Raw genomic sequence first — 56716 nt, forward strand, 5'->3', positions numbered from 1 at the left:
AGCTCGTTGACGAGGTCCGGGGTGGGCGGCCGGGACATCGGCCGGCGGTGGGCCCCGTAGGGCAGGGTCGGCGCGATCACCCGGTGGTCGGTGCGCAGGTCGGCGACGACCTTGCGCCAGACGGTCGCGTCGTGCACCAGGCCGTGGAGGAGGACGACGACCGGGCCGTCGCCGCCGGTGTCCTCGTACTCGATGGTTCCCGCGCTCAGTTCGATGTCCGGCATACCGGAATGCTAAGGGCCGCGGCGCCGCTACGGCAGTACGGCGAACCCGTCCAGTTCCACCAACGCCCGCTCGTCCCACAGGCGTACGACCTCCACGACCGCCATCGCCGGGTAGTCGCGGCCGGCCAGTTCGCGCCAGGTGCGGCCGAGGTCGGCGGCGTGGGTGCGGTAGGCGGCGACGTCCGTGGCGTAGACGGTGACGCGGGCGAGGTCGGCGGGGGTGCCGCCGGCGGCGCGCAGGGCGGTCAGGAGGTTGGTGAGCGCCAGCTCGAACTGGGCGGGGAGGGTGTCGCCGGTGACCTTGCCGTCGGTGTCGAGGGCGGTCTGGCCGGCCAGGAACACGACGCGGGTGCCGGTGGCGACGACGGCGTGGGAGAAGCCGGTGGGTGGGGAGAGTCCGGGCGGGTTCACCCGCTCGGCGGTCATGACCCGGCCTCCTCGGTCGTCGCGTCCAGCGCTCGGTACAGCTCCTTGGCGATGATGCCGCGCTGGACCTCGCTCGCGCCCTCGTAGACGCGGGGGGCGCGCACGTCGCGGTAGAGGTGTTCGAGGAGGTGGCCGCGGCGCAGGGCGCGGGCGCCGTGCAGCTGGACGGCCTTGTCGACGACGTACTGGGCGGTCTCGGTGGCGAGGAGTTTCGCCATCGCGGCGCGCCGCGGGACGTCCGGTGCGCCCTCGTCGTACGCCGTGGCCGCCGCGTACACCATCAGGCGGGCCGCCTCGGTGCGCAGGGACATCTCGGCGACCTGGTGGGCGACGGTCTGGAGGTCTCGCAGCTTGCCGCCGAAGGCGTCGCGGGCGGCGGTGTGCGCGAGGGTGGCGTCCAGGGCGGCCTGCGCCATGCCGACGGCGAAGGCGCCGACGCTGGGGCGGAACAGGTTGAGGGTGTCCATGGCGACCCGGAACCCTCGGTCCGGCTCGCCGAGCACGTCGTCCCCGGTGACGGGCACGGCGTCGAAGGCGAGGGTGCCGACGGGATGCGGGGAGAGCATGTCGAGGGGCGTGCCGGTGAGGCCGGGACGGTCGGCGGGGACGAGGAAGGCGGTGACGCCTCGGGCGCCGGCGCCGGGGGTGGTGCGGGCGAAGACGGTGTAGAAGTCGGCCTCGGGGGCGTTGGAGATCCAGCACTTCTCGCCGGTGAGCCGCCAGCCGGAGCGGCCGCCGGAGGGCGTGCCCGGCCGCGCGTCCGGGCGGGCGGCCAGCGTGAGCGCCGCCGCGTCCGAGCCGGCGTCGGGCTCGCTGAGGGCGAAGGCGGCCACCGCGCTGCCGTCGCTCACGCGGGGCAGCCAGCGGGCGCGCTGGGCCTCGGTGCCGTGGGCGTGCACCGGGTGGGCGCCGAGGCCCTGGAGGGCGAGGGCGGTCTCCGCCTCCGTGCAGGCGTGGGCGAGGGACTCGCGCATCAGGCACAGGTCGAACGCACCGGAGGTGAACAGGCGGGACAGCAGACCGAGGGCGCCGAGTTCGGCGACGAGGGCGCGGTTGACGCGGCCCGGGTCGCCCTTCTCGGCCAGGGGCCGCAGCCGTTCGGCGGCCAGGGCGCGCAGCTCGGCGCACCAGGCGAGTCGTGCCGGTTCGAGCGAGAATGCGGTCATCGCCGGTCCCTTCCCCTGCTCCCCTGCCCCGTGGGCGGCCACATCCGAGGTTATCGCGGACCGTTGACTGTCGTCACCAACGCGTTACGCTCGTGGCGCGAGCCCACCACGACGCAGGGGGCGAACCGCCATGGCAGTCACGCACCGCGCAGGTCCGCACCGCTCGGCGCACGTCGACACCTTCGCGCGCGAGCAGCTGCCTCCCGCGGACCAGTGGCCCGAGCTCCGCTTCGACCTGCCGGAACTGCGCTACCCCGCCCGGCTGAACTGTGCCGCGGAGCTGCTCACCGGCCCGCCCGACGACCGCCCGGTCTTCCGCACCGCGTCCGGGGACCGCTGGACCTACGGACAGCTGCGGGCCCGCGTCGACCGGCTCGCCCACCTCCTCACCGGCGACCTCGGTGTCGTCCCGGGCAACCGGGTGCTGCTGCGCGGCCCCACCACCCCGTGGCTGGCCGCCTGCTGGCTGGCGGTGCTGAAGGCGGGCGCGGTGGCGGTGACCGTGCTGGCCCAGCAGCGGCCGCACGAGCTGCGCGCCGTCTGCGAGATCGCCCGGGTGCGGTACGCCCTGTGCGACGTCCGGGCCGTCGACGACCTCGCCGAGGCGGAGATCCCGGGGCTGCGCATCACGACGTACGGCGGGGACGCGCCCGACGACCTGCTGACCCGTACGGGGGCGGGCGCGGAGGCACGCAGGGAGGCGGGCGCGGAGGGTGGCGGGGAGACACGTACAGAGGCCGGCACGAAGGCCGGTACGGAGCCCGGTGGGGCGCCCGCCGTGCCGTACCCGGCCGTGGACACCGCGGCCGACGACGTGGCGCTGATCGCCTTCACCTCGGGCACCACGGGGCGCCCCAAGGGCTGCGTGCACTTCCACCGTGACGTGCTGGCGATCGCCGACACCTTCTCCCGGCACGTCCTCAAACCGCGCGCGGACGACGTCTTCGCGGGCAGCCCCCCGCTCGGTTTCACCTTCGGGCTCGGCGGGCTGGTGATCTTCCCGATGCGGGCCGGGGCGAGCGCGCTGCTCCTCGAACAGGCGGGCCCCAGGCAGCTGCTGCCCGCCGTCGCCGAGCACCGGGTGTCGGTGCTGTTCACCGCGCCGACCGCGTACCGGGCGATGCTCGACGAGCTGGACGCGTACGACGTCACGTGTCTGCGGCGCTGCGTCTCGGCGGGCGAGAACCTGCCGGCGGCCACCTGGCGGGCCTGGCAGGAGCGGACCGGCCTGCGCCTCATCAACGGCATCGGCGCCACCGAGCTGCTGCACATCTTCGTCTCCGCGGCGGACGAGGACTCCAGGCCGGGTACGACGGGTGTGCCGGTGCCGGGATGGCAGGCGCGCGTGCAGGACGAGCACGGTGCGCCCGTGCCGGACGGCGAACCCGGACTGCTCGCGGTGCGGGGGCCGGTGGGCTGCCGGTACCTCGCCGATCCGCGGCAGCGGGAGTACGTGCGCGACGGCTGGAACATCACCGGCGACACGTACGTACGCGAACCCGACGGCTACTTCCGCTATGTGGCGCGCGCCGACGACATGATCATCTCCGCCGGGTACAACATCGCCGGGCCGGAGGTGGAGGACGCGCTGCTGCGGCATCCGGACGTGGTGGAGGCGGCGGTGGTGGGCCGGCCCGACCCGGACCGGGGGCAGGTCGTGGTGGCCCATGCCGTACTGAGGGAGGGCGCCGAGCGGGACCCGGACGCGTTGCGCGCGTTCCTCACGGCCGAGCTGGCGCCGTACAAGTGCCCGCGCGAGTTCGTCTTCCCGGACGCGCTGCCGCGCACCGCGACCGGCAAGCTCCAGCGCTACCGGCTCCTGGCCGCCCCCGGGCACGACGCCCGTGGCGGCCGTGCGGGATGACGACAACCTAAGATGATCAACGTGTCCGACCAGCACGCGCAGCACGCCCCGAGATCCCTGATCGTCACGCTCTACGGCGCGTACGGCCGCTTCGCGCCGGGCCCGCTGCCCGTCGCGGAGCTGATCCGGCTGCTCGCCGCGGTCGGGGTGGACGCCCCTTCCGTCCGCTCGTCGGTGTCTCGGCTGAAGCGGCGCGGCCTGCTGCTGCCCGCCCGCACCGCCCGGGGCGCGGCCGGTTACGAACTCTCCGCCGAGGCCCGTCGGCTGCTGGACGACGGAGACCGGCGCATCTACGCCGCGGCGCCCTACGAGGACGAGGGCTGGGTGCTCGCCGTGTTCTCCGTGCCGGAGTCGGAGCGGCAGAAGCGGCACGTGCTCCGTTCCCGCCTGGCCGGACTCGGCTTCGGCACCGCCGCTCCCGGTGTGTGGATCGCCCCGGCCCGCCTGTACGAGGAGACCCGGCACGCGCTGGGCCGCCTGGGTCTCGACTCCTACGTGGACTTCTTCCGCGGTGAGCACCTGGGCTTCACGCCGACCGCCGAGGCCGCGGGGCGCTGGTGGGACCTGGCCGCGATCGCCGAGGAGCACGAGGCGTTCCTCGACCGCCACGCGCGCGTGCTGCGCGACTGGGAGCGCCGGGCGGACACCCCGCCCGAGGAGGCCTACCGCGACTACCTCCTCGCCCTGGACTCCTGGCGCCACCTGCCCTACGCCGACCCCGGGCTGCCCGCCCGGCTGCTGCCCGAGGACTGGCCCGGTACGCGCTCGGCGGCCGTCTTCCGGGCCCTGCACGAGAGGCTGCGCGACGCGGGCGCGGTCTACGCGACGCCGGGAGCACCCCCACCCCGGGCCGGTGACTCGCGCCACACCTCTCCACGATGAGGGAACCCTCAGCCTTCTCAGACCCTCTTCTCAGGTTTCCCGCCTACCGTGCGGACGCATGAGTCTCGCGCGTCACTTGAACCGGGCCCTCACCGTCACCACCGGCCTCCAGGTACGGAGAGCTCCCCGGGCGGCGAAGGGGAAGACCTCCGCCGTGCCGAAACCCGCGGAGCGGCCCGCGGCCGCCTACCGGTGTCCGTCGGCCGAGGAGCTGGCGACCGACCGGCTGCTGAGGCGGCCCGTCTTCGTCATCTCGTCCATCCGCTCCGGCTCCACCCTGCTGCGCATGATGCTGGGCGCCCACCCGCGGCTGCACACCGCGCACGAGCTGCACCTCGGACGGGTGGACGTCATCTGCGACAACTGGCACTCCGAGCACGCCATGAGCGCCCTCGGCCTGGCCCGCGGCGACCTGGAGCACCTGCTCTGGGACCGCGTCATGCACCGTGAACTGGTCAAGGCCGGCAAGGACTTCATCGTCGAGAAGACCCCGGCCAACGCGTACATGTACCGGCGTCTGAAGGACTGCTGGCCCGACGCGCGCTTCGTCTTCCTGCTGCGTCACCCGGAGTCGGTCGCGCGTTCCTGGCACGAGAGCGACCCCGTCAAGCGGCCGTACGACAAGGCCGTCACCGACGTACTGCGCTACATGACGGCCGTCGAGGAGGCCCGCGCCGCCGACACCGAAGGCTTCACCGTGCGCTACGAGGACATCACCGCCGACCCCGAGCGGGAGATGCGCCGCCTGTGCGCGTTCCTCGGCGTCGACTACGCGCCGGCCATGCTGAACTACGGCAGGAAGAGCGGCCGTGAACTGGTCAGGGGGCTCGGTGACTGGCGCGACAACATCCGCACCGGCACCGTGCAGCCCGGGCGCGCGCTGCCGGCGCAGGACGAGATTCCCGAACGGCTGCGCCCGATGTGCGCGACGTGGGGCTACACCTCGGACGCCGCGTCGGGCGCCACGCCGGCCGCCGCGTCCTGACGCCGGGCGTGCAGCGTGAGCCTGGGCTTGGGGGCGTCGGTGCGTCCGGTCACCGGACGCCGGCTGCCCGCCCGGTACGGCGTCGGCCATACGGCACCCGGTCCCTCGTAGCCCTGCTCGGCCGCCGCGTGCAGCGTCCAGTGCGGGTCGTACAGGTGGGGGCGGGCGAGGGCGCACAGGTCGGCGCGGCCGGCCAGGACGAGCGAGTTGACGTCGTCCCAGGAGGAGATCGCGCCGACGGCGATCACCGGGACGCCCGCCTCGTGCCGGATGCGGTCCGCGTACGGCGTCTGGTACGACCGCCCGTACTGTGGCCGCTCGTCGGCCACGACCTGCCCCGTGGAGACGTCGATGGCGTCGGCGCCGTGCGCCGCGAAGGCCCGGGCGATCGCCACGGCCTCCTCGCCGCTCGTACCGCCCTCGGCCCAGTCGGTCGCGGAGACCCGGACGGTCATGGGCCGCTGTGGGGGCCAGACGGCGCGTACGGCGTCGAAGACCTCCAGCGGGAAGCGGAGCCGGTTGTCCAGTGAGCCGCCGTAGGCATCGGTGCGGTGGTTGGTGAGCGGGGAGAGGAAGCCGGAGAGCAGGTAGCCGTGGGCGCAGTGCAGTTCGAGCAGGTCGAAACCGGCCCGGGCGGCCCGCGCGGCGGCGGCCGCGAACTGCTCCCGGACGTCCGCCATCCCGTCCCGGGTCAGCTCGCGCGGTGTCCGGCTGCCCGGGCCGTAGGGCAGCGGAGAGGGGGCGACCAGGGGCCAGTTGCCCTCGGGGAGCGGTTCGTCGATGCCCTCCCACATCAGCCGGGTCGAGCCCTTGCGTCCGCTGTGCCCGAGCTGCACGCCGATCGCGGTACCGGGCGCCCGCTCGTGCACGAAGTCCGTGATCCGCCGCCACGCCTGGCACTGACGGTCGGTGTACAGGCCGGCGCAGCCGGGGGTGATGCGGCCCTCCTCGCTGACGCAGACCATCTCGGTCATCACGAGTCCGGCGCCGCCGAGCGCCCTGGCTCCCAGGTGGACCAGGTGGAAGTCGCCGGGAACGCCGTCGGTGGCCGAGTACATGTCCATCGGGGAGACGACGACGCGGTTGCGCACGGTCAGGCCGCGCAGCCGGAACGGGGTGAACATCGGGGGCGTGCCGGGCGGGCAGCCGAACTCGCGCTCGACGGATCCGGTGAAGCGGGCGTCGCGCAGCCGCAGGTTGCCGTGGGTGACGCGGCGGCTGCGGGTGAGCAGGTTGAAGGCGAAACGGCGGGGCGGCTGGTCGAGGTACCGGGACAGGTCCTCGAACCACTCCAGGCTGGCCCGGGCCGCCCGCTGGGTGGAGGCGACGACGGGGCGCCGCTCCTCCTCGTAGGCGGTCAGCGCCTGTTCGAGGGTGGGCTGTTCCTCCAGGCAGGCGGCGAGCGCGAGGGCGTCCTCGACGGCGAGCTTGGTGCCGGAGCCGATGGAGAAGTGGGCGGTGTGGGCGGCGTCGCCGAGGAGTACGACGTTGCCGTGCGACCAGCGTTCGTTGACGACCGTGCGGAAGGTGGTCCACGCCGACTTGTTGGACCGCAGCGGCCGGCCGCCGAGGGCGTCGGTGAAGATCTCGGCGCAGCGGGCGGTGGACTCGGCTTCGTCCAGCTCGTCGAAGCCGGCCGCCCGCCAGACCTCCTCGCGCATCTCGACGATGACGGTGGAGGCGGATCGGTTCTGCGGCCCGGAGGGCCTCGTCGAGGGGTGGCGGTCGGGTGACGGGCGGGCGTACGGATAGCCGTGCAGCTGCATCACGCCGTGCTCGGTCTCGACGATCTCGAAGCGGAAGGCGTCGAAGGCGAAGTCGGCGGCCAGCCAGATGTAGCGGCAGCGGTGGGCGGTGAGGTGGGGGCGGAACACGTCGCGGTAGGTGTCGCGGGTGGTGCTGTGCACCCCGTCGGCGGCGACGACGAGGTCGTACGTCTCCGAGAGCCGGGCCGGGTCCGGGGCCTCGGTACCGAAGCGCAGTCGGACGCCGAGGGCGTGGCAGCGGTCGTGCAGGATCTCCAGGAGGCGGCGGCGGCCGAGGGCGGCGAAGCGGTGCCCCGAGGAGGTGTGGCGGGTGCCCCGGTGGACGATGTCGATGTCGTCCCAGCGGACGAAGTCGGCCTGGAGCGCCTCGTGGACGACCGGATCGGCGTGTTCGATGCCGCCGAGGGTCTCGTCGGAGAGGACCACGCCGAAGCCGAAGGTGTCGTCGGGGGCGTTGCGTTCCCAGACGGTGACCTGGCGGTCGGGGGCGAGGCGTTTGAGGAGGGCGGCGGTGTAGAGGCCGCCGGGGCCGCCGCCGATGATCGCCGCGTGCAGGGGGCGGCTCCTCGTCGTCGCGGGCGGCCGCGGCGCCGTCGTGGCCGCCCGCGCCCCGCGGCCCGGCCGCTGATCGACACGGCCCCGCGCCCCCGAGGCCGGCACGCTCCCCCGCGCCGCGGGCATGCCCCTACCTCCCTCGCCACTTCGGGGGGCGCTTCTCCGTGAAGGACGCGTGGAACTCGGCGTAGTCCTCCCCGTTCATCAGGAGCGCCTGGGTCGAGGCGTCCAGCTCCACCGCTGCCGCGAGCGGCATGTCCAGCTCCGCCGTGAGGAGGGCCTTGGTCTGGGCGTACGCGAGTGCCGGGCCGTCGGCGAGGCGGCGGGCGAGTGACCTGGCGGCCTCGTCGGCGCGGCCCTCGTCGGTCAGCTCGCTGATCAGGCCGATCCGCTCGGCCTCGGGCGCCCGGACCGGTTCGCCGAGCATCAGCAGCCGGGTGGCGTGGCCGAGGCCGACGACGCGGGGCAGCAGGTAGGCGGCGCCCATGTCGCCGCCGGAGAGGCCGACGCGGGTGAAGAGGAAGACGAAGCGGGCGGACGGGTCGGCGACGCGGAAGTCGGCGGCCAGGGCGAGGACCGCGCCCGCCCCGGCCGCGACGCCGTGCAGGGCGGCGACCACCGGGAAGGGGCACTCCCGTACGGCCCGCACCACCTGGCCGGTCATCCGGTTGAAGTCCAGCAGTCGGGCGGTGTCCATGGACAGGGTCGCGCCGATGATCTCGTCGACGTCGCCGCCCGAGCAGAAGCCGCGCCCCTCGCCGGTCAGCACGAGGGCCCGCACGGACCGCTCCCGGGACAGCTCCGCGAGCAGGTCGCGCAGGTCGGCGTAGGTCTCGAAGGTCAGCGCGTTGAGCTTGTCGGGCCGGGCGAGGGTGACGGTGGCGACGCCGTCGGTGAGATCGACGCGCAGGTGCCGCCACTCGGGGGTGGGGGCGGCGGAGCCGGTGAAGGGACTCATGACATGCGAAGCTATCACCGCTTCGTGACTGTCGTCACGGGTGCGCGACAACATGCCCGGCATCGGGCCGAAGGTCCCGGGCGGCGCCCGTCGAACGGCTCTGCCGGGCGGCGCCGTACCATTCATAAGGTTGAAAGCCGGACAGGACCGCCTGCTCCACGAAACGGACCCAGCCGTGCACGATCACCCCTCAGCCCCCGCCTCCTGGCGCATCGCACTGCCGCACTCCGCCGCGGCCGTGCCGGTGGCCCGTGCCCTGGTCCGAACGGCACTGGCCGAACTGGAGCACACGGCCGACGGCGACACGGCGGAACTGCTCACGGCGGAGCTGGTCGCCAACGCCGTCGAGCACACCTCCGGCGGATCGCCGATCGAGCTGGTGGTGGAGCTGATGGCGACCGGCTGCCAGGTCGAGGTGCACGACCCGGACCCGGAACCGCCCGGTGACCTCACCCGTCCCGGTGTGGAGCCGCCCGACCCCTGGCAGGAGCACGGGCGCGGTCTGCTGCTGATCCGCGCCCTGAGCTCGTCCTGCGGTCACCGGCCCACCGGGTCCGGCAAGGCGGTCTGGTTCAGGCTCCCTGCGGTACCCGCTCAGCGTCGCCCTTCGCCGTGACCTCCGCCCCGGCCTGGGCGAGGCGGGAGTGCCGGCGCCCGTAGGCCGCGTACACCAGCAGGCCCACCGCGAGGAACACCGCGAACTGCAGCCAGGTCGCCGCGCCCGTCTCGTAGATCAGGTACAGGCAGAAACCCACCCCGAGCAGCGGCGTCACCGGGTACAGCGGCACGCGGAAGGTGCGGGCGAGGCCCGGCTCGCGGCGGCGCAGCGCGATCACGGCGACGTTGACGGCGGCCATGGTCGCGAGGGTTCCGATGGTGCACAGGTTGACCACCGCGTCCAGGGGGGCGAAGGCGGCCGGCAGTGCGAAGACCGCGCCGACGATCAGCGTGCCGGCGACGGGGGTCGCCGTACGCGGCGAGACCTTCTCGAAGACCCGCGGGATCAGTCCGTCGCGGGACATCGACATGAGGATGCGGGTCTGGCCGTACATCACGGCGAGGACCACCGAGGCGATGGCCACGACCGCTCCGAACGCGACGACACCGCCGCCGATCGTGGAGCCGGTGACCTCGTTGACGACGTACGACAGCGCGGCGGGCCGGTCGCCGACCGCGTCGCCGCCGATGGCGCCGATCGCGGCGACGGCGACCGCGCAGTAGAGCAGGGTGACCAGGCCGATGCAGACCAGGATCGCGATGGGGATGTCCCGGCGCGGGTTCTTGGCCTCCTCGCCGGCCGTGGTGATCGCGTCGAAGCCGATGTACGAGAAGAAGGCGGCCGTGGTGCCGGCGCCGATGCCGCCGAGGCCGGCCGGGGAGAACGGGGTGAGGTTGCCGTCCTGGAAGGCGTAGAAGCCGACGGCGCAGAAGGCGACGAGAACGGCCAGCTTGAGGACGGCCATCGCCGCGGTGGCCCGGGCGCTCTCCCGCACGCCGCGCACCAGCAGCACGCAGGCCAGGGCGATGACGATCACGGCCGGCAGGTTGAGGACGCCGCCGTCGCCGGGGCCCGCGGAGAGCGCGTGCGGCAGCTGGAGGCCGAGGACGCTGTCGAGCAGCTCGTTGACGTACTGGCTCCAGCCGACCGCGACCGCGGAGACCGAGACGCCGTACTCCAGGAGCAGGCACCAGCCGACCAGGAAGGCGGTCCGCTCGCCGAGTCCGGCGTAGGCGAAGGAGTACGAGGAGCCGGAGACCGGGATCGCGCCGCCCAGCTCGGCGAAGGCGAACGCGGTGAAGACACAGGTGATCGCCGCCAGCACGAAGGAGACGACAACGGCCGGGCCGGCCTCGGCGACCGAGTCGGACAGGCCGACGAAGATGCCGGTGCCGACGATCGCGCCGACGCCGAAGCAGACCAGCTGGAACAGCCCCATCGTGCGCTTCAGGCCATGGCCTTCACGGTCGGCGCCGGACTCGGCGACGAGGAGGTGGGGGGATTTGACGCGGGAAGCGGGCATTGCGGGTGGTGCTCGTTTCTGGTGGTGCGGGGGGCGCGACGGTGGTCGCGGCCGGCGGCGCCGGAAGGGGTGGCTCCGGGGCCGCCGGTCAGAATAACGGGACTGGTCCCGGCGGTGGTCCTTGCCGGTCAGCCCAGGGTGGCGACCAGGACCGCCTTGATGGTGTGCAGACGGTTCTCCGCCTCGTCGAAGACGACCGAGTGCGGGGACTCGAAGACCTCGTCCGTGACCTCCAGGGAGTCGAGGCCGTGCGCCTCGAAGATCTCCTGGCCGACCTTGGTGCCCAGGTCGTGGAAGGCGGGCAGGCAGTGCAGGAACTTGACGTCCGGGTTGCCGGTGGCGCGCAGCACGTCCATGGTCACGGCGTACGGGGCGAGGGACTTGATCCGCTCGTTCCAGACCTCCTTGGGCTCGCCCATGGAGACCCAGACGTCCGTGACGACGAAGTCGGCCCCGCGCACACCCTCGTCCAGGGTCTCGGTGAGCGTGATGCGCGCCCCGCTCGACCCGGCGAGCTCCTTCGCCCGGTCGACGACCTCCTGGGCGGGCCAGTAGGACTTCGGGGCGACGATGCGTACGTCCATGCCGAGCAGGGCGCCGGTGACCAGGTAGGAGTTGCCCATGTTGAAGCGGGCGTCACCGAGGTAGGCGAAGGCGATCTCACCCAGGGGCCGGTCGCTGTGCTCGGTCATCGTCAGCACGTCGGCGAGCATCTGGGTGGGGTGCCAGTCATCGGTCAGGCCGTTGTAGACGGGCACGCCGGCGAAGGCCGCCAGCTCCTCGACCTTCCGCTGGCTGTCGCCCCGGTACTCGATCCCGTCGAACATGCGGCCGAGCACGCGCGCGGTGTCCTTCACGGACTCCTTGTGGCCGATCTGCGAGCCGGCGGGATCCAGGTACGTCGTCGACGCGCCCTGGTCGGCGGCGGCGACCTCGAACGCGCACCGGGTGCGCGTCGACGTCTTCTCGAAGATCAGGGCGATGTTCTTCCCCCGCAGATACCGTGTCTCGGCCCCGGCCTTCTTGGCGGCCTTCAGCTCCGCGGCCAACTCGACCAGGCCGCGGAACTCCTCCGCGGTGAAGTCGAGCTCCTTGAGGAAGTGGCGGCCGGCGAGGGCGGTCGGGACTGTCGCCATGAGGGCGCTCCAGGGGTACGGGGACGGGTCTCCGTGGAATTGTATACGAGACTTTGAATTCTTATACGGCCCGGCTCATACGGCTCCCCGCTCCACCGGGCAGCTCATGCAGCGCGGTCCGCCCCGGCCCCGGCCCAGCTCGCTGCCCGGGATCTCGATCACCTCGAGGCCCTGCTTGCGCAGGTGGGTGTTGGTGGTGGAGTTGCGTTCGTAGGCGACGACGACGCCCGGCTCGACAGCGAGGACGTTGCAGCCGTCGTCCCACTGTTCGCGTTCGGCGGCGTGAACGTCCTGGGTCGCCGTGAGTACGCGGATCTCGTTCAGCCCGAGCGCCGCCGCCATCGCACGGTGCATGTGCTCCGGCGGATGGTCGGTGACCTTCAGCTCCTTCTCGCCCACGCCCGGCTCGATGGTGTAGGAGCGGAGCATGCCGAGCCCGGCGTACTGGGTGAAGGTGTCACCGTCGACCATCGTCATCACGGTGTCGAGGTGCATGAAGGCCCGCCGCTTGGGCATGTCGAGGGCCACGATGGTGCGCGCGGAGCCCGCCGCGAACAGCTTGTACGCGAGCATCTCGACGGCCTGGGGCGTGGTCCGCTCGCTCATGCCGATGAGCACGGCGCCGTTGCCGATGACGAGGACGTCGCCGCCCTCGATGGTGGAGGGGTAGTCGGCCTGCCCCTCGGACCAGAGGTGGAACGTCTCGTCGCGGAACATCGGGTGGTGCCGGTAGATCGCCTCGAAGTGGACCGTCTCGCGCTGCCGGGCGGGCCAGCGCATGGCGTTGATGGAGACGCCGTCGTAGATCCAGGCCGAGGTGTCCCGGGTGAAAAGGTGGTTGGGCAGCGGTCCGAGCACGAAGTCGTCCAGCTCCATGGCGTGGAACCGCACGGAGGTCGGCTCCGGGTGCGCGTCCAGGAACTCGCGCTTGGTCATGCCGCCGACCAGGACCTCGGCGAGCTCGCGGGCGGGCAGGGTCTCGAAGGCGGCCCGGAGGTGGTCCGTGGCCAGCACTCCGTACTCCTTCTCGTCGAAGACCCGGTCCAGGACGAGCCGGCGGGCCGCCGGAAGGTCCAGGGTCTCGGTGAGCAGGTCACCGAAGAGGTGCACGGCGACCCCGCGGTCGCGGAGCACGTCGGCGAACCCGTCGTGCTCCGCGCGCGCCCGGCGCACCCACAGCACGTCGTCGAAGAGAAGGGCGTCCTTGTTGCTGGGGGTGAGCCTTTTGAGCTCGAGATCCGGCCGGTGCAGGATGACGCGGGCGAGCCGCCCGGCTTCGGAGTCGACTTGGAATCCCATGCCTCCATCCTGACCATTCGGGCGCCTGTTCACCCCCGCTCGCGCGGGCCCGTGCACGGCTTACCCGCCGCCCCCGGCCGCGTCACTCCGCGGGGAAGCGCCCCGCGAGCGCAGAGAAGCCCGGTTCGCGCACCGTCGTGCCCTGCATGAAGACGACCGCCGTCGTGTGCCCCTCGTGCTCTGGCGAAGACCGGTGTACGACCTTCGATGCGACGCCGGACCACTCCCATCCTGGACAGGTTGACCTCGACCGGACCTCGACCGGACACCGACCCGCCATCGATCCGGACTGTCGACCGGACATCGACCGACCCGAGCATGCGGAGACTCAGTTGAGCCCTGACACGATGATCGCCCACTTCGTGGGTGCGTCGGCTCTGATCGTGGTGGCCGCGCACGCGGGCGGCCGGCTCGCCCGGCGGCTGAGACAGCCGTACATCGTGGGCCAGCTGACGACGGGCATCGCGCTCGGCCCGTCCCTGCTGGGCAGCGTGGCCCCGGACCTGTACGAGTCCCTCTTCCCGGCGGCGATCGGCCCGGCGCTGACCGGGTTCGCGCAGTTCTCCCTGGTGGTGTTCCTGTTCGCGGTGGGGTACGAGCTGGACCTGAAGGTCCTCGGCGACCGGGCGCGTACGTCGGTGACCGTGGCGCTGGCCTCGTTCGTGGTGCCGATGGCCGTGGGGAGCGGCTGCGCGCTGGTCTTCCGTGACCCGTTGCGGGACCTGGGCATGCCGCGCGACCTCTCCCCCGCCATGGTGGTGTTCGCGGGCGTCGCCCTGTCGATAACGGCGGTGCCCGTGCTGACGGCCATCGTGCGGGAGAACGGGCTGTCCCGTTCGGTGCCGGGGGTGGTGGCGGTCTCCGCCGCGGGAGTGCTGGACGCGGTGTGCTGGACGGTGCTGGCGGCGGCGCTGCTGGACACCGGTGACGCCCGGGCGGCGCTCGACTGGCCGTGGCGGGTGGCGCTCGCCGTCGGCTTCGTCACCGTGATGGCGCTGGCGGCCCGGCCGGTGCTGCGCCGGCTGCTGTGGCGGACGCGTCTGGAGCCCTCGCTACGGCTGGCGCTGCTCATCGGCTTCGCCCTGGGGTCGGCGTGGGTCACGCACTCCCTCGGACTGCACGTCATCTTCGGGGCGCTGCTCGCCGGCGTGGTGGTGCCGCGCGAGGAGAACGGCACGCTTGACCCGGACCTGCTGAGGCCCCTGCACGAGGTCGGTTCCCTGCTGCTGCCGTTCTTCTTCGTGCTCTCCGGGCAGTCCGTGACCCTGAACAGCATGACCGGCACCGGCTGGGCCGCCCTGCTGGTGGTGACGCTGCTGGCGGTCGCGACGAAGATCGGCAGCGGGACGGTGGCGGCCCGGCTCGGCGGGCTGGACCGGCACGACGCGCGCACCGTCGGTGTGCTGCTCAGCGCCCGGGGCCTCACCGAGCTGATCGCCCTGAACGCCGGTCTGGAAGCCGGCCTGCTGAGCACCCCGCTCTACACGGTCCTGGTCTTCATGGCCCTGGCCACCACGCTGCTCACCCAGCCGCTCCTGCTGCTGACCCGCGGGCCGGCCGCACGGGACCGTCCCGCGGCCCCGGCTCCGGACACCGCTGTGAAGCCGTACGCCGGCGGCTGACGCGGGAGTGGAACGCCGACGGCCGTGGCTCCGGGCCCCGGCCGCACTCGACTCGCCGTCCGCGCCGGGCCGGGCCGGGCCGGGCCAGGGTCACAGCCGCGGGTCCACCGGCTCCGACTCCAGCGCCAGCACGCCGAACACCGCCTCGTGCACCCGCCACAGCGGCTCGCCGTCCGCGAGGCGGTCCAGGGCCTCCAGGCCGAGGGCGTACTCGCGGATCGCCAAGGACCGCTTGTGGTTCAGGAACCGCTGCCGCAGCCGGGCGAGGTTGTCCGGACGCGTGTACTCGGGGCCGTAGATGATCCGCAGGTACTCGCGGCCGCGGCACTTGATGCCGGGCTGCACCAGGCGGCCCTTCGCGTCGCGGACGACGGCGCCGACCGGCTTGACCACCATGCCCTCGCCGCCGCGGCCGGTCATCTCCAGCCACCAGTCGACGCCCGCCGACACCGACTCGGGGACGCCGGTGTCGACGTACAGCCGCCGGGTGGTCACGAGCAGGCCGCTGCCGTCGTGCTCGACGAGCCGGTCGATGAGGCCGAGCTGCTCGTCGTGCGGCAGTGCGGCCAGGCTGCGGCCCTGGGCGGCCAGGATCTGGAACGGGGCGATGCGGACGCCGTCCAGGCCGTCGGTGGTCCAGCAGTAGCGGCGGTAGGCGTCCGTGAACGCGGCGGCGTCGGCGGCCCGGGCGCGCTGGCGGTCGAGGAGGTCCGCGACGCCGACGCCGCGTGCGGCGGCGCCCTCCAGCGCGGCCAGCGCGGCCGGGAACACCGCACCGGAGGCGGCGCCCACGGCGGCGTACTGGGAGCGCAGGAGGCCCGAGGCCTTCAGGGACCAGGGCATCAGCTCGGCGTCCAGCAGCAGCCAGTCGGTGGACAGTTCGTCCCACAGGCCGGCCTCGCCGATGGCGGTGCGCAGCCGGTCGAGAACCGCCTCGGTGAGCGTCGCGTCCTCGAGGAACGGTCGGCCGGTACGGGTGTACAGGGACCCCGTGGGGCCTCCCCCGCTCTCGGCCGCGCTCGAGCGGGAGGTGCCCCCGACACCGAAACGGGCACGTGCCGCCTCCGCGTCGCGGCAGACCAGCACCACGGCCCGCGAGCCCATGTGCTTCTCCTCGCACACGACCCGCTCCACACCGTCCGCCGCGTACTGCGCGAAGGCCTCCCGCGGGTGCTCCAGGTAGCCGTCCACCCGCGAGGTGGCGGTCGGCGCCATGGTCGGCGGGAGGTACGGCAGCAGACGCGGGTCGGTGGCGAAGCGGCTCATGACCTCCAGGGCCGCCGCCCCGTTCTCCTCGCGCACGGTGATCCGGCCGGCGTGCCGGGTCTCCACCACCCGGCGGCCGTGCACGTCGGCCAGGTCCAGCGGGCGGCCGTCTCGCCCGCCGGGCGCCTCGGTGCGCAGCGGCTTGGCCGGCTCGTACCAGACCCGCTCTGCCGGTACGTCGACCAGTTCGCGCTCCGGCCAGCGCAGCGCGGTGAGCCTGCCGCCGAAGACGGCGCCGGTGTCCAGGCAGATGGTGTTGTTGAGCCAGGTGGCCTCGGGGACCGGGGTGTGGCCGTAGACGACGGCGGCGCGGCCCCGGTAGTCCTCCGCCCACGGGTAGCGCACGGGCAGGCCGAACTCGTCGGTCTCCCCGGTGGTGTCGCCGTACAGGGCGTGGGAGCGGACCCGGCCGGAGGTGCGGCCGTGGTACTTCTCCGGCAGCCCGGCGTGGCAGACCACGAGCCTGCCGCCGTCGAGGACGTAGTGGCTGACCAGGCCGTCGATGAACTCCCGCACCTCGGCGCGGAACTCCTCGCTCTCGCCGTCCATCTGCTCGATGGTCTCGGCGAGTCCGTGGGTGTGCTGCACCTTGCGGCCCTTGAGGTGGCGGCCGTACTTGTTCTCGTGGTTGCCCGGCACGCAGAGGGCGTCGCCCGACTTCACCATCGACATCACGCGGCGCAGTACGCCGGGGCTGTCCGGGCCGCGGTCGACCAGGTCGCCGACGAAGACGGCGGTGCGGCCGTCGGGGTGGACGCCGTCGGTGTAGCCCAGTTTCCCGAGCAGCGACTCCAGTTCGGCGGCGCAGCCGTGGATGTCGCCGACGATGTCGAAGGGGCCGGTGAGGTGGGTGAGGTCGTTGAAGCGCTTCTCGGTGACGACGGTGGCGTGCTCGGTCTCCGCCACGCCGCGCAGCACGTGCACCTTGCGGAAGCCCTCGCGCTCCAGGTGGCGCAGGGAGCGGCGGAGTTCGCGGGTGTGGCGCTGGATGACCCGGCGGGGCATGTCGGCCCGGTCGGTGCGGGTGGCGTTGCGCTCGGCGCACACCTCTTCGGGGACGTCGAGGACGATGGCGACGGGCAGCACGTCGTGCTTCCTGGCCAGCTCGATCAGCTGACGCCGGGCGTCCTGCTGCACGTTCGTCGCGTCGACGACGGTGCGGCGCCCGGCGGCGAGCCGCTTGCCCGCGATGTAGTGCAGGACGTCGAAGGCGTCACGGCTCGCGCTCTGGTCGTTCTCGTCGTCGGCGACCAGGCCCCGGCAGAAGTCGGAGGAGATGACCTCGGTGGGCTTGAAGTGGCGCCGCGCGAAGGTGGACTTGCCGGAACCGGAGGCGCCGATCAGTACGACGAGGGAGAGGTCGGTGACCGGCAGGGCGCGGGCCCGCACGGGGGTGCCGGAGGTGTCAGGGATGCCGGGTGTGCCGGAGGTGTCGGTGGTGTCAGGGGTGCCGGAGGTGCCGGGTGTGCCGGGTGTGCCGGGTGTGCCGGAGGTGCCGGAGGTGTTCATGCGGCCTTCGGCTCCTTCTGGTTCTCGTTCGCGGTCTGGGTGAACACGGCCATCTGGGTGGGCGGGCCCACCTCGGCGTCGTCGGGGCCGACGGGGCGGAACTCCACGGTGTAGCCGTGCCGTTCGGCCACCGTCTCCGCCCAGGTGCGGAACTCCTCGCGCGTCCACTCGAAGCGGTGGTCGCGATGGCGGACGTGGCCGGCCGGGAGGGTCTCCCAGCGCACGTTGTACTCGACGTTCGGCGTGGTGACGACCACGGTGCGCGGGCGGGCCGATCCGAACACGGCGTACTCCAGGGCGGGCAGCCTGGGCAGGTCGAGGTGCTCGATGACCTCGCTGAGCACGGCGGCGTCGTAGCCCCCCAGGCGCTTGTCGGTGTAGGCGAGGGAGCCCTGGAAGAGGCTGACGCGCGCGGCCTGCCGCTCGCCCAAGCGGTCCAGTTTGAGCCGCCGGGAGGCGATGGTGAGGGCGCGCACCGACACGTCCACGCCGACGATCTCGGTGAAGCGCGGGTCCTTCAGCAACTCCCGCACCAGGTGCCCCTCACCGCAGCCGAGGTCGAGGACACGGGCGGCGCCGTTGTCCCGGAGGGCGGTGAGGATCGCCTCGCGACGGTGCACGGCGAGCGGCGTGGGCTTCTCCTCGGCCTCGGGCGCCACCTCCTGAGCGACCGCGTTGTCGATCTCCCCGACGTCGCTGTCGTCGCTCTCCGCCAGCCGGATCAGCTCCAGCCGGTCCATCGCCTCACGGGTCAGGGACCAGCGGCGGGACAGGTAGCGGCTGGTGATCAGCTTGTGCTCCGGGTGGCCGGGCAGCCAGCCCTCGCCGGCCCGCAGCAGCTTGTCGACCTCGTCCGGGGAGACCCAGTAGTGCTTGGCGTCGTCGAGCACCGGGAGGAGGACGTACAGGTGCCGCAGGGCCTCGGCGAGGGTGAGGGCAGCGGACTCCAGGACGAGGCGGACGTAGCGCGAGTCGCCCCACTCGGGGAACTCGGTGTCCAGCGGGACGGCCTCGACGGTGACCGTCCAGCCCAGCGGCTCGAAGAGGCGCCGTACGAGGCCGGGGCCGCCGCGAGCGGGCAGTGCCGGGACCTCGACGCGCAGCGGCAACGGCTCGGCGGCACGCTCCGGGCGGGCTGTGCACACGCCGCGCATCGCGCTGGAGAAGACGTTGCTCAGCGCGACGGCGAGCAGGGACGAGGCCGCGTACGGGCGGTCGTTGACGTACTGCGCGAGTGCCGCGTCGGGGGCGCCGCCGCGGCCCTTGCCCTTGCCGCGCCTGACCAGCGCCACCGCGTCGACCTCCAGCAGCAGCGCCGCCGTGCAGCGCTGCTCCTCCGCCTCGGGGTAGAGCACGTGGGCCGTACCGAAGGAGGTGGAGAACGCCTGCGCCTTGTCCGGATGCTTGTGCAGCAGGAAGCCGAGGTCGGTCGCGGGGTGTTCGGGAGTACCGGTGGTGGTGATGGTCAGGAACATGCGGAGGGCCTCTCCGGCCGGTGGACGCTGACGAGGTGCCGTACGCGCGGGAGCCCCCAGGGCGTTGATCCTGGGGGCTCCGGCAGGACGACGGTCATACCATCGCACGGGACGGGTGACCGGCGCCTTCGGTTATCGGACGGGCGGTCTCATGCCAGCTGGGACTGGACCTGGGAGGAGATCAGCTCCAGGTGGTCCAGGTCGTCGAGGTCGAGGATCTGGAGGTAGACGCGCTGCGCGCCGGCCTCGGCGTAGCGGCCGATCTTCTCGACGACCTCCGCCGGGGAGCCCGCCAGGCCGTTGGCCTTCAGCTCGTCCACCTCACGGCCGATCACGGCGGCCCGGCGGGCCACCTCGGCGTCGTCCTTGCCGACGCAGACGACGAGGGCGTTGGAGTAGGTCAGCGCGTCGGCCCCGCGGCCGGCCTCCTCGGCGGCGGCCCGCACCCTGCCGAACTGGCGCTCGGTGTCCTCGACCGAGGCGAACGGGATGTTGAACTCGTCGGCGTACTGGGCTGCCAGGCGCGGGGTGCGGGTGGCACCGTGGCCGCCGATGAGTACGGGCACCTTCGCCTGCGCGGGCTTGGGCAGCGCGGGCGACTCGGTGAGGTCGTAGAACTTGCCGTGGAAGTCGAAGGTCTTGCCGGTCTCCGTGGCCCACAGACCGGTGACGATCTCCAGCTGCTCCTCCAGGCGGGCGAACTTCTCCTTCGGGAAGGGGATGCCGTACGCCTTGTGCTCCTCCTCGAACCAGCCGGCGCCGAGGCCCAGCTCGACGCGGCCGCCGGACATCTGGTCGACCTGTGCGACCTGGATGGCGAGGACGCCGGGCAGCCGGAAGGTGCCGGCGGTCATCAGGGTGCCGAGCCGGATGCGCTTGGTCTCGCGGGCGAGGCCGGCCAGGGTGATCCAGGCGTCGGTGGGGCCGGGGAGGCCGTCGACGGAGCCCATGCGGAGGTAGTGGTCGCTGCGGAAGAAGGCGTCGAAGCCGAGGTCCTCGGTGGCCTTGGCGACGGTGAGCAAGGTGTCGTAGGTGGCCCCCTGCTGGGGCTCGGTGAAGATGCGGAGATCCATGTCTCCATCCTGCCTGCTCGGCGCGGACGCGCCGCACAGGCTCCGGGCGGCCCGGCGCGTTCCCGGGCGCTGCGGTGAGCGGGGGTGCCGGCCGGCGGCTCGTGGTGTCACGGCTAGCCCGCCTCCCGCTCCGGTAACTCCGCGTCCCGGTCGGCCAGTCTGCGCAGCATCTCCAGGACGCGGTCCCGCGACTCGTCCGCCGCGTCGATGGCCTCCATGCACTGCCAGTACGTGGCCTCGTCGTCCGCGGCGCTGGCGATGCCGACGAGGGCGATACCGGTCTCGCCGAGCAGGGTGCCCAGGCGCATCAATGCCTGGCGGGCGTCGCCCAGTTCGGTGAGCTGGGCGGCGCGCAGCTCACCGGGGGCCAGCTCCGGGGTGTGCAGCACTCCGCAGCCGCGGCCCGCGAGCTCGGCCAGTCCCAGTGCTTCGCCGCGCAGTTCCGGTGGTCCGAAGACCGCCAGCCGGCTGCCGATCGCCTGTGCCAGGGCCTGCACCTGCCACACCTCGGCCAGGATGTCCGGCGCCTCGCCGCCGGCCGCCAGGGCACGCCCACTCGCCACGATGAGCCGCACAGCGTCCATGCACTGCCCCCGTCCGTCTCCGACGCGCCCGCGACGCGTCCGCCCGAACTCCATTGTTCACTACCCAGAGTGAAGGCATGTGGGGCGAAAAGCCAGAGGAAGACGGAAATCTTCGGACACCATGTTGATTTCGGGCCCGGCTTTGACTGCGGAGCGTGATAACGGAGTTCGCGACTCCTGCGCGCTCAGCCCTCAGGCCCCCGCGCTCAGCCCTCCGGCCCTCCGCGCTCAGCCCTGCCGGTCTGCCGCGCTCAGCCCTGCCGGTCCTCCGCACTCAGCCCTCCGGCTCGCCCCGCGCGGGGAACCTGAGCTCGTTCCGCTCGATCTTCGCCTCCAGCGCGGCCAGCGGGTCGACACCGAGCACCTCGCAGAACTGGAGCAGATACGCCAGTACGTCGGCGACCTCGTCCCGGACCCGGTGTGCGGTGTCCGGGTCGGCCATGACGCGGGCCGACTGCTCGGGTGTCAACCACTGGAAGATCTCGACGAGTTCGGAAGCCTCCACGCTGAGTGCGGCGACGAGGTTCTTGGGGGTGTGGTACGGCTGCCAGTTCCGTGCGGCGGCGAACTCGGCCAGTCTGCGCTGCAACGCCGCGAGGTCGGGATGATCGGTCACGGGACCAGGTGTACCACCGTGACGCCGTCCGCCCCGTCGGCACCCGGCTCCCTGTCCGCGCCCGCCTCCCCGGCGGCACCGGCGGCACCGGCCGCCCCGGTCACCCACGACGCGTCGGCGACCGCCGCGACGAGACGGATGTGTCCGCGGTCGCACATCCGGGCCGCCAGCCGGAGCAGTTCCACGCGCTGCCGCACGTCCAGGCCGCGGTCGAAACCGTCGGCGAGGACGGTGAGCGTCTGCAACGCGGCGGGCACCTCGCCGGCCGGGTCGACCTCCAGCACGCCGGGGCCGGTGAACAGCACCAGCGCGAGGGCGAGGTAGCGCAGTTCGCCGTGGCCGAGCCGGGCGAGGCCGGTGCGGGTGCCGTCGCCCCGGTCCAGCAGCGCGCGGACCGCACCGCCGACGGCCGGCTCGGCCAGGACGTCCGCGACGGGGCCCGCGCATCCGGCGCGTACCGCCCCGACGAACTGCGCGTGCCGCCTCCCGCACTCGGCGCGGGTGCGCCACAGCACGTCGGCGAGGTTGTCGCAGCCCCCGAGCAGGCGCCCGGAGCCGGTGGGCACGGGCTCCCGCATCCGGCCGGGCCGCGGATCGCAGGCGAAGACGGAACGCAGCGCGACCACCATCTGTTCGGCCGCGGCCAGTACCCTGCGCTGCCCGTCCGTCTTGCCGGCCACCCGCAGCGGCAGCAGGGGGGTGCCGAGCCGGTCGTCCGGCAGCGGGGCTCGGGTCACGGGCGCCGACCCGGCCGTGTGCCAGGCCGCCTGCACGGCACGGCGGCCGGGGTCGCGCAGGGCGGTCTCCAGCAGTACGACGCCGTCCGCCGTCAGCCGCTCCCCCACGATGCGCAGCTCGGGCTCGGCCTGCACGGCGACGTCCAGGTGCACCGGGCCCGCGGGTCCGTCGGCCGTGCAGCCGATGCGGAAACCGCGACGGTGCTGGGCGTCGGGCCGGGCCCGCTCGGGCACCCGGGCGACCGGGTCGGGGAAGACCGCGCCGAGCTCGGCGCCGCCCCCGAGCCGGGCCAGTGCCTCGTACGCCGCGAGCGCGCTGGTCTTCCCGCAGCCGCTGGGCCCGGCGAGCACGGTGAGCGGCCCGAGCCGCAGCACGGCGCGCCGGTGCCCGGCGAAGGCATGCAGCCTCAGCTCCGTGATGTGGGGCCGGTCCGGGCGGGGCGCGGCCAACACCGTCGGCACGGGTGCCATCGGCGCAGGTGACATTGACACAGGTGACATTGACGCAGGTGACGCGGCCATGTGCGGACCGTAGAACCCCACCGGACGCCGAACCGTTTTGCCCGTCCCGCGTTCCTACGATCGGGGGACGGGGCCGTCAGGGCCGGCAGGCCCCGTCATCCCCCGGGAGCCCGCCGGAAGGCCCGTCACACCCCGGAGGGCCGGCCGGCAGGCTCCGTCAGATCCCGGGAACCTCCGCCGCGCTCTCCATCAGCCCGTTCACCTCGGTCCCGGCGGGGGTGAGCAGGAAGACGTTGCGGTCGACGCGGTGCATGCCGCTGGCCAGGCCGAAGACCACACCCGTACTGAAGTCCAGGACCCGCTTGGCGACGTCGGTCTCGGCGCTGGTCAGGTCCAGGAGGACCGGAATGCCCGCCATCAGGATCTCCGCGACCTCGCGGGCGTCCGCGAACACGTTGACCCGCAGGACGACGAAACGACGGCGCGTCTCCGTCTCCGCCTCCGGCATCGCCCGGTGGCCGACCGCGGACGGCCATGCGTCGCGCCCGCGCAACGGAACGACCTGGGCGAGCCCTTCCCACTGCTCATCGGTGACGTCGTGACTGTTCACCGGCTCCCCCGATTTCACTCGCCTTCATTGCCTGCACCAGCCAATTCTTACGCCAAGTCACCCGTTCGGCCCAACAGCGACACGGTTCGCGACGCTCCGTATCCGGTGATTGTCCCCGTGGCGGCCGGGGTACCCAGCGACGCCGCTCCGCGCGCGGGCGCCGTTGACACGCCGGCCCCCGGTACGGAGAGCCCATGGGTGCGCTGGATCCGCCCCGACCCGTCACTCGCGAAGGGGCGCCGCCGCCGTGGGCACGGCGGCGGCGCCGGCGTGAGGGCTGCACCGCCGCCGAGGCGCCGAGGCGCTGAGCGGGGCGGCGGACAGCAGGCGGCGGGCGGCGCTCAGGTCCGCCGGTCCGCCCGGTCCGCCCGGCCCGCCTGGTCCTGGCGGCTGGCCAGTGCCCAGATCACGAACACGTCGATCGCCATCATGATCACGGCCCAGACGGGTGCGTACGGCAGGAAAAGGAACTGGGCCACGAGGCTCAGCGAGGCCAGGAGGATGCCCGCGAAGCGCGCCCAGGCCATGTCCTTGAGCAGGCCGTAGCCGGTGACGAGCACCAGGGCGCCCAGGATGACGTGGATGATGCCCCAGCCGGTGAGGCTGAGTTCGTAGACGTAGCTGCCGACGCGGGCGTACACGTCGTCCTCGGCGATGGCCGCGATGCCCTGCAGGACGGCGAGGGCGCCGTTCAGCAGCAGCAGTACGCCCGCGAAGACGACCCCGCCGGTCACCCAGCCACTGGTGCGGTCCGCCGACCGCGGGGGCCACGGGCCGTCGGCGCCCTGGGAGGGCCTGCCGGGAGATGGTGCGGCGTGCTGGCTCATGAGCGGAGTCCTTTCTGCGTGTCCCCCGTACGGGCCTCGGCCCACCGGCACCCCGAGGCGCCGACAGGTCACTCCGAGCCTGGGGGCGGCCGCCGCACGGGGCCATGCGGGTCCGCCGAACGGGTGAACCGGATCTCCACCGCGACCGCACTGCCCGGCCCCCGGAGCGCGGCCGTGCGCGTGCGGTCCTCCCGCGCCTCCCGTTTACTGAAGCGCACATGCGAACGCGCGCTGCGCAGGCGGACGGAGGAGAACCCGTGACCTCTGGGCCCGCACCGGCGAACGCGGTGCCGGCGGGGGCCGAGCAGTCCCTGCGGCGCACCCTGCTCGGCCCCGGCTATCTGCGGCTGTTGGCGCTGTGTGCACTGCTGGGCGTTCCCATCGCGCTGGCCTGCTTCTTCTTCGTGGGCCTCCAGCACCGGTTCCAGCACTGGGTGTGGACGTCGCTGCCCGAGGCGGCCGGGTACGACGCCCCGCCCTGGTGGTGGCCGCTGCCCGCGCTGGTGCTGGCCGGGCTGATCCTGGCGCCGATCGTGACCCGGATGCCGGGCGGCGGCGGTCACCTGCCGGTGAACGGGCTGGGCGGCGCGCCCGTCGGCCCTCGCGCGTTGCCCGGCGCCGCCCTGGCGGCGCTCGCCACGCTGCCGCTCGGTGTGGTGCTGGGACCGGAGGCTCCCCTGATGGCCGTCGGCAGCGGGCTCGCCCTGCTGGCGGTGCGGCGGGCGGGCGCGGCCGGGGACCCGCGGGCGAGCGCGATCCTGGCCACGGCCGGTTCCACCGCCGCGATCTCCACCATCCTCGGCGGCCCGGTTCCGGCGGCGGTGCTGGTCATCGAGGGAGCCGGGCTCGGCGGGGCGCACTTGGCGGCGCTGCTGCTGCCCTGTCTGCTGGCCAGCGCGGCGGGCGCGCTGGTCTTCACCGGGTTCGGGGAGTGGACCGGCCTCAGGATCGGCGCGCTGGCCCTGCAGGACGTGCCGCCGGGCGCCAACCCGGACGCGGGCGACTTCCTGTGGGGCGTCCCCACAGCGGCGCTGATCGCGGTGCTGATCACGCTGTGCCGCGGGCTGGGCCACCGGACCGGTTCCTGGACACGACACCACACGGCCGTCCGCACCGTCGCCTGTGCCACGGCGGTCGGCGTCTGCCTCGCCGCGTACGCGCTGATCACCGGCCGCTCCCCGGCGGAGGCGGCCCTGTCCGGTCAGGCGGCCCTCGCCCAGCTCGCCGCGCACCCGCATGCCTGGTCCGTGGGCGCGCTGGTCGCGCTCGTCGCCTGCAAGGGGCTGGCGTGGGGCATCGCGCTGGGCAGCCTGCGCGGCGGTCCGATCTTCCCGGCCGTACTGCTGGGCACGGCGACGGCGATGGCCTGCTCCGGCCTCCCCGGCTTCGGCGTGACCCCGGCCCTCGCCCTCGGTATCTCCGCCGCGGCGGCCGCGGTGACCGGGCTGCCGCTGGCCAGCGCGGTGCTGGCGGTGCTGCTGGTCGGCGGGGAGGCGTACGATCAGATGCCGCTGATCGTCACCGCGTCGGTGGTCGCCTTCGTCGTCACCCAGCTGGTGCGCCGGACGGAGCCCGACGCGGCGGACGGCCCGGGGCCGGGAGGGTGACGGAGCGCCGGGCCGGCACCCCTCGGACGGGCCGCATCCGTCCGCGTACCGGCCGTCGTACGGTCCTGCCCTGGCTCGGGCGGGCCGGCTCCGCGGTGGCCGTGATCGTGGCCTACTTCCTGCTCCCCCTCGACCAGCTGGGCCCCGGGCGCCCCGGGCTGAGCTGGCTGCTGTTCGCCTCGGTGCTGATCGTCGTGGCCGCGCTGCTGCTCCGCGCGGTCCGCGACGTCCTCGTCGACCGTCCGGACGCCCGGCCCGGCGTGCTCATCACGCTGCTGATCGTCCTGACCGTGCACGTGTTCGCCGCCGGCTACTACGCCCTCGCCAAGCAGCCGGGCGAGTTCACCGGCCTGCGCACCCGCGTCGATGCCCTGTACTTCACCGTGGTCACGCTCGCGACCGTCGGCTACGGCGACATCACCCCGCGGGGCCAGGCGGCGCGGACCGTCACCGTCCTGCAGATCCTCTACACCTTCGTGTTCCTCACCGCCGCCGCGACCGCACTGACCCGACGGATGCGCGACATGGTGGTCCGGCGGATGGAGCGGGACCGGCACGGATGACGAAGCGGCACCGACGACCCGGGGCCTCCTCGTCACCACCCCCGCGAGAGCACTGCTGTCGCACCGCCTTGGTGAACGGGGAACCGGTGTGATGCCGGTGCGGCCCTCGCCACCGTGAATCGGGGAGTCCGGTTCCGGCCCTCACGGGCAGCCACTGGGTCCTGGGTCGCGGTCGGGGCGTCCCGGGCTCACCGCGCCGAGTCGCTGTGCTCCGCCTCCCGGGCCTCGGCCGGCTTCTCCTCGGCCCGCCGCCGGGCGCGGCGGCCCGGCAGGACGGCGAGGACGATCAGGGTGCCGGCGGCCATGATGACCCCGCCGACGAGGCTGGTCGTGGCGACGCCGTGGGCGAAGGACTGGTTCACGGCGTCGGCCAGGGCCTCGGCCTGCCGGGGTCCGGCGGCGGGGTTCGTCGCGAGCCGCTCGGCGACGGTCAGCCCGCCGCCGACCGAGTCCTGGGCGGCGTCCAGTGCGGCGGCCGGGAGCCGGTCTCCCACCAGGCCGGCCAGTTCGTCGCGGTAGGCGGTGCCGAGCAGGGAGCCCAGGACGGCGATGCCGAGCGAGCCGCCGAGTTCCAGCGCGGTGTCGTTGGCGCCGCCGCCGACGCCCAGTTCACTCTCCGGGAAGGAGCCCATGATGGTGTCGGTGGCCGGTGACACGCTCAGCCCGATCGCGAGGCCGAGCAGCAGCATCGGCGCCAGGAAGTCGGCGTACGTGGAGTCCTTCTCGATGAGGACCAGCAGGAAGACACCGACGGTGCCGATCACCATGCCGGAGCCCACCATCGCCCTCACGCCCAGCTTCGGGGTCAGCTTTCCGGTGACCGCGGCGCCGACGAACACGGCGCCGGCCAGCGGCAGCAGCCGTACGCCGGTCTCCAAGGCGCCGTAGCCGAGCACGAACTGCAGGAACTGGGTGGCGTAGTAGATGGCGCCGTAGGTGCCGAAGAAGAAGAACAGCACCGCCAGCATGGAGCCGCTGAAGGGCCGCAGCAGGAACCTGCGCACGTCCAGCATGGGGTGCGGGTGGCGCAGCTCCCAGGCCACGAAGGCCATCAGGCCGACGACCGCGACGACGGCCGCGGCGACCGGGCCGGCGCCCCAGCCGAAGTGCGGGCCCTCGATGGTCGCGTAGACCAGGCTGCCGACGGAGACGATGGAGAGCAGGCCGCCCACGTAGTCGATCCGGCCCGTGCCGGCCGCCCTGGACGGCGGGACGAGGACGAGCGCTCCGACGACGGCGGCGGCCGCGATGGGGACGTTGACCAGGAAGGTGGAGCCCCAGGCGTGGTCCTCCAGGAGCCATCCGGCGACCAGCGGACCGACCGCGATGGCGAGGCCGGAGGTGGCGGTCCAGGCCGTGATGGCGCGGGCCCGCTCCCCCTTCGGGAAGACCGCGACCAGCAGGGACAGCGTGGCCGGCATGACGACGGCGGCGCCGACGCCCATGACCGCCCGGGCCGCGATGACCAGTCCGGTCTCGTCCACCAGGCTGCCCGTCACCGAACCGCCCGCGAAGATCACCAGGCCGGTGATCAGGGCGCCGCGGCGGCTGTACTTGTCGCCGATCGAGCCGAGCACCAGCATCAGCGCGGCGTACGGGACGGTGTAGCCGTCGATGACCCACTGCAGGTCGCTGCTGCTCAACCCCAGGTCGGTCGTCATGTCCGGCGCGGCCACGATGAGGGACGTGTTGGCCATGACGACGATCAGCAGGCTCAGGCACAGCACGAGGAGCGCCCACCAGCGCCGTGCGTACGGCCCGGTCATCTTCTCGACGGGTGTGGTGGCCAGGAGGGGCATGGAGGGCTCCAGGGAAACCAGGGAGACGAGGGCACGCTAATTGCCCATTGATGTGCAGACTCATGGCAGAGTAGTTTGTTGCACAGTGACGTGCAAATATCTCGCCCGCCTGCCGCAGACGGTTCCCTTCCCCGATCGAGGTACCGACGTGACCACCGCACGCGGTCGCATCCTGCGCGCGACCGAACGCGAAATGGTCCTCGCGATCCCGACAGCAGCCTCACGGCGATCGCCGCGGCGGCCGGCGTGGCGCGCCGCACCCTCCACGGCCACTTCACCGGCCGGGACGCGCTGGTCGGAGGGCCCGTCGAGGAGGCCGCGGCGGCGGTACGGCGGGGGCCGCGGGAGCGGGAGCGGCCGCGGACGCCCCGGCCCCGGCCCGGACGACGGCACGGGCGCCGCCGTGACTGGCCGCGCTGGTCACCGCCGGGGTGGGGGCGGCGCTGCGACGGGGGCGGTGCGCGACCTGCGCGACCTGCGCGGAGCCGGGTGGGCGCTACATGGGGCAGTGCCCGTCGTACGGCGGTGCGGGCGGCGCCTCACTCGTCCGGGACGGCCTCCGCGGTCACCGTCGGGGCCACGTCCGCGACCACGGCCCGGGCCCGCCGCTCCGGGACGCCGGCCGCGATGAGCTGGGCGACCGCGACCCGGGTGCCGTCGTCCTCCAGCGCGCCGGTGTTGACCTGCTCCAGCAGCGCGACGGTCATCGCCTCCAGCCCGGCGCTCAGCACGGCGGGCGGCAGGTGGCCGGGGAACACGCCGTCCCGCTGCCCCCGCTCCAGGATGGCGGTGACCTCGGCGCGGGCCGGGGCGAGGATCTCGGCCACGCGCTCCACGCCCAGGTCGTGGCGGGCCAGCGCCAGGAGCATCCGGTAGCGGTCGCCCACGGGCCACATCAGCAGCGTGAAGTGGGCGAGCGCACGCTCGGCCGGTTCCGCCGGCCCGACCCGCTCCGCCCCGGCGGCCATGGCACCGCGCAGCACCTCGGAGGCCTCCTCGGCGAGAGCCTCCAGCAGCGCCGAGCGCCCCGGGAAGTGACCGAAGAGGGTACGCCGTACGACACCGGCGGCCCGGGCGAGCTCCTCGAGAGTGGTGTCCGGATTGCGTCCCAGCTCCCGGCGGGCCGTGGCCAGGATGCGCGCCCGGTTGGACCGCGCGTTGCGTCGCTGCGGCTCACGGGCGACGGGCTTGGTCACGGGAACCTCTGGGCGGGAAGACGGGGCTGCGGGGGCGTCCATTCTGGCACGGGGCCCCCGGCACGGCCCGACCGGTAGCGCGCCCTCCCCGCACCGGAATGACACCATCCGCCGCCGACGGCTGCACGGTCGACGCCTGCACGGTCGGCGGCTGCACAAACGATGCCTGCACCGTTGACGGCTGCACGGTCGGCGGCTGCACGGTCGGCGGCTGCGCGACCGATGCCCGCACGGCCGGCGGCACCGCCGACCGGCTACCCGCGCCCGGACTGCCCGCGCCCGGCCGGATCCGCACCCCCGGCAGCCCGCCGTACGGCGGCGAGCGCGGCGAGCACCGTCCCCACGGCCACGACCAGCAGCCCGCGCAGCCACACCTCGGCCTCGATCTGCGTGGCGAGCGCGACGCAGGACGCGGCGCCCAGCACGGGGAGCACGGTCGGGGCGCGGAAGTGGTCGGCCTCGCCCGGGTCGCGGCGCAGCACGAGCACGGCCGTGTTGACCATGAGGAAGACGACGAGCAGCAGCAGGACCAGGGTGGACGCCAGGGTGGCGACACTGCCGGTCAGCGCGAGGAGCATCGACAGCAGGGTCGTGACCGCGATCGCGGCCCACGGCGTACGGCGGCCGGGCAGCACCCGGGTCAGCGCGGCGGGCAGCAGCCCGTCCCGGGCCATGCCGTAGGCCAGGCGGGAGGACATGATGCCGGTGAGCAGCGCGCCGTTCGCCACGGCGACCAGCGCGATGGCGCTGAACAGCCGGGTCGGCACGCCGCCGGCCGCCTCGACGACCTCCAGCAGCGGTCCGCTCGACCCGGCCAGCCGGGCCGTCGGCACGGCCACGGACGCGGCGAGGCCCACCAGCACGTACACGGCGCCCGCGGTGGCGAGGGCACCGAACAGGGCGCGCGGGTAGGAGCGCCGGGGGTCGCGGGTCTCCTCGGCGACGTTCACCGACGTCTCGAAGCCGACGAAGGAGTAGTACGCCAGCACGGACCCGCTCAGTACGGCCGCGGCTGCTCCCTTCTCCGGCGTACCGAGCCGCCCGAGCCGCGCCACGTCGCCGTCGCCGCGCAGCAGCAGCCAGACGCCGAGGACGACGATGACGAGGAGGCCGCCCACCTCGACGACGGTGGCGACGACGTTGGCACGGGTCGACTCCTTGATGCCCCGCGCGTTGAGCAGCGCGAGCAGGGCGAGGAACAGCACGGCGACGAGCCCGACCGGCAGCGTCACGAAGGCGGACAGGTAGTCGCCCCCGAAGCCGCGGGCCAGCGCGGCCACGGAGACGATGCCGGCGGCGAGCATGCAGAAGCCCGCGACGAAACCGGCGAACGGCCCGAAGGCACGGGTGGCGTAGTGGGAGGCTCCGCCCGCCCGCGGGTACTTCGTGGCCAGCTCGGCGTAGGAGGCGGCGGTCAGCATCGCCAGCAGCAGGGCGACGACCAGCGGCACCCACACCGCTCCCCCGGCGTCGGCGGCCACCTGCCCCACCAGGACGTACACCCCGGCGCCGAGCACGTCGCCCAGGATGAAGAAGTACAGCAAAGGGGTGGTCAGCGCCCGCTTGAGCGCCGGGCCGCCCCGCGCGTCCGCCGACGGCTGCTTTTCGAGTCTCGCCATGGCGCATCAGGTTTCCCGCAGGTCGGGAAACACGCCATGGTCATGCTTTCCGCCACGCCGGGAAAGCGCTCGGGTGGGTGGCCACATGCCACCCACCCGATGCGTCGGCGCGTCCTCAGCTCTGCGGACGGCTGCCGTGGTTCGCGCCGTTCTTGCGGCGAGCCTTCTTCTTGCGACGTCGCTTCGAGGACATCGAACCCTCCTCTTCCTGTGCTTTCACGTACTCGTCCACCGGATTGTGGCCCCGGAGGCCAGGGAGCGCATTTCCCACCGGCGCGACGGCAAACACCCGACATCAAATGCACACGGGTGGCGTACGTCACGGAACGCGGCAGCCGTTCACCGGCGCGCCGGTTCCCGCCCGACCCTGGTCAGCGTGGCTCGACCGAGCCGTGGGGAAGGACCAGTGCCGAGTCCGCGTGGAGTGTGATGCGCACCGGTGTGAAGGTGGTGGCGTCCACCGGTGAGTCCCCGGTGCCGGGGTTGCGGGCATAGCGCGGGTGGGCGCCGCCGCTGATCTGCCAGCGTATGCGGTGCCCGGCGGCGAAGCGGTGGGCGGTGGTGCTCATGGGAACGGTGACCCGCGTGGGTGTGTCTCCCGTGGTCCGCAGCCGGCCGAGTCCGTCACAGACGTTGACGGAGCGGCCCTGTGCGTCCACGTCGCACAGGCGGGTGAAGACGTCGGCGTGCCCGGTGTCCGTGGAGACGCTCAGCCGTGCGCAGACCGGGCCGGCGATGTCCACGGGCTCGGTCAGTGGCGGGCCGGTGAACGTCAGGACGTCGTCCCGGGCCTCCAGGGTGCTGTTGTCGCGCGGGCCGGCGGTGCGGGAGAGCAGCGGGCCGCCGAGGGACGGGGTGGGGTCGGCCGGGTCGTAGCGGAACGTCGTCAGGGGTGCGGAGTCCGTGGGGGTCTGCCGGGTCAGGTGTCCGTCCGGGGTGGGGTGCCACGGCGTGGGGGTGTGCGGCGGCGGCCAGTCGTCGAGGTCCCGCCAGGCGTTCTCGCCGCCGATGTGCGCGCGCACCGCGGTGGGACGCAGGCCGGAGCGGTCGCCGTCCAGGTGGGCGCGCAGCCAGGCGAGGCTTTCGGCGAACACCTCGGGCCAGCCCTGCTGCAGGGCGGAGGTGTGGGTCCAGGGACCGGCGAGCAGGGCCGTCTCGCCTCCGGCCCGGCGCAGCCGCTGGTACTGCTCGAAGGTCTGGTCGGCCAGCGCGTCGTGCCATCCGGTGATCAGAGCCGTGGGCACGCGGAGCCGCTCCGCCGGCTCCGCCAAAGACGCGCCGTGCCAGTAGGTGTCCTCGGCGTCCGGGTGTGTCATCACGTCGTCCAGCCAGGGCACTTCGCCGCCGAGGGCCGACACGTACGCCCCCCGCAGGGGCCGCGCGGTGGTGACGGCGCGCAGCCGGCGTCGCAGGCGCAGTGCCGCCTTCACGAACGGCCCCGTGCCCTGGTGCTGGTAGGTCATGCCCGAGCCGACGGCGAGGGTGTTCTCCAGCAGCAGTGTGCCGCCGGAGTGGAACAGGGCGTGGGGGTCGTGCAGGCCCACCTGGACCACCATCGCCTTCAGCTCCGGCGGCGGGTCCAGGGCCAGGGCCCACTGCACGTAACCCAGGTAGCTGGGGCCGACGGTCCCCAGGGTTCCGTCGAACCAGGGCTGCTCGCGCAGCCAGGACACCGTGGCCAGGCCGTCGGCGGCCTCGTTGCGCCACAGGTGGAACGCACCGCCCGAGCCGCCGGTGCCGCGGCAGCTCTGGAGGACCACGTGAAAGCCCTGTTCGGCGAAGAGCAGGCCGTACTGGGGCGACCACGGCAGGCCCCGGCCGTACGGCGAGCGGACCAGGAGGGTGGGGAAGTCGCCCTCGCCGCGCGGGAAGTAGTGGTCGGTGATCAACGGGCTGCCGTCGGCGGCCGGCACCACCAGTCCCGGCTCCCAGCCGGCGTCGTACCGCTTCGCCGGCAGGTTCCGCCAGATCGCCCTCATCATCCGTGAGGACAGCGGTGGTCTGCCGGTGGGTGGCGCCCATGCCGGTCCGGCCACGGTGTCGGGCGTGCGTGATGGCATCGTTCCCCTCCTTCATTCCGTACGGTGTACGAGAATAGGGGATGCTTGGATGACCTCCGCAAGAGCCGTCTCGACAACCAGGCGAAGGAGCGCGACAGCGTGCCCCGTGACGTGAGGCCCGGCGCCGCAGGCGTCGACCCCGAACAGCTCTGGCTGCCTCCCGCCGAGCCCCGCAAGGGCCGCAGGCCCTCGTTCAGCCGGGAGGAGATCACCGTGGCGGCCGTCGCCCTGGCGGACACCGAAGGGCTCGAAGCGGTCACCATCCGGCGGGTGGCCGCCGCGGTCGGCGCCGGCGCCATGTCGCTCTACAGCTACGCGCCGGACAAGGAGACCCTGCTGGAGCTGATGGTCGACCACGTCAGCGGCGAACTGACCGTCACCGACCCGCCCAGCGGCGACTGGCGTGCCGACCTGAAGACCATCGCCCACCTGCAGCGCGCCCACATGCTGCGCCACCCCTGGCTGTCCTCCGCCCTGTCCACCCGTCGCGTCCCGGGCCCCAACACGCTGGCGTTCCTGGAACACGCGCTCGCCGCCTTGCGGCCCACCGGGCTGGACGGTGCGGCGAAGCTGGAGGTCTTCGCCCAGCTCACCGCGTTCGTGGCCGGACACGTCGCCCATGAGGTCGCGCAGGCCGCGGTCGCGCAGTCCCCGGACCGGGCCGCGGCGGAGGCCCGCTACCTCGCCACCGTCGCCGCCGACGGCCGCCACCCGGAACTCGCCAGAGCCCTCTCCGCCCCCGGCCGCGTCCTCACCCCCGAAGCCACCTTCACCCGGTTCCTCAACCGCCTGATCGACGGCCTCGACACCGACTGATCCCCCTCGCCCACGCCGAGCCGAGAACTCGCGTGAGCGCGGCGCGGGGCCCTACGTGAGGGAGTCGAGGTCGATCGCCTCGGCCATGGCCCGGTATCCGGCGGGGCTGGGGTGCAGGTGGTCGCCCATGTGCAGCCCGTCCGGCAACCGGCCGGTGCCCTCCGGGTCGAGGGCGCGGTCGAAGTCGGTCACGGCGTCGTACTCCCCGCCGGTGCGGATCCATCCGTTGACCTCGTCGCGGATCGCCTCGCCGTCGGCGGTCCAGTTCGCCGATCCTCCCCAGGGCAGCAGGGTGGCCCCGACCGCCCTGACTCCTCGGGCGTGCGCGGCACGGATCAGCGTCCGGTGGCCGGCGATGAGGCGCTCCGCCGTCACCGGCGGGTCGTCGCTGTCCACCCCGCACATCCGGTCGTCGCCCAGTTGTATGTCGTTGATGCCGATCAGGACGATCGCGGTGCCGGCCCGGGGCTGTTCGAGCACGTCGCGGGCGAACCGGGAGACTCCCGCGTCGCCGCCGCAGGCCGAGTCGGTGAGCAGTTTGTTGGATCCGATCCCGGCGTTCAGCACCGGGCGGACCCGGCCCGCCCGCAGGAGCCGCTCGGCGAGCACGTCGGGCCAGCGGTCGTCGCCGTCGACGGTGGCCCCGAACCCGTCGGTGATCGAATCACCGAACGTCACGACGGCGTCCGGCCGGGGGCCGGCATCGGCGACCTCCACGCCCTCCAGGTAGTACCAGGACCCGAAACCGGGCTCGACACTCTCGGTGAAGGCGGTCGGCGCGGCGTCCCGGTGGTGGTCGCCCCCGGCACGGTAGGAGGTGGTCATCGAGACCTGGTGGTAGCTGGCCGGTCCGGTGGCGTCCTTGAAATAGAGGGTGATCGCGAGCCGCTCCCGCGGGTCGGTGGGGAAGGTGATCGGATCGCTGACGATCCCGCCCCGGGCGGGCACGGTGGCCGAGACCGAGCCCGCGAACCGCAGGGTGCGGATCGTGCCGGGCCGCACGGCCGCGCCGCCGGCGGCCCGCCCGACGCCGGCTCCGGCCAGGCGCAGCGGTGAGTCGCCGTAGGCGTTCGACAACCGGATCCGCAGCTTCGAGCCGCCCGTGTTGACCCGGATCACCTGGCGCACGGACTGGTCCTCGAAGCCCCGCTCGGCCCAGGTCGGGAACCAGGGGGAGCCGGAGGGGCGCATGATCGCCGCCGTCCAGGCCCCGTCCCACCGGTCGGAGGCGAGGGCGCCGGTACTCGCGGGCAGGGCCGCGGTGCGGGAGGCGGCGCCGGGGGTGACGCGGTTGGCGGTGTGGGCGGTGGTGGTGGAAGAGGAGGCCATGGGGGCGTTCCTTGTCGTGAGTGACGATCGGACGGTGACGGGTCCGGCGACCGGGGTCCCGCTGGCGGCGCGGGGCCGGTGACGCGGGAGGAATGCGAGGGCGGGCGGGCTCCCCGCGAGGGCGAACGCGGCGGCGGCTAGCAGGCCGGCGCGGTGGCCCTCGCGGGGAGCACTACGGCCGTCGCGCTGTGGGCGGGGCCGGGCGTACGAGCCGTGGGCACCGCGACGACGACGGACAGGCCGGGGAATCCGCCGAAATGCCGGCGGCCGGAACCGGGACGGGAATCGGGGCGGACTTCCGTCCCGGGGCCGGCCGGTTCTCACGGGGTCTGCTCGGCCTTCGCCGGACGCCACTGCTCGGCCGGCGAGACACCGGGCAGCGGCCGGCCGATCAGCGCGAGCGGGATGAAGAAGTTGACCTGCCCGATCACCATGGCGAGTGTGGCCAGCGCCGTGGCGTCGTAGTGCTCGGCCGCCCGCGCGTACAGCTCGTCGGGAACACGCTCCCCGTGCGGCCCGGGTGTGAGCACGGCCTCCACCAGCTCCAGCGCCACCCGCTCGGCCTCGGTGAAGTAGGGGGCGTCCTTCCAGGAGGCCACAGCGGTGATCTTCTCCTCCGGCACCTTCGCGCGACGCAGGCTGCCGGTGTGCATCACCGTCAGGTAGGTGTTCTCGACGATCTGCCCGGCACGCAGGTGGACCAGGCCGACGGTGCTCCTCGGCACCGGCCCGCCACCGGCGATCTTGAACAGGGCGGCGCTGACGTCACCGAGCTGGGGGACCAACCGCTGCGGGTCGGAGAACCGGGAGACGGGGGCGTCCAGGTGGTTGGAAGTCGCGCTGGCGTTCACGATGGGTGTCCCTTCGGGAATGCGGGGCTTTCGCGCCCGCTTGATCTGCTGGTTCACCTCACTGACGACACCGGGCGAGCAAAGGTGACCGGCTGGACCGGATTTCTCGCCGGGATTCTCCGCCCGGGTCTGCCGCCCCTGGCCCACTACGCACGCCGGCCCCCTTCCGATGGCCGGCGGTCATCGGAAGGGGGCCGCATCCGGCGAGATCAGCCCTCGGCGGAGTCGAGGTCGAGCCGTGCCAGGCGTTCGGGGTCGGAGAGGACGTCGATGGCGGCGATCCTGCCGTCCGCGACGGTGAAACTCATGACGGACAGCAGCTCGCCGTCGACGGTGTTGACCAGGCCGGCAAGGCCGTTGACCAGCGCGGGGTGTGTGGTGGCGGCGGTGGCCATGCGCTGGAACGTGGCGGCCTGACCGGCCACGGCGGCGGCGCCGCGCAGGACCCGCATGCCTCCGGTGAGGACTCCGCCGTCCGCGCGCAGCACGACGTCCGGATCGAGGAGGGACAGCAACCCTTCGAAGTCGCCGCCCCGTGCGGCGGCCAGGAAGGCGTCCACCACCCGGCGCTGGTCGGCCGGGTCCGGGTCCGGTGGCGGCGTCGCGCCGCGGACCCGCTGCCGCGCCCTGCTGGCGAGCTTCTTCGCCGTGGCGGGCGTGCGGTCGACGATCGGAGCGATCTGCTCGAACGGCAGGCCGAACAGGTCGTGCAGGACGAACGCCAGCCGTTCCGCCGGAGTGAGCGATTCCAGCACCACGAGCAGCGCCAGCCCGACCGAGTCGGCCATCAGCGCCTGCTCTTCAGGACCGGTCCCGTCCGCACGGCTGACCACCGGGTCGGGCAGCCGCGCTTCCAGGGGCTCCTCTCCCCGACGCCGCCGCGCACGGAGCATGTCGAGGCAGACCCGGCCGACCACGGTGGTCAGCCAACCGCCGAGATTGTCGATCCGGCGATCCCCCGACCGGGTCAGCCGCAGCCACGTCTCCTGCGTGGCGTCATCCGCCTCGGCCAGCGAACCGAGCATGCGGTACGCGACCGCCTTCAGGTGAGGACGGTGCTCCTCGAACTGAACGGCGAGGAATTCAGAGGGATTCACGGTCACGCGGTCCTTCCCACGAACGATGTCGTACCTCCGACGTTTCGCACCCGACGAAGGTGACAGGACCGCGCGGCCGCGCCACGGGCACACCGTCCTGGAGGTCGCCTTGACCCTCCAGTTGGTGGAGACAGCAGAGTAGAGACATGGACGGCACGGCTCTCTACTCCATCGGGGAACTCTCCCGGCGCACCGGTCTGTCGGTGCGGACGATCCGGTTCTACTCCGATGCGAACGTGGTCGCGCCGACCCGTCGCACTCCCGCCGGATACCGGCTGTACGACGTCGACGCGCTGCTGCGTCTGGAACTCGTCCGCACACTGCGTGAGCTGGGGGTCGGACTCAGCACGATCCAGCGCGTGCTGAACCGCGAACTCTCGGTGGCGGAAGTCGCCTCGGCGCACGCCGATGCCCTGGACGTCCAGATCCAGACGCTGCAACTGCGTCGGAGTGTCCTGCGCGCCGCGGCCAGATTCGGATCCAGTCCCGAGGAGACCAAACTCATGCACAAGCTCACACAGCTGTCCGGCGAGGAGCGCCGCCGGCTGATCGACGATTTCGTCGACGGCACCTTCGGCCCGGAGAACGCCGATCCGAATGCGGCGGCCATGGTTCGCGCTGCCACTCCTGACCTTCCGGACGATCCGTCCACCGACCAGGTCGCCGCCTGGGTGGAGCTCGCCGAGATGATCGGTGACGAGGACTTCCGGGCCCGCCTGCGCCGGACCGCCGGCCATCAGGCCAACCGGCTCACGCTCGGCATCGAGGAAGAAGCCGGCGACGACCTGATGGAGTTCACCCGTCACAGACTCGCCGATGCCAGGAATCGCGGCATCGACCCGCTCGGCGATGAGGCCGCCCCCGTCGTCGACGATCTCGTGCGGCGATTCGCGGAGGTGTTCACCCGCGCCCCTGACCCGGAGTTCCGTGACTGGCTGGCCCAGCAGTTCGAAGTGGCTCACGACCCACGCGTGGACGAGTACTGGCGGCTGGTGTGGGTCGTCAACGACTGGCAGGTGGTACCGGGACTGGTCCCCGTGTACTCCTGGCTCGTCCGGGCCTTGAGGAGGGATCGCTGAGCATCGCCGGCGCCTCAAGCCCGACGGACCGGTGCGCGCACGCTGATGACGATCCCCAGCAGGCACCAGGCTGTCAGTACGGCCGGGCCGGCCCGGTGCACGCTGTCGCCGCCCGACAGCAGCCCTGCACGGAGGAGGTCACCGGCGGGTTGGAAGGGGAGAACGTCGTGAACCGCCCTGAGCCAGTGGGGCAGCTGACTCTCCGGGAAGGTGACCGGCGAGAACAGCAGCACGAAGAGGGCACCGTCACGAGACCGATGACCACCCGGCAGCCGGTGCCGTGGGGCCGGGCTGCCGGAGCTCCGAACGGACGTGTTCCTGCGGTCGGCCGGGGCGCTCCGCACGCCCGGGTGGTGTCAGTCGCAGGACTCGCGGTGGGCCAGGTGCGGGAACATCTGCCGCCACCGGTCCTCGGGGATGCTCGAGGGATAGGACGCGCACAGGTCCTCGTAGAGGCCGTCGGTGGCGAAGTCGAGCACGTAGGTCGTCTCCGGCGTGGTACTGAGGGCGTCCCGCGCGGTGACCGCCAGCCACCGCGGGCCCTCCGGCGAGGTCACCGGGGGCACGTGTACCGCTTGCGCGTTCTCCAGTGTGAAGAGCTCGGGGGTGTCCCACCGCCCGTCCTTCCCGATGGACCAGAGGCGGTAGGGCTCACTCGTCACCGCGTAGCGGCTGTCGGAGGTCATGCCGATCGAACCCACCGCGCGGTCGAAGAGGAGGTCGTGGCCCGTCCTCTCGGGGCGCGCCGGATCGGAGACATCCCAGAACTCGACGCTGCCATCGGCCAGCATCACCGCCAACCGCCCCTCGCCCACGGGGAAGTAGCCCCCGGGAGCGGCCGGAAGCACGTCGCCCTCGACCGGGTGCGCGGGCCGGGACATGTCCCAGAGCTGGATCTCGTCTCCCACCAGCTCGGTGACGAGCAGCCTCGACGCGTGGTGGTACATCACGCCGTCCATCGACGCCGCGCCCTCGATGCGACCGCCCTTGCGGGGACGGGCGGGGTCGGAGACGTCCCAGAACCTGATGTCCCGGCCCTTCTCCGTCGTCGCGAGCGACCTGTCTCCGGCGAACCACAGGCTTCCCGAGCTCCCGAGCGCGCTGCTCGCCCTCACCTCGAGCGTGCCCCGGCGCACGGGGCTCGCCGGATCGCTGATGTCCCACAGCGCGGTGTCGGGTTCCTCGTGCGAGCCCACCGCGAGGAGCATGCCGTCGGGGCTCACCGCGATGGTCGGGTTGTCGGCGGTGAACCGGATACCGGCGCCCTTGCGCACGGCTTCGCCCGGCTCCAACTGCCAGACCTGGAGGGTGTGGTCCAGCCCTCCGGCCCAGTGGTGGGCCAGGAACACCGGCTCCTCGCGGCGTGTCAGGAAGAACTTCGCCTCCCATCCCCTCGGCAGGGTGTACCGGACCTTCGGCGCATCGGGGTCGCTGACGTCCCACACCTTCGTCGTGCGGCCCCCGCCCTCGTCCTGCGAGGCGATGACCAGCTCACCGTCGGCGCTGAAGGGCCTGGCTCCCCTCTGGGGCATGACGTGGATGCCGCCCTCGATCGACGGCGCCCTGGGGCGGTCGGGCCACAACCGCACCTCGCCGTCCACCTCGCCGACCGCCAGGTACCTGCTGTCCGGGCTGTAGGCGACCGACTGGGACGGTTCGCCCGTCGGCAACGTCGTCCCGTACACGCCGTCCACCAGATCCGACACCTTCCTGGTCGCGTCGGTCCGCCTGACGCCGTGGCCGCGGTCGGCCCCCGCCAGGAACCTGCCGTCCGCGCTGAAGGCCAGGGACGGCATGCCGTCGTTGTCGGCACCCCAGGTGTCCCGGTACTCCTCCGCCTCCACGCGCCGCAGGTTCTGCCCGGCCACCACCTCCCACCAGGCGATCTTCCCGGAGCCGCCGGTCGCGACCACCAGGTCGCGGCGGGGGTGGGCGGCCACCGCCATGACCGTCTCGGCCTCTTCGGTGTCCCGCAGCACGGGCCGGCCCGGGTCGCCGACGTCCCACAGTTGTACCTGCGCGGCCTGCCCGCTGCCCGCTTCCCCGCTGCCGTTGCCCGTGACCAGGTGGTCGCCGTCCCGGGTGAAGGCCAGGGAGATCAGTTCCGTCCCGGCGACCGTCCGCTGCGCCCGCAGTGCGGGCCGGGCGGGGTCGCCCACGTCCCACAGGCGCAGCAGTCCCTTGTCACTGCCCGCCGCGAGGGTCCGGCCGTCCTTGCTGAAGGCCAGCGTGTACGTCGTCCGGTGGGCGAGCCGCACCAGGGCGAGCCGTCTCGGTTCTCGCGGATCCGCGGTGTCCCACAGCGTCAGTTCGTCCGCCGACTGCGCGGCGAGGATCCGTGAGCGCGGGTGGAAGGCGACGACCGGGCTGCTCCTCAGCTGGAACCGGCCCGCTTCGACCGGCCTGGTCGGCGCGGACACGTCCCACAGCTGGACCCGGCCGCCGTCGGATCCGTCGACCCGGTGGCCGGCGGCCAGAACCTTTCCGTCCTGGCTGTAGGCGAGGCCGAGAACGGCCTGTCGGTGCTGCTCCTCGGGGACGAGATGGGCCGGTGTGACGGTCATCGAGGCCGTGTAGAGGCTGGAGCGGGTCTCGGGGGTGACCGCCGTACGGTAGGCGGCCAGGCTCAGGCGGAGCGCGGTCTGCGGGTCGTGCTCCCGCAGGGCGTCGGCCCGGGTGGCCAGTTCCCTGGCGATCAGGCTCTTCTCCCGGCTCTCCGCCTGCTCGTTCTCATGGGCGGCCCACGCGAAGAGGGACACCGCCACCAGGGACAGCGCCGACAGGGAGGCGATCCACGCCCGTGTGACGAGGCGTCGTCGGCGCTGCGCGTGGTCGCTCGCGGCGACGAACTCGCCCACCACCCGCGGGACGGGCACGCGGGCCACGGCCGTCGCCGCCGCGCCCGCCGAGCCGTCGGCGGCCACCTGCCGGGCCTCCCGAGCCGGCCGGTCGCCCAGGGCCGGCAGGATCTTCCGGGCCGCCCCCTGAATCCGCCGGCCGTCCCGGGCGGGCGGGGCGTGTCGAACCCGCCCGGTGTACTCCGTGGTGAGCTTCTTCGCCTCCTCGAGGGCGTCACCCTCGTAGAGGCCGCTCGGCTCGCGTCCGGCCTCGGCCCAGCCTTCCGCCGCCGCGGTCAGCCGGCGGAGCCTCAGCAGGTCGTCCCGCACCTCGTCGATCCAGCCGCTCAGCCGCGTCCACGCGTGCAGCAGCGAGTCGTGGCCGAGCTGCGCCCCGCCCTCCTCGTCCACGACGACCAGTCGGGCGTCCGCGAGCCGGCGCAGCAGGTCCTCGCTGCCGGCCGCCTCCGCCGGAAGCACCCGGCGGCGGACCAGCCGCCCCTCGCCGTCGGCGACGTGGACCATGGCCAGCAGGAGGCTCCGCAGAGCCGTGCGGCCGGTGTCGTCGAGGGAGTCGTGGATCCCCTCGGCCGCCGTGGCCACCGCGCCCCGTATGCCGCCGGCGGCGGCGTACCCGGCGTACGTCAGCGTCGTCCCCCGGCGCCGCAGCCAGATCTCGGGGAGGGCGTAGGCCAGGAAGGGCAGCGCCGCGGCGTCACCCGTGGTGCGCCGCTCCTCGTTCACGTCGCGCCGCAGGAGCTCCGGCACGCCCTCCTCCCACCGCAGGCCCGCGTACTGCGCCGGACGCACGATCGCGGCCTCGACCTCCTCGTCGGCCAGCGCGGGCACGGCGAAGTGGCCCGGCCGCACGACGGACGCCAGGCGGGGGTCGCTCAGGGCGTCGCCGTAGTAGTCGGCGCGCAGCGCCAGGACCAGACGCGGACCGGGGTTCGCTTCCCCGGTCGGCTCCTCGTCCGCTCCCGCGGTGAGGGCGGCGGCGAACCGCTCGCGTTCGGCCTCGTCCGAGCAGAGCGTGAAGTACTCCTCGAGCTGGTCGATGACGAGGAGGCGCGGGGCCGGCCCGGCTCGGGCCCCCTCTCCCGTCGCCGCCGGACGGCTGAAGTGCCCGCGTTCCAGATCCCGTACGACGTCGGAGAGGGCCCTGCCCACCGCCGCCGCCCACGCCTCGGCGAGCCTGTGGAAGGGCCTGTCGCCCGGCGCCGGCACCAGCCGCACAGGACCGAGACCCGCCTGTTCGGCGGCCACGCTGAGCCCCGCCCGAAGGAGCGAGGACTTGCCGACCCCCGACGGCCCGACCAGGACCACCGGCTCACCGGGTCGCGCCCGCTGGACGCGGAGCAGCAACTCCCGGGTCAGTTCCTCGCGGCCGAAGAAGAGACGGTGCTGCTCGGGGAGGAAGGGAAGGATGCCGGGGTAGGGGCAGACGCCGTCGGGGTCCGGGGCGCCGGCCGCCCCCTGCTCGGCGTGCGGGCCCGGCAGCGGCTCGTACCGCCGGTTGACGGCGAGGGTCAGCTCGCTCATGCGCGCGGTACCGCCGCCGTACGGGCGGGCGGCGCTGCCCTGGAGCCGCTGGTCGAGCAGCCGGTAGACGCCGCCCAGCGTCAGCCACTTCGGGCCGCCGGCGTCGCCTTCCCGCAGCAGGGCGAGCAGTTGGCCGCTGAAAAGGGTGTGCTCCGCGTCCGGCGGGGCGTACGCCAGGGCGTCGCGCATCGCCGAAGCGAGCAGGTAGCTGCCGGTGGGCCGGGCACCGGCGAACGGGTCCGCGCCGGTCGGCCGGCCGGGCTCCTGTGCGTTGCCGGCGAAACAGCAGTCGAGGATCACGACCGGGTCGGCGGCGGCGTCGCTCAGGTAGCGCTCGATCTCCGTGTAGGGAACGGAGTGCGCCGTGTCGGTCTGGGACTTCGTCCTCGCCGTCGCCAGATAGAGCTGCCGGCCGGGTCCGCGCAGCCCGTGCCCGACGAAGTAGAGGAGGACGCTTCCGCGCTCGTACCGCTGCTCGGTGGGCTCGGCCCGGCCGATGACCGTCGCCAGCGCTTCCAGGACGTCGCTCGGCGACGTCGGATCGGTGAGCAGCGTGACCCGGTCGCCCATGCCGCACACCGTGCTCAGGGTCTCGGCCACGTCCCGCGCCGACCGGGCGGCGGACGGCAGAGCGGGCAGCCGCTCTCCCGGGTGGGCGGACGTCCCGACCACCAGCGCGTGGCAGCCCGCCGCCGCGAGATCCGCCCTCGCCGGCGGATTCCTCACGTCCCCCGGAATCATGGTCAGCCCGCTCCTCCGGACGGACCGACCCGACCGTCGCCCCCCACCGTGTCCCCTGTCGCCCGGTTCTCCTCTGCCTCCGGGATCGCCGGCGCCGTGCCCGGGTCCCGCTCCTGCCGGAGCGCCGCGGCGACCCGCTCGGCCAGCTCACTGGCCCCTTCGGCGGTCAGCCCGCGCACCTTCTCGGAGGTGACGACGGTCTGGGTACCGTCCGGCAGCGTGAGGGTGACGGTCTGATTGCCCCGACGGTTCTGCAGCCACACCACGACGGCCGCTCCCACGGCCGCCGTCGGACCACCGGGAGCCAGCAGCAGCGAGATCAGCTCTCCCAGGGCGCCCATGGCTCCGCCCGACGGCACGGCGGGCACCTCCCGGCGGACGAACACGCGCAGATCAGGGTCCTGGCGAAGCCACTGATAGAGGTCGTCGCAGGCTCCGGCCACGTCTCCGTCCCCGGCACCGACGGAAAGTGTCACTCTCATCTCTGCTGCCCTCCAGGTGTAACACGGCGCGTGTCCCACAACTGTCCCCTTGAACACGCGAGTTGGCAACGCGGTAACAGGGTGCGGCGCATCGGTGCCGGCGGTTCTCCGCAGCCGGCCCGCAGGCGCCGGTTGCGCGACCCGGAGCCACTGGACGTCCGGTGGGCGCGGGTGGGCCCACCGCTCGCCGACCGGGCCCCCGGCATCCCGGTGCCCCTCCCCCGACAGGGCGATCAGCGGCTGATCCGTGTCGTCGAGGCTGCTGATCCACGCGAGGGCGGACATGGAGCGCGCGCGAACGGGCCGGGAGCCGCGCCTGCCGGAGCCGGAAGGGGAACCGGCGTCGAGTGATGACCGGGTGTGAGGCCGCGCCGGCGGTGGGAGAAGACCTCGGCCGGGCCCGGCGCTCCAGCCGCGCCTCACGGGCTCCGGCCACCGGGTGGGGTACCGGCCCCGGAGGGCGCTACTCCTCGGCCGTGCCGGAGGAGGAGGTACCGGGCCGCTGCGGGCGGCCGATGGTCACGGCACCGCGGAAGCCGTCCGGCGAGATGGCCGACATCGTGTCCAGTGAGGAGTCCGGGACCGGCAGGAGGTGGGCGTCGACCCAGGTGTCCCCCGTCGCCGCGTTGGCCCAGGGATCCTCGATCACGACGGCGCCGGGCACGACACCGTGGCAGAGCACCCAGTGCGGCACGTCGAACCCCTGCATCCCGGCGAGCGAGAGCAGGAGGAGTACGTGCTCCCGTCGGCCGATCGCGTCCCGGATCGCGGCCATGGGGAGGTGACGCGGGTCGACCGGGACGCCGATCCGTTCGGCATCCGCACGTGACGTGCGCTGGAGCACGGCACGCCACTCCTGTTCCTTCTCCGGGAGGTGGTCGAGCAGGACGGGCCGGTCCGTGTCCAGGTGGACCGTGACGGGGGACGACGGCCAGGCTCGGCGCAGGGCGACGCCCAGTCCTACGGGCTCGCACGCGAGGAAGTTGGTGGCGTCGCGCCACAGCGTCAGCTCCGCCCGGCGGTCCAGCGCTTCCCCGGGCAGCGTCCCCGCGTGCGCCTGCGCGACCAGGGCGGTGACGGCACCGCACGTGAAGTGCGTGGTCTGTCCGTAATACGGGGGCTCGGTCACCACGCCGTCGCACAGCCAGCGGACGTAACCGGCAGCCGGTCCGGCCGCGCCCTCCGACTGCGTGAGCGGAGCGTCCAGGGCGGTGAAGCCGGCGGCAGCGGCGTCCTCGGGGCGCGCCGTCCATCCTTCCCACTTGACCTGCGCGAGCTCCCGGCCGCGCGCGTCGGCGACGACGGCCGCGACGGCCGCCTGGACGTCGCCGACGGCGTCGACGATCTTCAGATAGGCCGTGTGCGGGCGTGCCGTGACGAGTGCGGCGGCGGCCCAGCCCTCTCCGTCGTCACCCACAACGGCCACGATGTGAGGGGCGTGAGCGGAGCGGTCGACCGTGTGCCAGCGCTCCGGCACCTCGTGGTGTCCGAGCCGACTCAGCAGGGCCGGCGAGGTGCCGGGCTCGAAGGGGACGACGATGCTCTTCACGGGCGTTTCCTGCTGCGACGACATTCCGGTGCTCCTGAAGGTACGGAGAGGGCGAGGGAGGGGGATTCACCCCGCGGGTGCGTGGCGGCCCGGGGACGGGACCGGGCCCCGGGCCGCTCGACGGGGTGAAGGCGGGCGGAGCACTGGCCGTCGCTGCGCGACGCGGCGTCCTCCGGGGCCGGTCGGCGCGGGTGCGCCGCATCCCGGGCAGGGCGGCATGCCGGTCCGCCCGGGTGCGCCGCATCCCGGGCAGGGGGCATGCCGGTCGGCGCGGGTGCGCTGCCGTCCGGTCTCATGCGCGGGACTTCCGGAGCACCCAGACGAAGTACGGAGCACCGACCAGGGCGATCATGAGGCCCGCCGGCACCTGGGCGGGTGCGACGAGCGTGCGGCCGAGGGCGTCCGCCACGCACACCAGCACACCGCCGAGCAGCATCGCGACCGGGATCGCGCGGCCGTGCCGGGCGCCCACCAGTGACCTGGCGAGGTGCGGGGCGACGAGCCCCACGAAGCCGACGACGCCGACGGCGATCACGCTGAGCGCCGCCAGCACCGCGGCGATCGCCAGTGCGGCGAAACGTGTGCGTTCCACCCTGACACCGACGATGCGCGGAGTGTCCTCGTCGACGGCGAGGAGATCGAGCCGGCCGCGCATGGCGAGCAGCACGGGAAGGGCCAGCGCCAGGGCCACCGCGACCGGTACGACGTCGGGCAGCGTGCGGCCGTAGGTCGTGCCGGAGAGCCACGTGAAGATCCGGGGCGTGTTGTACGGGTCGGCACGCAGCAGGAGGAAGGTGGTGACGGAGGTGAGGCCGTACCCCATGCCCATGCCGATCAGCACGAACCGGTCGGGCAGGAAACCGCCGCGCCAGGCCAGCAGTGCGATCACCGCGAACGTGGCGAGCCCCGCCGCGACCGCGACCGCGATGAGCACCGGCCGTCCGCCGGACAGGCCCGACGTGACGACGCTCGCCGCACCCAGCCCGGCGCCCGCCGTGATGCCGAGCACACCCGGCTCCGCCAGCGGGTTGCGCACCGCGCTCTGCACGACGCATCCGGCCAGTCCGAGCGCAGCGCCGGCGAGGACCGCGGCACTCACGCGCGGGACCCGGTCGTCGAGCGCCTGGCCGATCAGGTCCGGGGCGGCGCCCTGGGCCCACAGCACGATGTCCCCCGTCCGCAGCCAGAGGCTCCCCGCCAGGACCGCCATCAGGGCCGCCCCGGCCAGGAGTGTCACCGAACCGGACACGACGAGGAGGAACGCCCGGCGGGAGCGTGCGGCGACCCGCGAGTGCGGTGGTTGCCGGAACCCGCCCGTGTCGCGCAGGCGCAGCGCGAGGACCACGATCACGACGGAGCCGAGCAGCGCGGTCGGCACGCCGGTGGGGATGGCAGCGGCCCCGTCCGCGCCCTGCACCGCGCGCAGGGTCGCGTCGGCGAGCAGGATGAGCAGCGCTCCGAGCAGACCGGCCGCGGGCACCAGGAGGAGGTGCCGGCCAAGCGCGCGGACCCGCCCCGCGATCAGGCGGGCCAGGACGGGGGCGCCGAGACCGACGAAGGCGATCGGGCCCGCGAGTGTCACCGCCGTGCTGGTCAGAACCACCGCGCAGACCACGGCGGTCACACGGGTCGTCCGGATCGGTACGCCGAGGGTGGACGCGGCGTCGTCGCCGAGGTTCATCACGTCCAGCCGCCGGGACAGTGCCAGAGCCACGCACAGCACCACGGCCATCAGGGGCCAGGCGCGTACCGACGCGTCGATGTTCAGCTGGGCGAGCGAGCCGCTCCCCCAGGCGAAGAGACCGGTCGTGTTCTGGTTGAACAGGATGAGGAGCATCCCGGTCGCCGCGTCCAGGGCCATCGCCGTCGCCGATCCGGCGAGGACGAGGCGGGTACCGGCGGTGCCCGCGGCCCGGCCCGCGAGGAGCAGCACGAGCGCCGCCGCGACCAGACCGCCGGCGAAGGCGACGACGCCCGACGCCCACAGCGGCACGGCGAGGCCGAAGGCGGCGACCAGCGTGATGGTGAAGTAGGACCCGGCCGTGACCGCGAGGGTGTCCGGGGAGGCGAGCACGTTGTGCGTGACGGACTGGAGCAGCGCGCCGGCGCAGCCGAGGGCGAAGCCCACCGCCACGCCGGCGAGCAGGCGCGGCAGGCGCGAGCCGATGAGGATCTCACCGACCGGTGACCCACCGGCGTCCTGCCCTTCCCCGGCGAGATGACGCACCAGGTCGCCGACGCCGACACCCGACGTCCCCTGCGTCAGGTGCCACATGCCCACCAGGGCGGTCAGGCCGAGAAGGAGTGCCAGTACGGCTACTCCGGTGGGGCCGCCGCCGCGCTCGGTGCGCGGCGGCGATTGCCCACCGGGTGCCGTGGTCCGCGGAGCGCTCACTTCTTGTCGAGTACGTCGACGTAGGCGTCGATCGCCTGCTCGCAGGAGCGCGGTCCCCCGGCGCCCCACACCCTCGCCGGGAACGCGTGCGCGCGGCCCTCCTTCACGGCCGGGAGGGACTTCCAGATCGGGTTCTTGTTCAGCGCCGCGACGTAGCCGCCGGCTCCTTCGTCGTTGGCGTAGAAGAGGTTGGCGTTCCCCACCGCCGTGAGTCCCTCGACGTCGGTCTGGGCGAGGCCGTAGGCGGGGTCGACGCCCCCGTCACCGTGCTCCTTGTTGACGTCGTCGCTCCACGCGGGGTTCATGCCGAGTTCCTTGCCTATCTCGGTGAACAGGGCGCCGTCGCTGTAGGGGCGGACGGTGAGGTTGCCGCCCTGCAGCCATCCGTCGAAGAACAGGAAGTCCTTCGTCGGCAGTTCGGCGTCGGTGACCTTCTGCTTCGCCTCCGCGAGGTGCTGGTCGAACTCCTTGAGCACCTGGTCGGCCCGCTCGGTGCGCCCCGTCGCCTTGCCGATCATGCTGAACACCTCCCGCATGTTCCCGATCGGGTCCTTCGGGTCCGCCCCACGTGTGGCCATCACGGGAACGCCTCGCTTCTCCAGCTTCTTGATCATCTCGTCGTCGGCGGCGAACGCCTCCACGACGACGAGGTCGGGCTTGGCCGCGTAGAGGGTGTCGAGGTCGGGCTCCTCCCGGGTGCCGATGTCCGTCACCCCGCCGGGCAGCTTCTCCGCGCTGACCCAGGTGCTGTACCCCTTCGCGTCGGAGACGGCGGTGGGCGTGACGCACAGGGTCAGCGCGTCCTCGACCTGCTGCCACTCCAGGACCGCGATCCGCTCGGCGGGCTTGTCGAGCTTCACCTGCCGGCCGACGCCGTCCTTGAAGGAGACCGGCTTCGTCGAGGTGGCCGTGGTGTCCTCGGCGCAGCTCTTCGACGCGGGCGACGCGCTCGCGCTGCCGCCGGCCTCGGTCTTGTCGACGTCGGTCGTGCCGCAGGCCGTTGCCAGGAGGACGACGAGCCCGGTGGAGGCGGACGCCGCCAGGAGACGGGCACGGTTCATGAGGGGCCTCTTTCTTACGATGCGGACGCGATGTGGTGCGATGCGATGTGATGCGGACGCGGTGTGATGCGGACGCGGTGTGATGCGGACGCGGTGCGGCGCGAACGCGGTGCGGTGCGGTGCGGTGCGGTGCGAATGGCGATGGGTGCGACGCGAATGGCGACGCGTCAGTGAAGTGCCGGAGCGGCGGACGCGCCCGCCTCAGGCGGGATGCCGCCCGATCGGGTCGATACGGAGGCGGCCCGTGCGGGGATCGACGCCGACCTCGACACGGATGTCGTAGACCTCGCCGATGTTCTCGGCGGTGAGCACGTCGGCGGGTGCGCCCACCGCGTGCACGCGGCCGGAGCGCATCAGGACCAGCGTGTCCGCGACGCGGGACGCCTGGTCGAGGTCGTGCAGCACGATCCCGACCGCGATGCCGTGCTCGACGACGAGATCGCGCACCAGGTCGAGCGTCTCGATCTGGTAGCGCAGGTCCAGGTGGTTGGTCGGTTCGTCCAGCAGGACGACACCGGTGTCCTGGGCCAGGCAGGCCGCGAGCCAGACACGCTGCATCTCCCCGCCGGATAGTTCCCCGACCGGCCGGCCGGCCATGTCCCGCACGCCCGTGACGCCCATGGCGTGGTCGACCGCGGTCCGGTCCTCGGCGGTCGGTCCGGCGAAGCCACGCCGGTAGGGGTGGCGTCCGAACGCCACGACCTCCGCGACCGTCAGCCCCTGGGGCGCGGGCCTCGACTGGGAGAACAGGGTGACCTCGCGGGCGAACCGGCGGGCGCTGAGCAGGGCCGCGTCCCGCTCGGGCGATCCGTCGGGCGCGCCGAGCGTCACCCGGCCGGCGTCCACTCGGTGCAGTCGGGAGAGCGCGCGCAGCAGCGTGGACTTCCCGCTGCCGTTCGGTCCCACCAGGGCGGTCGCGCGGCCGGGTTCCAGGGTGATCGAGACACCGTGGACGACCGGCTTGCCGCTGTGGCACAGCACCAGGTCGTGCCCGTTGAGGGCGGCCGCCGGGGCGGCGGGGCCGGCCGCGTGGCGCTCGGCGTGCCGGAAGGAGCTCGTGAACATCGTTGGATCCGGATGGTCGGAGGGGCAAGGACCGCGGCACCCTCCGTCCGGCCTTCGCCGACCGGTCCGCGAACTCCTCCACGCACGCGGAGCACCGTTCACGGCGAGCAACAACTAAGGGTTACCTAACTCCGAGAAGGTTATATTCCGCTCGCCATGTCGACAATCAGGAGTTCTGGACACGCGATACGGGATTCCGGACACCCTCGCGGGCACCGTCGGCCGCGTCGAAGAACGCCCCCGGCGTGGTTCCCATGACCCGCCGGAAGGCGGCGATGAAGGAGCTGGGCTGCGCGTAGCCGAGCGTCTCGGAGACCGTCATCACGTCGAAGCCCTCGGACAGGAGCGTCAGCGCCCGATGCACCCGCAGCACCTGCCGCCACTGCGCGAACGACAGACCTGTCGCGTGACGGAACGCGCGGGTGACCGTGCGCTCGCTGATCCCCAGCCACCGTGCCCACTCCTCCAGCGAGCGGCAGTCGGCGGGGTCGTCCAGCAGGGCCTCGGCGATCGCGTCGATCCGCGCGTCACCGGGCAACCGCAACGAGAACTGGCGCTCCGACGGCTGGAGAACGTCGAACACGACCGACTCCGCCCGCGACCTGGCCGCCGCGTCGAGATCCGTGCGGGACAGATGGGTCAGCAGCGACTCGAGCAACGGCGTCATCGCGATCGCCTTCGGTTCCTCGAACGCGAACGGCGTGCGGTCGGGGGCGAAGAAGGCGTCGTGGAACTCCGCGCCCACCGTCGCCCGGCCCCCGTGCACCACTCCGGCGGGCATCCACAGCCCGTGCCCCTCGGACACGGTGAAGACGCGGTCGTCCACCCGGGACGTCAGCGTTCCCCCGCGTACCCAGACGAGCTCGTGCGAGGAGTGCGAGTGCGGCTCCCACTCCGTGGGAACGCGGGGAATCCGGAATCCGGAGCTGATGACGAAGGGGGCTGCCGCCTGCTCCGGGAGCGCCCCGGCGCGGCGCACCACGGTGCCCGCCTCGCGCCGCCACATCCCGGTGCTCGGCTCGCCACGGGACGATCGGACCATGCGGGCGAGTCTATCCGGGGCCGCACCGGCGCCGGGGCCCTGGCCTGCTCAGGCTTCAGTGGCCCGGGGGCTGTGCGACCGGGCGCTGTGGTCGTGCAGGACCTCGATGACCTCGTCGTCGCTCACTTGCTCGAAGTCGTCGTACCAGAGGCCCACCGCGCCGAACTCCGGCGGCTGCCGGAGGCAGACGACGTCGTCGGCTTCCGAGCGCATCTCGGCGGCGGTCCCGGGAGCGCAGACGGGGACGGCGAGGATCAGGCGGGCGGGTCCCGGGCGGCGAAGATGGCGCAACGCGGCGCGTGCGGTGGCACCGGTGGCCAGGCCGTCGTCGACGAGGACCACGGTGCGGCCCTCGACGTCCGGCGTGGCACGGTCGCCCCGGTAGAGCAGGGCCCGGCGTTCCAGTTCCGCGCGTTCACGGGCCACGTCCTGGACCAGGCGGTCCTCGCTCAGGCCGAGCATCTCGAGGGCCCGCTGGTCGAACAGTGGCGGATCGTCGCCCACGATCGCGCCGATGCCCGTCTCCGGCCTGCCGGGAAGGCCGATCTTCCGTACGACGAGCACGTCCAGAGGCGCGCCGAGAGCCCGGGCGACCTCGGCGGCGACCGGCACGCCGCCACGGGGCAGCGCGAGAACCACGAGACGGGGGAGCTCGCCGTCGGATGCCCACTCCATGAGCCGGAGGCCGAGCTCCCGGCCGGCTTGCCGACGATTGTGGAATCGCATGAGCTGAGGAGTTTCCTGCCGGGTGCCGCTGAAACAGCGGCGGCACATCACCCCGGCGGTCTACCGGCCGTCCGCCTGCCGACCGTGGGTGGGGGCGGGCGCGGTGGGTACGGTTCCAGCCGGTGCGCGGCCGGTCGGCGGGCGAGGCGGGCGCCGCATGGGGTGGAGGTGCATCACCTTTCGGAGGTGCATCACCTTTCGGAGGTGCATCACCTTTCGGAGGTGCATCACCTTTCGGAGGTGCATCGCCTTTCGGAGGTGCGGCTCACGTCAGGGCCGGCACGAGAGGCCTCCGGCCGCTGACGGGACCCGGACTCACCCACCGCACGGGCATCGGTGAGCCGAACGGAGCACCCCCGCGCACGACGCTGCTGCCTGCTGTGCGTGCCGGGTCAGGCCCACGCCTGTCGTTCCTCCCCGCGAGGGTCGTCGACCTGGATCCAGTCGGCGGCGATACGCATCGTGGTCCGGCGCTCGGGGCCGTACGGGTCCCAGCCGGGATCGCCCGTCGCGGCGAACCGGATCCAGGCCTCGTGCACGCGGGGGGCGAGATCGGCGGGCGGCCTGTCGGGGCCGAGCAGTGCATGGGCACCGTGCAACCGGGGCAGCCCCGTGAGGTCGAAGACGAAGGGCAGCTCCACGGCATGGGTGGCGCCGAGTTCTCCGTCCAGGGCGTGGGAGCGCCACGCGAACTCGTAGCTGTAGGTGGCGGCCCCGGACCGGTGGGCGTGTGCGTCGGCCAGGGCGCGGCTGCCCGCGCCGAACAGGGCGTCGCCCATGATGGCGGACCGCAGCTCGCCGTAGGCCGCCCTCGGGCGGCTCCCGCGGTACGTGTCCACGAGCCGGACCGGATCGGGATGCGCACGTGCCGCGACGGCGTCGACATCCTCACGGGTCGAGGTGGCGTACGCGCCCATCGGGACGAGGTAGAGGTTTCCCTCCTCCGTGTTGGTTCCGACGAGCAGGTCGACGTCGGCACCGAGGCCGGCGGCGACGGATTCGGCCGGCTGGGTGTCCAGGACCAGGCTGAAGGGGCTGAGCCCGATCAGCGGGTCGTGGTGCGCGGCCGTCCGCAGGTCCGTGCCGGCGAGTGCGGAGGCCGCTTCCACCAGGCGGGCGTCCGGGATCTGCGCGAAGGCGTCGGCGTGCGGCTCGACGCCCAGGACCCGGGCCGCCGCCATGGTGACGCGGGCGGCCTGCTCGGTCGTGAACGCGCCCAGGCCGTTGCCGCTCTGGACGATCGCCCGGTGGAACAGTCCCGCGGCTTCGGGAGCGGCCAGGACGCCCCCGACGACGGTGGCTCCGGCCGACTGGCCGAAGAGGGTGACGTTGTGCGGGGCACCGCCGAAGGCGGCGATGTTGTCCCGTACCCAGCGCAGCGCGGCCACGACGTCGAGCAGGCCGCGGTTGGCGGGCGCTCCGGGCAGGTCGAGGAATCCCCCTATGCCGAGCCGGTAGTTGAGGGTGACGAGGACGACACCGTCGCGGGCGAAGGCGGAGCCGTCGTACAGCGCGGACCGCGTCGACCCCGCGACGAACCCGCCGCCGTGGACGAACACCATGACGGGCAGGTCGCCGTCCGCGTCAAAGGGCGTCCAGACGTTGACCGTGAGGTAGTCCTCGCCACGGCTCCAACCGGTGCCGAAGTAGGGGGACATGTCCACGCGGCCGAGCTTGCGTTCGGACTGCGGCGCGTTGGGTCCCGGCGTCGTGGCATCCCGTACGCCGTCCCACGGTTCGTGCGGGCGGGGCGCCGCGAACCGGCCGGCGCCGCGGGGCGGGGCGGCGTAGGGAATGTTCAGGAATGTGGTGATGCCGCCCTGGCGCAGGCCGCGGACGGCTCCCCGCGTCGTGGTCACGACGGGGTCGGTGCGAAGGTTCACTGGTGTGCCTTTCCGCAGGGCTCAGCCCTGTTCGGTGTACGGGGCGAAGGGGGCCCAGTCCTTGACGGCGAACCTGTTGCCGTCGCGCACCACCTGCGCGGCGCCGTGGCCGCCCAGGTGCGCGGGGACGACGAGGGCGTTGTTGTCCGCCGCCCAGCCCAGCACCTTGCGACGGGTGGCGCGCGCCTGCGCGGGGTCCTCGCAGAAGCAGCTGTTGCAGTCCGGTTCGAGGACCTGCACCGGGCTGTGCAGCAGGTCACCGACGAAGACCGCGCGGTCCGTCCCGGAGGTGAGGGTCAGTACGGAGGAGCCGGGGGTGTGTCCCGGGGCGGGTTCCAGGCGCAGACCGGCGTCGATCTGGTGACCGCCCTCCCACAGCAGTGTCTGGCCGGCCCGGTGCACCGGGACGACGCTGTCCTCGAACACGTTCTGGTTGCCGCGGCCGAGTACGGTCCTGTGGCCGTTCTCCGGGTTCCAGAAGTCGAAGTCGTCCTTCGGCATCAGGTAGGTGGCGTTGGGAAAGGTGGGGACCCAGGTACGCCCGTCGAGATACGTGTTCCAGCCCACGTGATCGACGTGAAGGTGCGTGTTGATCACGATGTCCACGTCTTCGGGGCGGACTCCGGCGCGGGCGAGGTTGTCGAGGAACCCGGTGTCCATCCGGCTCCACACGGGGGCGTACGGGCGCTCCTTGTGATTGCCCACGCCGGTGTCGACGAGGATGGTCCTGCCCTCGCTGCGCAGCAGCCAGGTCTGGACCGCCGAGTTGACGATCCGGGTGTCGCCGTCCAGGAAGTCCGGGACCAGCATGGCGCGGTGTTCTTCCCAAGCCTTCGCGGGGCTGTCCGGGAAGAACGTCTCGGGAGTCATGTCCACGGGCCCGAAATACTCCCGGACGCGGGTGAGTGTGACGTCACCCAGGGTGATGGTGTTCACGGCCGACGGTCTCCCATTCGTGTTCTTCGGTGGTGTCTCCTCGCCCCGGCGATCCAGCGCGCCGGGGGCGAGGAAGGTGTGCCGACGCCGGTGGCGCCATGTGGCCGGGCAGGGCGCCGGGTTCGCGGCGCGGGCTGCCGAGCACCGGGCCCGGACGCCACGGCTGTCGGCACGGGGCGGCCCCCCGTCGCGACGGTGGGCGGTGCAGGACCCATGTCAGCGCCATCCCGGCGGACGAGCCAGACCCGGCTGTGCCTATCCCTGGCCGGGTCAGGCTCCCGGCCGGCGGGGTCCCCATACTGGGGCCCATGAGCGGACAGCGAGAACTCGGGAACTTCCTGCAGACCCGGCGGGCTCAGCTGCGTCCCGAGGACGTCGGGCTGCCGGACTACGGAGACCGGCGCCGGGTACCAGGCCTGCGCCGTGAGGAACTGGCACTGCTGGCCGGCGTGAGTTCCTCGTACTACACGCGTCTGGAGCAGGGCCAGTCCGTGGGCGCCTCACCGGAGGTCCTCGACGCCATCGGCCGGGCGCTGCACCTGGACGTGGCCGAGCAGCGTCACCTCCACGACCTGGCGGACAGCGCGAAGCGGCGTGCGGTCGTGCACCGCCCGCCCGCCGAGCACGTCGACGCGGCGACCCTCAACCTGCTGGAGGCCTTCGCCGACGTTCCCGCTCTCGTCAGCGGGCGCCGCGGTGACGTACTGGCCTGGAACCGCATGGGACACGCCCTGTTCGCCTCCCACATCGACCCGGCCGGCCCGGCGGATCCCGGCAACCGCCCCAACCTGGCCCGCCTGGTCTTCCTCGACCCCCACACCCGCGCGCTGTACGCGGACTGGCCGGGCAAGGCGAGGGCTGTCGTCGAGAACCTCCGCATGACGGCCGGCCGCCACCCCGACGACACGCTGCTCACCTCACTCGTCGGCGAGTTGAGCGTGCGGAGTCCGGAGTTCGCCGCCATGTGGGCCGATCACAGGGTCAGCCCGTGCGACTCCGCGGTGCACGAGATGCGCCACCCGCTGGTCGGCAGCCTCACCGTGACGCAGCAGAGCCTGCGTCCCCCGCAGGACGAGGAACGGCACATCGTGCTCGCCATCGCCGAACCGGACTCCCCGTCGCAGGCCGCACTCCACCTGCTCTCCCGGGCGACCGCCCCGTGGTCCCGTCCGGAGCGCCCCGCGGACCGCGTGTGAAGCCGTAGCCCGTCGGCGCGGCGACGTCCGGCGCTCCGCTCCCCGAGCAGGTTCGGCACCCCTCGTACCCGGCAGGTCGCCCCGGGCTCGGCTCGCTGCCGGGACGGCGGAGGAACTCATGCCGCGTGCGCCTTCGGCTGCGGGGCCGCGTCCGAAGGGGTGAGGACCTTGCGGGTGACGCGCTCGGCGACGGCGGCGACCAGGGTGCGCGGACGGCGCGGCAGCAGGTGCGCGGCCAGGGCGTTGCCGGCGCCGGGGGTGACATAGCCGCGGTCGCGGTCGAGTGCGCGCAGAGCGGCGCGCACCACCGGCTCCGGTGTGGTCATGGAGCCGTTGACGGCAGCCTTGCGGGTGCCGATGGCGTCGAAGAACGGAGTGTCGACCGGGCCGGGGCACAGTGTGAGCACGCGTATGCCGCGCCCTCGGTACTCCTGGCGCAGGGCGAGCCCGAAGTTCAGTACGAAGCCCTTGGCCGCGCCGTAGACGGCGAAGTACGGAGCCGGCTGGAAGGCCGCGGTGGAAGCGACGTTCACGACCGCGCCCGTGCCGCGCTCCAGCATGCCGGGGAGCAGGGCGTGGGTGAGGTCGACGAGCGCGACGACGTTGACCATCAGCTGGTCGTGGTCACGGTCCGCGGCGATGTCCTCGAAGCGACCGCACGTACCGAACCCGGCGTTGTTGACCAGCAGGTCGACGCTCAGGCCGCGGGCTGCGAGCCGGCCGGCGATCCGCCGGGCGGCATCGGGCTCGGCGAGGTCCTGGACCAGGACGTGGGCGCGGATGCCGTGCTCCGCGCTCAGGCGCTCGGCGAGGGCTGTGAGCCTGTCCTCGGAACGCGCCACCAGGATCAGGTCGTGCCCGCGGGCAGCGAGTTGCGCGGCGAACTCCGCGCCGAGTCCGGACGAGGCACCAGTGATGAGCGCTGCGCTGTTCATGGGAGATCCCCTTCACTCGTCGAGCAACTGAGACATGAGCGTACTCACTTCTCACTGAACTGCAACAGCAATGATGCAGTTAATCGGGAGATGGTGCAGCGGTGTATCGTTTCGGAGGTCGAGCAGATGAGTGGGAGGTGAAGGTGCCATGAGTGAGACAGCGGCACGGCCGTTGCGGGCGGACGCGGAGCGCAGTGTGCGCGCCATCCTGGAGGCGGCCGAACACGTGCTCTCCGCGGACCCCGGC

Annotated in this window: 46 protein-coding genes and 1 riboswitch (2 of these 47 running past the window's edge); of the genes, 11 read left to right on the forward strand and 35 right to left on the reverse strand. The window is 73.2% G+C overall.

Features of this window, described 5'->3' with window-relative positions:
• The 3 genes in view from ACH4F2_RS07100 to ACH4F2_RS07110 are tightly spaced (at most 27 nt apart) and all read right to left on the reverse strand, a layout consistent with a single transcriptional unit that may run on beyond the window.
• Positions 1-224: the 5' end (the start) of an alpha/beta fold hydrolase gene (locus ACH4F2_RS07100; RefSeq protein ID WP_398131674.1), read on the reverse strand. It extends 604 nt beyond the left edge of the window; 224 of the gene's 828 nt are visible here — the first part of the coding sequence; the start codon lies at positions 222-224; the stop codon falls past the left edge of the window.
• A 27-nt stretch (positions 225-251) separates the two neighbouring features.
• Complete coding sequence (locus ACH4F2_RS07105) at positions 252-650, reverse strand: RidA family protein (RefSeq protein ID WP_398131675.1); 399 nt, start codon at positions 648-650, stop codon at positions 252-254.
• Positions 647-1816, reverse strand: a complete 1170-nt coding sequence (locus tag ACH4F2_RS07110) for an acyl-CoA dehydrogenase family protein (protein ID WP_398131676.1) — start codon at positions 1814-1816, stop codon at positions 647-649. Before ACH4F2_RS07110 ends, ACH4F2_RS07105 begins: the two co-directional genes overlap by 4 nt.
• A 67-nt stretch (positions 1817-1883) precedes the next feature.
• Here ACH4F2_RS07110 and ACH4F2_RS07115 point away from each other — a divergent pair, with 67 nt between their 5' ends.
• Genes ACH4F2_RS07115 through ACH4F2_RS07125 form a run of 3 tightly spaced genes read left to right on the forward strand, consistent with a single transcriptional unit; the run spans position 1884 to position 5547 of the window.
• Entirely contained in the window at positions 1884-3680 is a 1797-nt protein-coding gene (locus ACH4F2_RS07115) for an AMP-binding protein (protein ID WP_398131828.1), read from the forward strand.
• A 12-nt stretch (positions 3681-3692) separates the two neighbouring features.
• The gene (locus ACH4F2_RS07120; protein WP_398131677.1) at positions 3693-4562 is read left to right on the forward strand and encodes a PaaX family transcriptional regulator C-terminal domain-containing protein; all 870 of its coding nucleotides are present in this window, start codon (positions 3693-3695) and stop codon (positions 4560-4562) included.
• 58 nt (positions 4563-4620) lie between these two features.
• Positions 4621-5547, forward strand: a complete 927-nt coding sequence (locus tag ACH4F2_RS07125) for a sulfotransferase family protein (protein ID WP_398131678.1) — start codon at positions 4621-4623, stop codon at positions 5545-5547.
• On the opposite strand, the gene ACH4F2_RS07130 is transcribed toward ACH4F2_RS07125, so the two are convergent.
• Together ACH4F2_RS07130 and ACH4F2_RS07135 are read right to left on the reverse strand one after the other, a co-directional pair.
• Positions 5499-7994 (reverse strand): bifunctional salicylyl-CoA 5-hydroxylase/oxidoreductase, encoded by a 2496-nt coding sequence (locus ACH4F2_RS07130; protein ID WP_398131679.1) that lies wholly within the window; start codon positions 7992-7994, stop codon positions 5499-5501. The genes ACH4F2_RS07125 and ACH4F2_RS07130 overlap by 49 nt on opposite strands.
• Before the next feature lie 4 nt (positions 7995-7998).
• Positions 7999-8826, reverse strand: a complete 828-nt coding sequence (locus tag ACH4F2_RS07135; RefSeq protein WP_398131680.1) for an enoyl-CoA hydratase family protein — start codon at positions 8824-8826, stop codon at positions 7999-8001.
• Between the two features lie 175 nt (positions 8827-9001).
• Here ACH4F2_RS07135 and ACH4F2_RS07140 point away from each other — a divergent pair, with 175 nt between their 5' ends.
• Positions 9002-9442 (forward strand): ATP-binding protein, encoded by a 441-nt coding sequence (locus tag ACH4F2_RS07140; RefSeq protein WP_398131829.1) that lies wholly within the window; start codon positions 9002-9004, stop codon positions 9440-9442.
• On the opposite strand, the gene ACH4F2_RS07145 is transcribed toward ACH4F2_RS07140, so the two are convergent.
• The 3 genes from ACH4F2_RS07145 to ACH4F2_RS07155 all read right to left on the reverse strand — a co-directional run bounded on the left by ACH4F2_RS07145 (position 9399) and on the right by ACH4F2_RS07155 (position 13282).
• Positions 9399-10847, reverse strand: a complete 1449-nt coding sequence (locus ACH4F2_RS07145) for an amino acid permease (RefSeq protein WP_398131681.1) — start codon at positions 10845-10847, stop codon at positions 9399-9401. The genes ACH4F2_RS07140 and ACH4F2_RS07145 overlap by 44 nt on opposite strands.
• A gap of 128 nt (positions 10848-10975) precedes the next feature.
• Positions 10976-11983, reverse strand: a complete 1008-nt coding sequence (gene argF, locus ACH4F2_RS07150; protein WP_398131682.1) for an ornithine carbamoyltransferase — start codon at positions 11981-11983, stop codon at positions 10976-10978.
• Between the two features lie 75 nt (positions 11984-12058).
• Positions 12059-13282, reverse strand: coding sequence for an arginine deiminase (locus ACH4F2_RS07155; protein ID WP_398131683.1), 1224 nt, complete (start codon positions 13280-13282; stop codon positions 12059-12061).
• A gap of 332 nt (positions 13283-13614) precedes the next feature.
• Between ACH4F2_RS07155 and ACH4F2_RS07160 the strand changes: the two genes are divergently transcribed.
• A complete protein-coding gene (locus ACH4F2_RS07160) occupies positions 13615-14904 on the forward strand; it encodes a cation:proton antiporter (RefSeq protein WP_398131684.1) in 1290 nt (429 codons plus the stop codon).
• A 90-nt stretch (positions 14905-14994) separates the two neighbouring features.
• Here the strand turns inward: ACH4F2_RS07160 and ACH4F2_RS07165 are convergent, their stop codons facing one another.
• From ACH4F2_RS07165 to ACH4F2_RS07200, 8 genes are all read right to left on the reverse strand, one after another.
• Complete coding sequence (locus tag ACH4F2_RS07165) at positions 14995-17559, reverse strand: polynucleotide kinase-phosphatase (protein ID WP_398131830.1); 2565 nt, start codon at positions 17557-17559, stop codon at positions 14995-14997.
• 116 nt (positions 17560-17675) lie between these two features.
• Positions 17676-19154, reverse strand: a complete 1479-nt coding sequence (locus ACH4F2_RS07170; RefSeq protein ID WP_398131685.1) for a 3' terminal RNA ribose 2'-O-methyltransferase Hen1 — start codon at positions 19152-19154, stop codon at positions 17676-17678.
• A gap of 149 nt (positions 19155-19303) precedes the next feature.
• Positions 19304-20227, reverse strand: a complete 924-nt coding sequence (locus ACH4F2_RS07175) for an LLM class F420-dependent oxidoreductase (RefSeq protein ID WP_398131686.1) — start codon at positions 20225-20227, stop codon at positions 19304-19306.
• Positions 20228-20340: 113 nt separating this feature from the next.
• Positions 20341-20811: a DUF6099 family protein gene (locus ACH4F2_RS07180; RefSeq protein WP_398131687.1), complete on the reverse strand. Its 471-nt coding sequence runs from the start codon at positions 20809-20811 to the stop codon at positions 20341-20343.
• A gap of 274 nt (positions 20812-21085) precedes the next feature.
• Positions 21086-21427: a nucleotide pyrophosphohydrolase gene (locus tag ACH4F2_RS07185; protein WP_398131688.1), complete on the reverse strand. Its 342-nt coding sequence runs from the start codon at positions 21425-21427 to the stop codon at positions 21086-21088.
• The gene (locus tag ACH4F2_RS07190; protein WP_398131689.1) at positions 21424-22686 is read right to left on the reverse strand and encodes an ATP-binding protein; all 1263 of its coding nucleotides are present in this window, start codon (positions 22684-22686) and stop codon (positions 21424-21426) included. The genes ACH4F2_RS07185 and ACH4F2_RS07190 overlap by 4 nt, the downstream gene beginning before the upstream one ends.
• Positions 22687-22843: 157 nt before the next feature.
• Entirely contained in the window at positions 22844-23236 is a 393-nt protein-coding gene (locus tag ACH4F2_RS07195) for a cell division protein SepF (protein WP_398131690.1), read from the reverse strand.
• 341 nt (positions 23237-23577) lie between these two features.
• Positions 23578-24063 carry a hypothetical protein gene (locus ACH4F2_RS07200; protein WP_398131691.1) on the reverse strand — a complete coding sequence of 162 codons (486 nt, stop codon included), beginning with the start codon at positions 24061-24063 and terminating at the stop codon, positions 23578-23580.
• 257 nt (positions 24064-24320) lie between these two features.
• Between ACH4F2_RS07200 and ACH4F2_RS07205 the strand changes: the two genes are divergently transcribed.
• Entirely contained in the window at positions 24321-25670 is a 1350-nt protein-coding gene (locus tag ACH4F2_RS07205; RefSeq protein WP_398131692.1) for a chloride channel protein, read from the forward strand.
• Positions 25671-25735: 65 nt separating this feature from the next.
• Positions 25736-26233: a potassium channel family protein gene (locus ACH4F2_RS07210; RefSeq protein ID WP_398131831.1), complete on the forward strand. Its 498-nt coding sequence runs from the start codon at positions 25736-25738 to the stop codon at positions 26231-26233.
• A gap of 30 nt (positions 26234-26263) precedes the next feature.
• Positions 26264-26391: riboswitch (cobalamin riboswitch) on the forward strand.
• Between the two features lie 30 nt (positions 26392-26421).
• Here the strand turns inward: ACH4F2_RS07210 and ACH4F2_RS07215 are convergent.
• The 5 genes from ACH4F2_RS07215 to ACH4F2_RS07235 form a co-directional block, all read right to left on the reverse strand.
• Positions 26422-28032 (reverse strand): MFS transporter, encoded by a 1611-nt coding sequence (locus ACH4F2_RS07215; protein ID WP_398131693.1) that lies wholly within the window; start codon positions 28030-28032, stop codon positions 26422-26424.
• A gap of 539 nt (positions 28033-28571) precedes the next feature.
• Positions 28572-29228 carry a TetR/AcrR family transcriptional regulator gene (locus tag ACH4F2_RS07220; RefSeq protein WP_398131694.1) on the reverse strand — a complete coding sequence of 219 codons (657 nt, stop codon included), beginning with the start codon at positions 29226-29228 and terminating at the stop codon, positions 28572-28574.
• A gap of 254 nt (positions 29229-29482) precedes the next feature.
• Positions 29483-30847, reverse strand: coding sequence for an APC family permease (locus ACH4F2_RS07225; RefSeq protein WP_398131695.1), 1365 nt, complete (start codon positions 30845-30847; stop codon positions 29483-29485).
• A 115-nt stretch (positions 30848-30962) separates the two neighbouring features.
• Entirely contained in the window at positions 30963-31040 is a 78-nt protein-coding gene (locus ACH4F2_RS07230; protein WP_370443954.1) for a 50S ribosomal protein bL37, read from the reverse strand.
• A gap of 178 nt (positions 31041-31218) precedes the next feature.
• Positions 31219-32826, reverse strand: coding sequence for a CocE/NonD family hydrolase (locus ACH4F2_RS07235; RefSeq protein ID WP_398131832.1), 1608 nt, complete (start codon positions 32824-32826; stop codon positions 31219-31221).
• 180 nt (positions 32827-33006) lie between these two features.
• On the opposite strand from ACH4F2_RS07235, the gene ACH4F2_RS07240 reads away from it, so the two are divergent.
• Complete coding sequence (locus ACH4F2_RS07240; RefSeq protein ID WP_398131833.1) at positions 33007-33723, forward strand: TetR/AcrR family transcriptional regulator C-terminal domain-containing protein; 717 nt, start codon at positions 33007-33009, stop codon at positions 33721-33723.
• 51 nt (positions 33724-33774) lie between these two features.
• On the opposite strand, the gene ACH4F2_RS07245 is transcribed toward ACH4F2_RS07240, so the two are convergent.
• The 3 genes from ACH4F2_RS07245 to ACH4F2_RS07255 form a co-directional block, all read right to left on the reverse strand.
• Positions 33775-35052: an SGNH/GDSL hydrolase family protein gene (locus ACH4F2_RS07245; protein WP_398131696.1), complete on the reverse strand. Its 1278-nt coding sequence runs from the start codon at positions 35050-35052 to the stop codon at positions 33775-33777.
• Positions 35053-35372: 320 nt separating this feature from the next.
• Positions 35373-35903, reverse strand: coding sequence for a carboxymuconolactone decarboxylase family protein (locus ACH4F2_RS07250; protein WP_398131697.1), 531 nt, complete (start codon positions 35901-35903; stop codon positions 35373-35375).
• Positions 35904-36112: 209 nt separating this feature from the next.
• A complete protein-coding gene (locus ACH4F2_RS07255) occupies positions 36113-37006 on the reverse strand; it encodes a sigma-70 family RNA polymerase sigma factor (protein ID WP_398131698.1) in 894 nt (297 codons plus the stop codon).
• A 140-nt stretch (positions 37007-37146) separates the two neighbouring features.
• Between ACH4F2_RS07255 and ACH4F2_RS07260 the strand changes: the two genes are divergently transcribed.
• Positions 37147-38079 (forward strand): MerR family transcriptional regulator, encoded by a 933-nt coding sequence (locus tag ACH4F2_RS07260; RefSeq protein WP_398131699.1) that lies wholly within the window; start codon positions 37147-37149, stop codon positions 38077-38079.
• Positions 38080-38435: 356 nt separating this feature from the next.
• Here the strand turns inward: ACH4F2_RS07260 and ACH4F2_RS07265 are convergent, their stop codons facing one another.
• From ACH4F2_RS07265 to ACH4F2_RS07310, 10 genes are all read right to left on the reverse strand, one after another.
• Positions 38436-43199: an AAA family ATPase gene (locus ACH4F2_RS07265; RefSeq protein ID WP_398131700.1), complete on the reverse strand. Its 4764-nt coding sequence runs from the start codon at positions 43197-43199 to the stop codon at positions 38436-38438.
• Positions 43200-43201: 2 nt separating this feature from the next.
• Positions 43202-43681, reverse strand: coding sequence for a hypothetical protein (locus ACH4F2_RS07270; RefSeq protein ID WP_398131701.1), 480 nt, complete (start codon positions 43679-43681; stop codon positions 43202-43204).
• A gap of 463 nt (positions 43682-44144) precedes the next feature.
• Positions 44145-45254 carry a peptidase C39 family protein gene (locus tag ACH4F2_RS07275; protein ID WP_398131702.1) on the reverse strand — a complete coding sequence of 370 codons (1110 nt, stop codon included), beginning with the start codon at positions 45252-45254 and terminating at the stop codon, positions 44145-44147.
• Positions 45255-45522: 268 nt separating this feature from the next.
• Complete coding sequence (locus ACH4F2_RS07280; protein ID WP_398131703.1) at positions 45523-47625, reverse strand: iron ABC transporter permease; 2103 nt, start codon at positions 47623-47625, stop codon at positions 45523-45525.
• Positions 47622-48686 carry an iron-siderophore ABC transporter substrate-binding protein gene (locus ACH4F2_RS07285; RefSeq protein WP_398131704.1) on the reverse strand — a complete coding sequence of 355 codons (1065 nt, stop codon included), beginning with the start codon at positions 48684-48686 and terminating at the stop codon, positions 47622-47624. The genes ACH4F2_RS07280 and ACH4F2_RS07285 overlap by 4 nt, the downstream gene beginning before the upstream one ends.
• Positions 48687-48887: 201 nt before the next feature.
• A complete protein-coding gene (locus ACH4F2_RS07290; protein ID WP_398131705.1) occupies positions 48888-49751 on the reverse strand; it encodes an ABC transporter ATP-binding protein in 864 nt (287 codons plus the stop codon).
• 166 nt (positions 49752-49917) lie between these two features.
• Entirely contained in the window at positions 49918-50793 is an 876-nt protein-coding gene (locus ACH4F2_RS07295; RefSeq protein ID WP_398131706.1) for a helix-turn-helix domain-containing protein, read from the reverse strand.
• A 48-nt stretch (positions 50794-50841) separates the two neighbouring features.
• Complete coding sequence (locus ACH4F2_RS07300) at positions 50842-51519, reverse strand: phosphoribosyltransferase (RefSeq protein ID WP_398131707.1); 678 nt, start codon at positions 51517-51519, stop codon at positions 50842-50844.
• A gap of 392 nt (positions 51520-51911) precedes the next feature.
• Positions 51912-53402 (reverse strand): carboxylesterase/lipase family protein, encoded by a 1491-nt coding sequence (locus ACH4F2_RS07305; RefSeq protein WP_398131708.1) that lies wholly within the window; start codon positions 53400-53402, stop codon positions 51912-51914.
• Positions 53403-53423: 21 nt separating this feature from the next.
• Entirely contained in the window at positions 53424-54338 is a 915-nt protein-coding gene (locus ACH4F2_RS07310) for an MBL fold metallo-hydrolase (protein ID WP_398131709.1), read from the reverse strand.
• A 308-nt stretch (positions 54339-54646) separates the two neighbouring features.
• Between ACH4F2_RS07310 and ACH4F2_RS07315 the strand changes: the two genes are divergently transcribed.
• Positions 54647-55534, forward strand: a complete 888-nt coding sequence (locus ACH4F2_RS07315; RefSeq protein WP_398131710.1) for a helix-turn-helix domain-containing protein — start codon at positions 54647-54649, stop codon at positions 55532-55534.
• Between the two features lie 116 nt (positions 55535-55650).
• Here the strand turns inward: ACH4F2_RS07315 and ACH4F2_RS07320 are convergent, their stop codons facing one another.
• Complete coding sequence (locus ACH4F2_RS07320; protein ID WP_398131711.1) at positions 55651-56469, reverse strand: SDR family NAD(P)-dependent oxidoreductase; 819 nt, start codon at positions 56467-56469, stop codon at positions 55651-55653.
• A gap of 148 nt (positions 56470-56617) precedes the next feature.
• Between ACH4F2_RS07320 and ACH4F2_RS07325 the strand changes: the two genes are divergently transcribed.
• A protein-coding gene (locus ACH4F2_RS07325) for a TetR/AcrR family transcriptional regulator (RefSeq protein ID WP_398131712.1) crosses the window boundary here: on the forward strand, positions 56618-56716 show its 5' portion. It continues 483 nt past the right edge of the window; 99 of the gene's 582 nt are visible here — the first part of the coding sequence; it begins with the start codon at positions 56618-56620; the stop codon falls past the right edge of the window.

The sequence above is a fragment of the Streptomyces sp. NPDC017890 genome (genome assembly GCF_044328675.1).
Classification (GTDB): domain Bacteria; phylum Actinomycetota; class Actinomycetes; order Streptomycetales; family Streptomycetaceae; genus Streptomyces.

What these genes read in the sequence shown, in the direction of transcription:
- ACH4F2_RS07275 (WP_398131702.1), bottom strand. Translation starts at nt 45,254, where the DNA reads ATGTCGTCGCAGCAGGAAACGCCCGTGAAGAGCATCGTCGTCCCCTTC.
- ACH4F2_RS07320 (WP_398131711.1), bottom strand. Translation starts at nt 56,469, where the DNA reads ATGAACAGCGCAGCGCTCATCACTGGTGCCTCGTCCGGACTCGGCGCG.
- ACH4F2_RS07155 (WP_398131683.1), bottom strand. Translation starts at nt 13,282, where the DNA reads ATGGGATTCCAAGTCGACTCCGAAGCCGGGCGGCTCGCCCGCGTCATC.
- argF (WP_398131682.1), bottom strand. Translation starts at nt 11,983, where the DNA reads ATGGCGACAGTCCCGACCGCCCTCGCCGGCCGCCACTTCCTCAAGGAG.
- ACH4F2_RS07145 (WP_398131681.1), bottom strand. Translation starts at nt 10,847, where the DNA reads ATGCCCGCTTCCCGCGTCAAATCCCCCCACCTCCTCGTCGCCGAGTCC.
- ACH4F2_RS07135 (WP_398131680.1), bottom strand. Translation starts at nt 8,826, where the DNA reads ATGAGTCCCTTCACCGGCTCCGCCGCCCCCACCCCCGAGTGGCGGCAC.
- ACH4F2_RS07110 (WP_398131676.1), bottom strand. Translation starts at nt 1,816, where the DNA reads ATGACCGCATTCTCGCTCGAACCGGCACGACTCGCCTGGTGCGCCGAG.
- ACH4F2_RS07315 (WP_398131710.1), top strand. Translation starts at nt 54,647, where the DNA reads ATGAGCGGACAGCGAGAACTCGGGAACTTCCTGCAGACCCGGCGGGCT.
- ACH4F2_RS07230 (WP_370443954.1), bottom strand. Translation starts at nt 31,040, where the DNA reads ATGTCCTCGAAGCGACGTCGCAAGAAGAAGGCTCGCCGCAAGAACGGC.
- ACH4F2_RS07235 (WP_398131832.1), bottom strand. Translation starts at nt 32,826, where the DNA reads ATGAGGGCGATCTGGCGGAACCTGCCGGCGAAGCGGTACGACGCCGGC.
- ACH4F2_RS07190 (WP_398131689.1), bottom strand. Translation starts at nt 22,686, where the DNA reads ATGGCCGCGTCACCTGCGTCAATGTCACCTGTGTCAATGTCACCTGCG.
- ACH4F2_RS07260 (WP_398131699.1), top strand. Translation starts at nt 37,147, where the DNA reads ATGGACGGCACGGCTCTCTACTCCATCGGGGAACTCTCCCGGCGCACC.
- ACH4F2_RS07105 (WP_398131675.1), bottom strand. Translation starts at nt 650, where the DNA reads ATGACCGCCGAGCGGGTGAACCCGCCCGGACTCTCCCCACCCACCGGC.
- ACH4F2_RS07180 (WP_398131687.1), bottom strand. Translation starts at nt 20,811, where the DNA reads ATGGACGCTGTGCGGCTCATCGTGGCGAGTGGGCGTGCCCTGGCGGCC.
- ACH4F2_RS07295 (WP_398131706.1), bottom strand. Translation starts at nt 50,793, where the DNA reads ATGGTCCGATCGTCCCGTGGCGAGCCGAGCACCGGGATGTGGCGGCGC.
- ACH4F2_RS07285 (WP_398131704.1), bottom strand. Translation starts at nt 48,686, where the DNA reads ATGAACCGTGCCCGTCTCCTGGCGGCGTCCGCCTCCACCGGGCTCGTC.
- ACH4F2_RS07125 (WP_398131678.1), top strand. Translation starts at nt 4,621, where the DNA reads ATGAGTCTCGCGCGTCACTTGAACCGGGCCCTCACCGTCACCACCGGC.
- ACH4F2_RS07225 (WP_398131695.1), bottom strand. Translation starts at nt 30,847, where the DNA reads ATGGCGAGACTCGAAAAGCAGCCGTCGGCGGACGCGCGGGGCGGCCCG.
- ACH4F2_RS07270 (WP_398131701.1), bottom strand. Translation starts at nt 43,681, where the DNA reads ATGAGAGTGACACTTTCCGTCGGTGCCGGGGACGGAGACGTGGCCGGA.
- ACH4F2_RS07120 (WP_398131677.1), top strand. Translation starts at nt 3,693, where the DNA reads ATGATCAACGTGTCCGACCAGCACGCGCAGCACGCCCCGAGATCCCTG.
- ACH4F2_RS07170 (WP_398131685.1), bottom strand. Translation starts at nt 19,154, where the DNA reads ATGTTCCTGACCATCACCACCACCGGTACTCCCGAACACCCCGCGACC.
- ACH4F2_RS07130 (WP_398131679.1), bottom strand. Translation starts at nt 7,994, where the DNA reads ATGCCCGCGGCGCGGGGGAGCGTGCCGGCCTCGGGGGCGCGGGGCCGT.
- ACH4F2_RS07245 (WP_398131696.1), bottom strand. Translation starts at nt 35,052, where the DNA reads ATGGCCTCCTCTTCCACCACCACCGCCCACACCGCCAACCGCGTCACC.
- ACH4F2_RS07215 (WP_398131693.1), bottom strand. Translation starts at nt 28,032, where the DNA reads ATGCCCCTCCTGGCCACCACACCCGTCGAGAAGATGACCGGGCCGTAC.
- ACH4F2_RS07290 (WP_398131705.1), bottom strand. Translation starts at nt 49,751, where the DNA reads ATGTTCACGAGCTCCTTCCGGCACGCCGAGCGCCACGCGGCCGGCCCC.
- ACH4F2_RS07300 (WP_398131707.1), bottom strand. Translation starts at nt 51,519, where the DNA reads ATGCGATTCCACAATCGTCGGCAAGCCGGCCGGGAGCTCGGCCTCCGG.
- ACH4F2_RS07265 (WP_398131700.1), bottom strand. Translation starts at nt 43,199, where the DNA reads ATGATTCCGGGGGACGTGAGGAATCCGCCGGCGAGGGCGGATCTCGCG.
- ACH4F2_RS07200 (WP_398131691.1), bottom strand. Translation starts at nt 24,063, where the DNA reads ATGAGCCAGCACGCCGCACCATCTCCCGGCAGGCCCTCCCAGGGCGCC.
- ACH4F2_RS07175 (WP_398131686.1), bottom strand. Translation starts at nt 20,227, where the DNA reads ATGGATCTCCGCATCTTCACCGAGCCCCAGCAGGGGGCCACCTACGAC.